General features: G+C 55.0%; 50 protein-coding genes and 1 other RNA gene (2 of these 51 only partly in view). 27 read left to right on the top strand and 24 right to left on the bottom strand.

Annotated features, from left to right (window positions below):
- Both ACX9GU_RS03420 and ACX9GU_RS03415 read right to left on the bottom strand, forming a co-directional pair.
- Positions 1–1,629, bottom strand: partial view of an amidohydrolase gene (locus tag ACX9GU_RS03420; protein WP_473195103.1) — the 5' portion only. Its footprint begins 78 nt before the window's first position; only the first 1,629 of its 1,707 coding nucleotides appear in the window; it begins with the start codon at positions 1,627–1,629; its stop codon lies off the left edge, out of view.
- Between the two features lie 74 nt (positions 1,630–1,703).
- On the bottom strand, positions 1,704–3,323 hold the full coding sequence (locus tag ACX9GU_RS03415) for an ABC-F family ATP-binding cassette domain-containing protein (protein ID WP_473193847.1): 1,620 nt from the start codon (positions 3,321–3,323) through the stop codon (positions 1,704–1,706).
- Between the two features lie 284 nt (positions 3,324–3,607).
- Here ACX9GU_RS03415 and ACX9GU_RS03410 point away from each other — a divergent pair, with 284 nt between their 5' ends.
- Positions 3,608–5,629, top strand: a complete 2,022-nt coding sequence (locus ACX9GU_RS03410) for an oxidoreductase (RefSeq protein ID WP_473193846.1) — start codon at positions 3,608–3,610, stop codon at positions 5,627–5,629.
- A gap of 39 nt (positions 5,630–5,668) precedes the next feature.
- On the opposite strand, the gene rlmG is transcribed toward ACX9GU_RS03410, so the two are convergent.
- The gene (gene rlmG, locus ACX9GU_RS03405) at positions 5,669–6,808 is read right to left on the bottom strand and encodes a 23S rRNA (guanine(1835)-N(2))-methyltransferase RlmG (RefSeq protein ID WP_059201899.1); all 1,140 of its coding nucleotides are present in this window, start codon (positions 6,806–6,808) and stop codon (positions 5,669–5,671) included.
- A gap of 149 nt (positions 6,809–6,957) precedes the next feature.
- Between rlmG and ACX9GU_RS03400 the strand changes: the two genes are divergently transcribed.
- From ACX9GU_RS03400 to sstT, 4 genes are all read left to right on the top strand, one after another.
- A complete protein-coding gene (locus ACX9GU_RS03400; protein ID WP_422527615.1) occupies positions 6,958–7,464 on the top strand; it encodes a M48 metallopeptidase family protein in 507 nt (168 codons plus the stop codon).
- Positions 7,465–7,553: 89 nt separating this feature from the next.
- Positions 7,554–8,534, top strand: a complete 981-nt coding sequence (locus tag ACX9GU_RS03395) for a Gfo/Idh/MocA family protein (RefSeq protein ID WP_473193845.1) — start codon at positions 7,554–7,556, stop codon at positions 8,532–8,534.
- A gap of 1 nt (position 8,535) precedes the next feature.
- Positions 8,536–9,273, top strand: coding sequence for a glutamine amidotransferase (locus ACX9GU_RS03390; RefSeq protein ID WP_166733467.1), 738 nt, complete (start codon positions 8,536–8,538; stop codon positions 9,271–9,273).
- A gap of 293 nt (positions 9,274–9,566) precedes the next feature.
- A complete protein-coding gene (gene sstT / locus ACX9GU_RS03385) occupies positions 9,567–10,802 on the top strand; it encodes a serine/threonine transporter SstT (RefSeq protein ID WP_473193844.1) in 1,236 nt (411 codons plus the stop codon).
- 332 nt (positions 10,803–11,134) lie between these two features.
- Here the strand turns inward: sstT and ACX9GU_RS03380 are convergent, their stop codons facing one another.
- The 3 genes from ACX9GU_RS03380 to uxaC all read right to left on the bottom strand — a co-directional run bounded on the left by ACX9GU_RS03380 (position 11,135) and on the right by uxaC (position 14,734).
- Positions 11,135–11,734 (bottom strand): YgjV family protein, encoded by a 600-nt coding sequence (locus ACX9GU_RS03380; RefSeq protein WP_473193843.1) that lies wholly within the window; start codon positions 11,732–11,734, stop codon positions 11,135–11,137.
- 76 nt (positions 11,735–11,810) lie between these two features.
- On the bottom strand, positions 11,811–13,301 hold the full coding sequence (locus ACX9GU_RS03375) for a UxaA family hydrolase (RefSeq protein WP_473193842.1): 1,491 nt from the start codon (positions 13,299–13,301) through the stop codon (positions 11,811–11,813).
- Positions 13,302–13,321: 20 nt separating this feature from the next.
- Complete coding sequence (gene uxaC / locus ACX9GU_RS03370) at positions 13,322–14,734, bottom strand: glucuronate isomerase (RefSeq protein ID WP_473193841.1); 1,413 nt, start codon at positions 14,732–14,734, stop codon at positions 13,322–13,324.
- Between the two features lie 398 nt (positions 14,735–15,132).
- On the opposite strand from uxaC, the gene ACX9GU_RS03365 reads away from it, so the two are divergent.
- The 11 genes from ACX9GU_RS03365 to ACX9GU_RS03315 all read left to right on the top strand — a co-directional run bounded on the left by ACX9GU_RS03365 (position 15,133) and on the right by ACX9GU_RS03315 (position 22,629).
- Complete coding sequence (locus ACX9GU_RS03365; protein WP_021806933.1) at positions 15,133–16,431, top strand: MFS transporter; 1,299 nt, start codon at positions 15,133–15,135, stop codon at positions 16,429–16,431.
- Positions 16,432–16,548: 117 nt separating this feature from the next.
- Entirely contained in the window at positions 16,549–17,325 is a 777-nt protein-coding gene (gene exuR / locus ACX9GU_RS03360; RefSeq protein WP_021806934.1) for a transcriptional regulator ExuR, read from the top strand.
- A gap of 187 nt (positions 17,326–17,512) precedes the next feature.
- Positions 17,513–17,962, top strand: a complete 450-nt coding sequence (locus ACX9GU_RS03355; protein ID WP_473193840.1) for a hypothetical protein — start codon at positions 17,513–17,515, stop codon at positions 17,960–17,962.
- 129 nt (positions 17,963–18,091) lie between these two features.
- Complete coding sequence (locus tag ACX9GU_RS03350; RefSeq protein ID WP_021180653.1) at positions 18,092–18,766, top strand: DedA family protein; 675 nt, start codon at positions 18,092–18,094, stop codon at positions 18,764–18,766.
- Positions 18,766–19,137, top strand: coding sequence for an EnvZ/OmpR regulon moderator MzrA (gene mzrA, locus ACX9GU_RS03345; RefSeq protein ID WP_473195102.1), 372 nt, complete (start codon positions 18,766–18,768; stop codon positions 19,135–19,137). The genes ACX9GU_RS03350 and mzrA overlap by 1 nt, the downstream gene beginning before the upstream one ends.
- Positions 19,138–19,364: 227 nt before the next feature.
- Positions 19,365–19,736 (top strand): DUF1090 domain-containing protein, encoded by a 372-nt coding sequence (locus tag ACX9GU_RS03340; RefSeq protein ID WP_473193839.1) that lies wholly within the window; start codon positions 19,365–19,367, stop codon positions 19,734–19,736.
- 163 nt (positions 19,737–19,899) lie between these two features.
- Positions 19,900–20,205, top strand: a complete 306-nt coding sequence (locus ACX9GU_RS03335; protein WP_021180656.1) for an ElaB/YgaM/YqjD family protein — start codon at positions 19,900–19,902, stop codon at positions 20,203–20,205.
- Positions 20,206–20,207: 2 nt separating this feature from the next.
- On the top strand, positions 20,208–20,627 hold the full coding sequence (locus ACX9GU_RS03330) for a phage holin family protein (RefSeq protein ID WP_024528176.1): 420 nt from the start codon (positions 20,208–20,210) through the stop codon (positions 20,625–20,627).
- Positions 20,605–20,892: a YqjK-like family protein gene (locus ACX9GU_RS03325; RefSeq protein WP_473193838.1), complete on the top strand. Its 288-nt coding sequence runs from the start codon at positions 20,605–20,607 to the stop codon at positions 20,890–20,892. The genes ACX9GU_RS03330 and ACX9GU_RS03325 overlap by 23 nt, the downstream gene beginning before the upstream one ends.
- Positions 20,893–21,171: 279 nt before the next feature.
- Positions 21,172–21,567, top strand: coding sequence for a DoxX family protein (locus ACX9GU_RS03320; protein WP_024528174.1), 396 nt, complete (start codon positions 21,172–21,174; stop codon positions 21,565–21,567).
- Positions 21,568–21,642: 75 nt separating this feature from the next.
- A complete protein-coding gene (locus ACX9GU_RS03315) occupies positions 21,643–22,629 on the top strand; it encodes a glutathione S-transferase family protein (protein ID WP_473193837.1) in 987 nt (328 codons plus the stop codon).
- A gap of 212 nt (positions 22,630–22,841) precedes the next feature.
- Here ACX9GU_RS03315 and ACX9GU_RS03310 read toward each other — a convergent pair whose 3' ends face one another.
- Positions 22,842–23,747, bottom strand: coding sequence for a LysR family transcriptional regulator (locus ACX9GU_RS03310; RefSeq protein ID WP_021180661.1), 906 nt, complete (start codon positions 23,745–23,747; stop codon positions 22,842–22,844).
- Between the two features lie 107 nt (positions 23,748–23,854).
- On the opposite strand from ACX9GU_RS03310, the gene ACX9GU_RS03305 reads away from it, so the two are divergent.
- The gene (locus ACX9GU_RS03305) at positions 23,855–24,556 is read left to right on the top strand and encodes a pirin family protein (RefSeq protein ID WP_473193836.1); all 702 of its coding nucleotides are present in this window, start codon (positions 23,855–23,857) and stop codon (positions 24,554–24,556) included.
- 54 nt (positions 24,557–24,610) lie between these two features.
- Here the strand turns inward: ACX9GU_RS03305 and rnpB are convergent.
- Positions 24,611–24,989, bottom strand: an RNA gene (gene rnpB, locus ACX9GU_RS03300) — RNase P RNA component class A.
- A gap of 235 nt (positions 24,990–25,224) precedes the next feature.
- On the opposite strand from rnpB, the gene ACX9GU_RS03295 reads away from it, so the two are divergent.
- A complete protein-coding gene (locus ACX9GU_RS03295; RefSeq protein ID WP_141133041.1) occupies positions 25,225–25,719 on the top strand; it encodes a P-loop nucleotide/nucleoside kinase family protein in 495 nt (164 codons plus the stop codon).
- A 17-nt stretch (positions 25,720–25,736) separates the two neighbouring features.
- Here the strand turns inward: ACX9GU_RS03295 and rsmI are convergent, their stop codons facing one another.
- Positions 25,737–26,606: a 16S rRNA (cytidine(1402)-2'-O)-methyltransferase gene (rsmI, locus tag ACX9GU_RS03290; protein ID WP_473193835.1), complete on the bottom strand. Its 870-nt coding sequence runs from the start codon at positions 26,604–26,606 to the stop codon at positions 25,737–25,739.
- Positions 26,607–26,668: 62 nt separating this feature from the next.
- On the opposite strand from rsmI, the gene ACX9GU_RS03285 reads away from it, so the two are divergent.
- The 4 genes from ACX9GU_RS03285 to dolP are packed head-to-tail and all read left to right on the top strand — an operon-like array spanning position 26,669 to position 30,250.
- A complete protein-coding gene (locus ACX9GU_RS03285; RefSeq protein ID WP_473193834.1) occupies positions 26,669–28,672 on the top strand; it encodes a penicillin-binding protein activator in 2,004 nt (667 codons plus the stop codon).
- Positions 28,669–29,022, top strand: coding sequence for a YraN family protein (locus tag ACX9GU_RS03280; protein ID WP_473195101.1), 354 nt, complete (start codon positions 28,669–28,671; stop codon positions 29,020–29,022). Before ACX9GU_RS03285 ends, ACX9GU_RS03280 begins: the two co-directional genes overlap by 4 nt.
- A 51-nt stretch (positions 29,023–29,073) precedes the next feature.
- Positions 29,074–29,664, top strand: coding sequence for a DnaA initiator-associating protein DiaA (gene diaA, locus ACX9GU_RS03275; RefSeq protein ID WP_021806942.1), 591 nt, complete (start codon positions 29,074–29,076; stop codon positions 29,662–29,664).
- Positions 29,665–29,674: 10 nt separating this feature from the next.
- On the top strand, positions 29,675–30,250 hold the full coding sequence (dolP, locus tag ACX9GU_RS03270) for a division/outer membrane stress-associated lipid-binding lipoprotein (RefSeq protein ID WP_418353443.1): 576 nt from the start codon (positions 29,675–29,677) through the stop codon (positions 30,248–30,250).
- Between the two features lie 232 nt (positions 30,251–30,482).
- Here the strand turns inward: dolP and mtgA are convergent, their stop codons facing one another.
- From mtgA to mnmL, 4 genes are all read right to left on the bottom strand, one after another.
- On the bottom strand, positions 30,483–31,214 hold the full coding sequence (gene mtgA, locus ACX9GU_RS03265) for a monofunctional biosynthetic peptidoglycan transglycosylase (RefSeq protein WP_473193833.1): 732 nt from the start codon (positions 31,212–31,214) through the stop codon (positions 30,483–30,485).
- The gene (gene elbB, locus ACX9GU_RS03260) at positions 31,211–31,864 is read right to left on the bottom strand and encodes an isoprenoid biosynthesis glyoxalase ElbB (protein ID WP_473193832.1); all 654 of its coding nucleotides are present in this window, start codon (positions 31,862–31,864) and stop codon (positions 31,211–31,213) included. Before elbB ends, mtgA begins: the two co-directional genes overlap by 4 nt.
- Before the next feature lie 237 nt (positions 31,865–32,101).
- A complete protein-coding gene (arcB, locus tag ACX9GU_RS03255; protein WP_473193831.1) occupies positions 32,102–34,441 on the bottom strand; it encodes an aerobic respiration two-component sensor histidine kinase ArcB in 2,340 nt (779 codons plus the stop codon).
- A gap of 114 nt (positions 34,442–34,555) precedes the next feature.
- Entirely contained in the window at positions 34,556–35,482 is a 927-nt protein-coding gene (gene mnmL / locus ACX9GU_RS03250; RefSeq protein WP_473193830.1) for a tRNA modification radical SAM protein MnmL/YtqA, read from the bottom strand.
- A 695-nt stretch (positions 35,483–36,177) separates the two neighbouring features.
- On the opposite strand from mnmL, the gene gltB reads away from it, so the two are divergent.
- Together gltB and ACX9GU_RS03240 are read left to right on the top strand one after the other, a co-directional pair.
- A complete protein-coding gene (gene gltB, locus ACX9GU_RS03245; RefSeq protein ID WP_473193829.1) occupies positions 36,178–40,638 on the top strand; it encodes a glutamate synthase large subunit in 4,461 nt (1,486 codons plus the stop codon).
- An 11-nt stretch (positions 40,639–40,649) separates the two neighbouring features.
- On the top strand, positions 40,650–42,068 hold the full coding sequence (locus tag ACX9GU_RS03240) for a glutamate synthase small subunit (RefSeq protein WP_473193828.1): 1,419 nt from the start codon (positions 40,650–40,652) through the stop codon (positions 42,066–42,068).
- 134 nt (positions 42,069–42,202) lie between these two features.
- On the opposite strand, the gene sspB is transcribed toward ACX9GU_RS03240, so the two are convergent.
- From sspB to zapE, 5 genes are all read right to left on the bottom strand, one after another.
- Positions 42,203–42,706, bottom strand: a complete 504-nt coding sequence (gene sspB, locus ACX9GU_RS03235) for a ClpXP protease specificity-enhancing factor (protein ID WP_065684737.1) — start codon at positions 42,704–42,706, stop codon at positions 42,203–42,205.
- A gap of 5 nt (positions 42,707–42,711) precedes the next feature.
- Positions 42,712–43,353 carry a stringent starvation protein SspA gene (gene sspA, locus ACX9GU_RS03230; RefSeq protein WP_024483694.1) on the bottom strand — a complete coding sequence of 214 codons (642 nt, stop codon included), beginning with the start codon at positions 43,351–43,353 and terminating at the stop codon, positions 42,712–42,714.
- A gap of 388 nt (positions 43,354–43,741) precedes the next feature.
- Positions 43,742–44,134 (bottom strand): 30S ribosomal protein S9, encoded by a 393-nt coding sequence (gene rpsI / locus ACX9GU_RS03225; RefSeq protein ID WP_024483695.1) that lies wholly within the window; start codon positions 44,132–44,134, stop codon positions 43,742–43,744.
- A gap of 15 nt (positions 44,135–44,149) precedes the next feature.
- Entirely contained in the window at positions 44,150–44,578 is a 429-nt protein-coding gene (rplM, locus tag ACX9GU_RS03220; protein WP_021180678.1) for a 50S ribosomal protein L13, read from the bottom strand.
- A 296-nt stretch (positions 44,579–44,874) separates the two neighbouring features.
- The gene (gene zapE / locus ACX9GU_RS03215; RefSeq protein ID WP_473193827.1) at positions 44,875–46,005 is read right to left on the bottom strand and encodes a cell division protein ZapE; all 1,131 of its coding nucleotides are present in this window, start codon (positions 46,003–46,005) and stop codon (positions 44,875–44,877) included.
- Positions 46,006–46,235: 230 nt separating this feature from the next.
- On the opposite strand from zapE, the gene zapG reads away from it, so the two are divergent.
- The 3 genes from zapG to degS all read left to right on the top strand — a co-directional run bounded on the left by zapG (position 46,236) and on the right by degS (position 49,355).
- Complete coding sequence (gene zapG, locus ACX9GU_RS03210) at positions 46,236–46,634, top strand: Z-ring associated protein ZapG (protein WP_024483697.1); 399 nt, start codon at positions 46,236–46,238, stop codon at positions 46,632–46,634.
- A 199-nt stretch (positions 46,635–46,833) separates the two neighbouring features.
- Positions 46,834–48,207 (top strand): serine endoprotease DegQ, encoded by a 1,374-nt coding sequence (degQ, locus tag ACX9GU_RS03205; protein WP_473193826.1) that lies wholly within the window; start codon positions 46,834–46,836, stop codon positions 48,205–48,207.
- 89 nt (positions 48,208–48,296) lie between these two features.
- Positions 48,297–49,355, top strand: coding sequence for an outer membrane-stress sensor serine endopeptidase DegS (degS, locus tag ACX9GU_RS03200; protein ID WP_065684740.1), 1,059 nt, complete (start codon positions 48,297–48,299; stop codon positions 49,353–49,355).
- A 106-nt stretch (positions 49,356–49,461) separates the two neighbouring features.
- Here degS and ACX9GU_RS03195 read toward each other — a convergent pair whose 3' ends face one another.
- From ACX9GU_RS03195 to ACX9GU_RS03170, 6 genes are all read right to left on the bottom strand, one after another.
- A complete protein-coding gene (locus tag ACX9GU_RS03195) occupies positions 49,462–49,860 on the bottom strand; it encodes a hypothetical protein (RefSeq protein WP_473193825.1) in 399 nt (132 codons plus the stop codon).
- A 105-nt stretch (positions 49,861–49,965) separates the two neighbouring features.
- Positions 49,966–50,637: a hypothetical protein gene (locus tag ACX9GU_RS03190; protein ID WP_473193824.1), complete on the bottom strand. Its 672-nt coding sequence runs from the start codon at positions 50,635–50,637 to the stop codon at positions 49,966–49,968.
- 216 nt (positions 50,638–50,853) lie between these two features.
- Positions 50,854–52,074 (bottom strand): tetratricopeptide repeat protein, encoded by a 1,221-nt coding sequence (locus tag ACX9GU_RS03185; RefSeq protein ID WP_473193823.1) that lies wholly within the window; start codon positions 52,072–52,074, stop codon positions 50,854–50,856.
- A gap of 101 nt (positions 52,075–52,175) precedes the next feature.
- Positions 52,176–52,430, bottom strand: coding sequence for a hypothetical protein (locus ACX9GU_RS03180; RefSeq protein WP_473193822.1), 255 nt, complete (start codon positions 52,428–52,430; stop codon positions 52,176–52,178).
- Positions 52,431–52,444: 14 nt separating this feature from the next.
- Positions 52,445–56,407, bottom strand: a complete 3,963-nt coding sequence (locus tag ACX9GU_RS03175; protein ID WP_473193821.1) for an RHS repeat-associated core domain-containing protein — start codon at positions 56,405–56,407, stop codon at positions 52,445–52,447.
- On the bottom strand, positions 56,400–57,279 hold the 3' portion of the coding sequence (locus ACX9GU_RS03170; RefSeq protein WP_473193820.1) for a hypothetical protein. It continues 266 nt past the right edge of the window; 880 of the gene's 1,146 nt are visible here — the last part of the coding sequence; its start codon lies beyond the right edge, outside the window; the stop codon is at positions 56,400–56,402. Before ACX9GU_RS03170 ends, ACX9GU_RS03175 begins: the two co-directional genes overlap by 8 nt.

Below are 57,279 nucleotides of genomic sequence, written 5' to 3'. Positions count from 1 at the left end.
AAACAGATTTTGGTGCAGCACGATCGCGTCGGCAAATTTGCCCACTTCCAGCGAGCCAATGTACTGCTCTTTGGCGATCATGTAGGCCGCATCGATGGTGGCTGCGCGCAGCGTCTCGATCAGGGTCAGATCGCGATCGTTATCCAGGCGTGGCCCGGCAGGATTACCTTCGCTATCCCAGGCGCGACGGGTCATCCCCACCTGCAGGTTATACCACTCATCCAGGCGATCGATCGGCCAGTCGCTGCCATAGGCCAGCCGCGCACCGGCATCCAGGAAACGTGCCGCGGGCTCCAGATGAGGGAAACGGGCTTCACCCAGCATCTCGCGCTCTTCATCGATCAGCACGCCCGGTAAACCGGCCCACTGGAACGAAAGCACCGCCGTTGCCGCCAAAGAGGCAAAACGCGCATACTGATGCGGCGCAACCAGTTCGTTATGGGCCAACCCTGGGCGGATATCCTTGCCCGGGCAGGCCGCACGCATCAGCTCAACCGCATCCAGCACCTGCTCGATTGCGCCATCGCCTACCGTGTGGGTATGCGGATGCAGGCCAGCGCGGCCACACTCGACGATCAGCGCGTTCAGCACCGGCGTGGTGAAGTAGAGATCGCCATAACGCTCACTCTTGGCTTCCCCATGATGTTCACGGTAAGGCTCCAGCAGCGCCGCCGTCATGGTCGGTGGCTGCAACACGCCGTCGACGAACAGTTTGAGATGGCCAACAGAGATCCCGGCCTGCGGTGTCCAAGGCTGGCGGCTCCACTGTTCGGCAAAGGCGACAACTTCCTGCACCGCACGGGCAGCGTCTTCCGGCCCTTGTACGCTGTCTGGCGTGACTTCTTTGGCCCCCAGCACGCGTAAGGTCAGCTCACCGCGATCGCGCAGTACGGCGAAAGCCTCCAACTGTTCCGCAAACACGCGGGTGTCCATCACCGTGGTTACGCCCTGCTCATGCAGTACCTGCTGCACATGAGCCGCCACCTGCACGTTCTGTTCCGCCGTGCCGGAAGGAATGCTGTCGAAGGCGCGCATGGCCGGAGCATCTTCCAGGATCCCGGTCAGTTGACCATCGGTATCGCGGGCGATCTTGCCATCTGGCGGCACTGGCGTATTTTCATCAATGCCCAACATCTCCAGCGCACGGCTGTTAGCCGCCAGCGTGTGGCAATCGTTAGCGAACAACGCTACCGGGCGGCGGGTGTTCAGAGAGTCCAGCAGCGCACGGCTCATGTCCGCACCCACCGGGATCATCGCCTGACGCTGCCAGGCGCGCACCGTCAGCCATTCGTCATCGCCAGCCGGATATTTATCCAGATGCGCCTGTATATGCTGCAAGGTCTGCTCTACCGTCAGCGCCGCATAGTGCAGGCTGCATCCCTTGAGCTGTTTGCCACCCCAGAATGGGTGCATATGGCTGTCGATCAGGCCCGGCATCATCATTTTACCGTGCAGATCGATGCGTTCGGTGGTGGGGGTCGCCAGCGCAAGCACCTGCTCATCAGTCCCTACCGCAAGAATGTATCCCTGCCCTATCGCCAACGCACTACAAACACGATTTTCCGCATCTGCGGTGAAGATAGTGCCGTTGTAATAAATTACCTCGGCTGCTGTTGCCACTGGAGTCATAGTCATTGTCTCGAAACCTCACAAAATGACCTTAAGTATACCAAAAACTCCCCAGCTTGGCCCCTCAGGCGGGGTTACATTGCTTGAAAGCACCAACCCGCCGCCGACCAGAACAAACGATGGGTCAATCGCAGCGCCTGTAAGAAGTCCTCATCGTGCGACACCACCAGCATCGCACCAGGAAACTCCGCCAAGGCCGCTTCAATGGCCTGCGATGAGGCCAGATCCAAATGGTTGGTCGGTTCATCCAGCAGCAGGAGTTGCGCAGGCTCACGCCGCCACAGCACACAGGCCAGCGCCGCTTTCAACCGCTCTCCGCCACTCAATGCCGCCAGCGGCAGCGTGACCCGATCGGCATTCAGTTGCAGCTGCGCCAGTTGGCTACGCAACATCCCTTCAGCCAGCGGGGTATCCTGTAAACCCAGATGATCGACCACCGAACGCGTCAGATCGAGCTGGGACAGGTTTTGATCGAGATAGGCCAGCGTTACCGAGCAATGGCAATGACCAGCGCTGGCAGCCAACTGCCCCAGGATCACCTTCAACAGCGTAGATTTGCCACAGCCGTTCTGGCCGGTGATGGCGACGCGCATCGGGCCATCCATCCGCCAGTCGAGCGGCGGTAAGCTGACAAACGGCAGCTGTAACTGTTCCAGCACCAACACCTGCTTACCTGCGGCCACCGTGCTGCCCGGTAAGGTCAGCATCACCGGGTTATCTTCTTCAACCCGTTCCCTCGCCTCGCGCACTGCTTCATCCAGTGTGTTCTTTTGCCCCTGATGCTGTTTACGCAAAGTCCCCATCGTGTCGCGCGCAGCCCCTTTGAGGGCCGCTTTTTCAAAAGAGGCGATATTCAGCGAATCCACGGTTCTCAGCGTGCGGGCGGAATGGCGCTGGTAATTGTCATGTTCTTTCTGCTGGCGGGCGCGGACGCGCCGTCTTTCCAACGCGGCATGTTCCAGTTGGGCACGCGCCGCCTGTTGCTCTTGCTCCCGCAGCCGATGGTAATCGTGATAATTGCCACCGTAGCTGCGCAGTGCCTCGGGGGTCAGTTCGACGATCCGCTGCATCCGTGACAGCAGTTGCCGATCGTGGCTGGCAATCAACAGACCGCCGCGCCACTGTGCCAATTGCTGATACAGCCATTCGCGGCCCGTGCTATCGAGGTGATTGGTCGGTTCGTCCAGCAACAGGAAATCGGCCCCCGACATTAACGCGCCACACAAAACCGCACGCATACGCTCGCCACCACTCAGCTCTCCGGTTGGCCGTTGCGGGTCAAAATCAGGCAATCCCGCCGCCGCAAAAGCCGTGATCAGGCGATCCGCCAGATCCCACTGGCCCTCAAGACGATCGATATCGTCCAGCCGTGGGCAACCTTGCTCAAGACGGGCCTGGGCGGCAAACACTTCGCCGTAGCCCAGCAGCGTTGCCAGTGTTGTCTGTTCGGTGAAGTGCGGCTGCTGCGCCACATAGGCAAAGGTTGCCTGCGTTTCAATATGGCCTAAGGCGGGTTGATCCAGCCCGGCAATCAGACGTAGCAGGCGAGTTTTTCCCACACCGTTACGCCCCACCAGGCCACAGTGCTGCTGTTCAACGGCCAGATTAAGCGGGCCAAATAGGGTCTCGCCATTGGCAAACTGACAGGTTAATTGATGTAAAACGAAATAAGGGGACTGCGCAAAATGAGCCATAAACACTCCTGTATGAAATCAAAACATCCCCATACGGCACGGGCGTGCTCGGTATAGGGCCAGATATCAGCAGGTGTGGTTGTTCATTTTCGGTAATGGCTCCGCAGAGAGAAAAAGGATAAAGCGAGCCGATGTTAGCCGATCTTTTATACCGATTGCAAACATGAGGTCTATCACATTCAGCACATCCGCGTTTCCCAACTGCGCCAACAACGGCTAGATTTATCTCATCCGACCACTTGAGGGTCGTCAAAACTATAACGATAAATATTGTGGAGACTGCAATGCGTGCTTACCCTAACCTGCTTGCGCCGTTGGATCTTGGCTTCACCACCCTGAAAAACCGGGTGCTGATGGGATCGATGCACACCGGCCTGGAAGAACTGCCTGATGGCCCCGAGCGTATGGCGGCATTCTATGCCGAGCGGGCCGCTGCCGGTGTCGCCCTGATCGTGACCGGCGGTATAGCCCCCAATGAAAAAGGCGTGGTGTATCGCGGGGCATCGGTCCTGAACCAGCCACAGCAGGTTGCCCATCACCGGATCGTGACTGAGGCAGTCCATCAGGCTGGGGGCAAGATTGCCCTGCAAATCCTGCATACCGGGCGCTATAGCTATCAGCCACAACCGGTAGCCCCTTCTGCGCTGCAAGCGCCGATCAACCCATTCAGCCCAGCAGCACTTACCCATCAAGAGGTCGAACAGACTATTGCCGACTTCGCCAACTGCGCGGCATTGGCTCAGCAGGCTGGCTATGACGGCGTGGAAGTCATGGGGTCTGAAGGTTACCTGATTAACCAGTTCCTGGTGTCTCGTACCAACCAGCGCACCGACCAATGGGGCGGCAGTTTCAACAACCGCATGCGTTTCGCCGTCGAGATTGTGCGGGCCGTGCGCGAAGCGACCGGGCCGGAATTTATTCTGATCTACCGCCTGTCGATGCTCGATCTGGTGGAGGATGGCTCCAGCTGGCAGGAGATCGAACAGCTTGCCGTGGCGATCGAACAGGCTGGTGCAACGCTGATCAACACCGGCATCGGCTGGCACGAAGCACGTATTCCCACCATCGCCACCATGGTGCCGCGCGCCGGGTTCAGTTGGGTGACGCGCAAGCTGATGGGCAAAGTGAAGATCCCGCTGATCACTACCAACCGCATCAACGATCCGGCGGTGGCAGAGCAGGTGTTGGCCGATGGCTGTGCCGACATGGTGTCCATGGCGCGCCCGTTCCTGGCGGATGCGGCGTTCGTGCAGAAGGCCGCTGAAGGCCGTGCAGACGAAATCAACACCTGCATTGGCTGCAATCAGGCCTGCCTGGATCAGATTTTTGACCATAAGCTCACTTCGTGCCTGGTCAACCCTCGCGCCTGTCGCGAAACCGAAATGCCATTGATCACCACGGCAACGCCTAAAAAACTGGCCGTGGTGGGAGCCGGGCCTGCCGGGTTGGCATTTGCCACCACCGCCGCCAGCCGTGGGCATCAGGTAACCCTGTTTGACGCCGCCGAGCAGATCGGCGGCCAGTTCAATATCGCCAAGCAAATCCCCGGCAAGGAGGAGTTTCACCAGACGCTGCGCTATTTCCGCCGTCAGTTGGCGCTCAATGAAGTGGAACTGAAGCTGGGGCAGCAGGTGCAACCGCAGGATCTGGCGGATTTCGATGAGGTGATCCTCGCCTGCGGCATCGTGCCGCGTATGCCAGCCATTGCGGGCATCGAACACGCCAAGGTGATGAACTATCTCGATGTTTTACGCGATAAAAAACCGGTTGGGCAACGGGTCGCCATCATTGGGGCCGGGGGAATTGGCTTCGACGTCGCCGAATACCTCAGCCAGCATGGCACCTCCAGTAGTCTGGATCCGGCAGCATTTAACCGCGAATGGGGGATCGATTCGCAGCTCGAGCAGCGCGGGGGCCTGAGCGCCCAAGGGCCGGAAGTGCCAGCCTCGCCACGCCAGATATTCCTGTTGCAACGCAAAACCAGCAAGGTGGGTGAAGGCCTGGGTAAAACCACCGGTTGGATCCATCGCACCAGCCTGGCGGTACGTGGCGTGAAGATGCTTAACAGCGTGAACTATCAACGTATTGACGACGAAGGGCTACATATCCTGCGTGCCGAGCAGGAAAGCTGCTTGCCGGTGGATACGGTGGTGATTTGTGCCGGGCAGGAACCGCGCCGTGAATTGCAGCAGCCGCTGCTGGAGATGGGGAAAACGGTACATCTGATTGGCGGAGCCGACGTGGCTGCCGAGCTGGATGCCCGCCGCGCTATCGATCAGGGCACACGGCTGGCAATGGCTCTGTAACCCATTGATTAGACGGGCGCAGCATGCTGCGCCCCGACATTAATAACGCGCGCCAGACTTGACCGCTTTGAGGATCAAGAACTTCTGGTTGGAGGCCACGGTGGTGCAGTTGCCGAACAAACGTCTCAGCTTCTGGTAGTAATCCAGATGCCGGTTGCCCACGATCCACAGCTCACCACCTACTTGCAGGCAGCGCTTGGCGTCGCAGAACATCTGCCAGGCGGTATGATCGGTGATCGCATGCTGCTGGTGGAACGGTGGGTTGCACAGTACCGCCTGCAGGCTTTCACGCTCAATGCCCGCCAGCGAGTTGTTCACTTCAAACTGACAGCGATCCATCTCCTGCGGCAGGTTGTGCTCCACGTTCAGTTCGCTGGAAGCCACCGCCATGTAAGACTCATCGACGAAGGTCATCTGCGCTTGCGGGTTCTGCACCAAGGCACGCATCCCGATAATGCCGTTGCCACAGCCGAGATCGACAATATGGCCCTGCAAATCCTTCGGCAGATTTTCCAGGAACAGGCGTGCGCCAATATCCAGGCTACCGCGTGAGAACACGTTGGCGTGGTTGTGGATCAGCCAGTCCGTGCCGTCGAGCAGCCAGTCGGTGGTCTCCGGCGCTGCCGGTGGCACGATGTCAGCGACCTGGCAATAAATCAGGCGGGCCTTTTTCCAGGCCAGGCTGGTGCGGGTTGGGCCCAGCACCCGCTCAAACACTTGCATGGTCGAGGTATGCACGTCACGCGCTTTGGCACCGGCCACGATCAGCGTATCGGGTGCCACCACGTCACGCAGGGCACGTAATTGCTGCTCCAGCAGCGCCAGCGCTTTCGGGATGCGGATCAATACCACCGCCGGGTTGGCAGGCAGTTCGGCCAGGCTGTCTTGCAAGGTGACCTGCTCGACATCGAGCTCATTGAGCTTGAGGTTATGGCGCGTCGCCAACTGGCTCATGTATGAATCGCTGATACTGTAAGGCTTATAGCCATGCAGAGCACAGGCCAGCGTGCCAAAGTTGTCGTTGAAAATCAGTACCGGACGTTCGCCGATATCGACATTTTCCAACTGTTGCAGCAGATATTCGTCCGCCGCTTCCCACGCCTGCAACTGGGTGGCTTCTTCCTGTTGGGGATAACGCTCCAGCTCAAGTTGCTGTGTTCCCAGATCGAGTTGGCTCATTGCCCCTCCTGAATGATAAATTTGGGCTGTTTATCCCCTAAAAACGCTCAGCAGTAAAATGTTTTTTGGGATTAATTGCCCTTTGCAGGATTTGAGCAACAAAACGTCATACAATGCTCGCCCTGGTTTACCACTGAATACTGAATAACATGTCCGAACTGAGCTACCTGCAAGGCTACCCCGATCATCTGCAAATGCAGGTGCAGCAACTTATCGAGCAACAGCGGCTGGGTGAGGTTTTGTTGCAGCGCTATCCGCAGGTTCATGGCTGCACCACCGACAAGTCGCTTTATCAGTTTACCGTCGATCTGAAAAATCAGTATCTGCGTAATGCTCAACCGCTGAGCAAGGTGGCCTACGACAGCAAAATCCAGGTGATGAAGCACGCCTTGGGGCTGCATACCGCCATTTCCCGGGTGCAAGGTGGCAAGCTGAAAGCCAAAGCCGAGATCCGCGTGGCGACGGTGTTTAAAAACGCCCCGGAACCTTTCCTGCGCATGATCGTGGTCCACGAGCTGGCGCACCTGAAAGAGAAAGACCACAACAAGGCCTTCTACAGCCTGTGCTGCCATATGGAACCCAGCTATCACCAGTTGGAGTTTGATACCCGCCTGTATCTGACCCATCTCTCCTTATTTGGTGAACTCTATGAATAATCAGCATTTTTAAGCAGTTATTCGCCTAACGTTTGCGGCGTGATAATCTGGTTCCCTAAGCTATCTTCCTGTGGAAATCGGAGTCACCCATGATTCGCTTTGCTGTTGTCGGCACCAACTGGATCACCGAACGTTTTATCGATGCGGCTCACGAAAGCGGCAAGATGAGGCTGACCGCCATCTATTCGCGTAAACTCGAACAGGCGCAGGCCTTTGGCGCCAACTATCCGGTCGAACACTTCTTTGACTCGCTAGAAGCGCTGGCGCAATCCGACGTGATTGATGCGGTGTATATTGCCAGCCCCAACTCTCTGCACTGCCAACAATCTCTGCTATTCCTCAGCCATAAAAAGCATGTGATTTGCGAGAAGCCGCTGGCGTCGAATCTGCGCGAAGTGGAACAACTGGTGGCCTGCGCACGGGAACATCAGGTGGTGCTGTTTGAAGCGTTCAAAAGCGCCCACTTGTCCAATTTTCTTATCCTGCAACAGGCATTGCCGAGGATTGGCAAACTGCGTAAGGCATTTATCAACTATTGCCAATACTCCTCTCGCTATCCGCGTTACCTGGCCGGTGAAAATCCAAACACCTTCAACCCGCACTTTTCCAACGGCTCGATCATGGACATTGGCTATTACTGCGTGGCCAGCACCGTGGCGCTGTTTGGTGCACCGCAGTCGGTATTGGCTAGCGCAACATTGCTCGATACCGGGGTAGATGCCCACGGCAGCGTGTGCCTGAACTATGGTGACTTTGACGTGGTGATCAGCCATTCCAAGGTCAGCAACTCGGACATTCCGAGTGAGATCCAGGGTGAAGAAGGTACGCTGGTGATCGAAAAAATCTCCGAAGCCCAAGGCGTGGTGCTGACGCCGCGCGGTGAAAATAGCCAGGTGCTGACCCAGCCACAACACATCAATACCATGCTGTATGAAGCGCAAGTGTTTGCCGAACTGGTGGAAAAACGGCAGGTCGAGCATGAGAGCCTGGAAAATTCCCTGATCGTCGCCAGCCTGCTGACGGAGATCCGCCGCCAGACCGGCGTAGTGTTCCCCGCTGACGGAGAATGAGATGAAACCGCTGTTGTTGATGCAAACCGGTGATGCACCGCAGATGATCCAGCAGGAGCAGGCCAACTTTGAGCAGATGTTCCTGCAACAGGGGAATATCGCCGCAGATCGAGTACATATCGTGCACGTACTCGCCGGTGAGACGCCATTGCCCCCGGAAGATTACTGCGGCGTGGTGATCACCGGTTCAGCTGCGATGGTGACCGAACGGCTTCCCTGGAGCGAACGGGCGGCAGAATGGTTGCGCCAGGCAATGCAAATCAATTTGCCGATCTTTGGCGTATGCTACGGCCACCAGCTTCTGGCTTATGCGCTGGGCGGCGAGGTGGGTTATCACCCGCAGGGCATGGAGGTTGGCACTCTCGAGATCGAGTTATTACCCGCTGCCCGCTCAGATAAGCGTCTGGCTTCCCTGCCTGCGCGCTTCAACGTGAACCTGATCCATGCGCAAAGCGTATTAACGCCGCCGCCAGGGGCTGAAGTGCTGGCCCGCTCGCAACAGGACGCCTGCCAAATCCTGCGTTACGGCGATAACGCTCTGACCACCCAGTTCCACCCGGAGTTTAACGGGGCGATCATGCAGCGCTACCTGAGCTGGCTCAGCGGGTTGGAACCGGCCAAGCAGCAAATTTATCAGCTTAAACAACAACAGGTTAGTGATACCCCGTTCAGCCAGCTGTTGCTGCAGGACTTTGTCGCCAGCCTTGGGGCCCAGCAGCCATTGGCTGGAGTGGGTTGAGGTTGGTCACCATAATCTGTTATCCGGGGCGCTAGACGCCCCGCGATTATTTGGCAAATAGCCATAAACGCCAAATGTTATGACGATCACACAAATGTAAACAGCATGTTATCAATCATTGATCCATGCAGGTAATTTCACCTTCTCCCCTTTTCAAGATCCCCCGTTTACTGAATACTGACACGGCAAACATACTTAGTTACAGATATGACGATAAGTTGCCCGGCCACGTTTCAGCCGAGGCGCAGCAATCTGTACATCACATTCTCAGGGAGCGGAAACGCAAGAGCATCATGAATAAACTATTACTACGCATCACTCAGGGCAGCCTGGTTAAACAAATAATGATCGGCCTGATAGCGGGCATTGTGGTGGCACTGGTTTCGCCAGCCGCCGCAGCCGCCATTGGCCTACTCGGGACGCTGTTCGTGGGCGCGTTAAAGGCCGTTGCACCTCTGCTAGTACTGGTGTTGGTCATGGCTTCCATCGCCAACCATAAACAGGGCCAAAAAACCAATATCCGCCCCATCCTGTTCCTCTACCTGCTGGGTACCTTTGCCGCCGCGCTTACCGCCGTGGCGATCAGCTTTATTTTCCCTTCCACGCTGGCACTGGCCGTAGGCAATACCGATATCAACCCGCCGGGTGGCATCGTTGAAGTGATCAAAGGCTTGCTGATGAGCGTGGTGGCGAACCCATTCCATGCGCTGATCAACGCCAACTACATCGGCATCCTGGCCTGGGCCGTGGGTCTGGGGCTGGCGCTGCGCCATGCCTCTGAAACCACCAAGTCGCTAATCAATGACATGTCCCATGCCGTGACCATGGTGGTGCGTGCGGTGATCCGCTGTGCGCCGCTGGGTATCTTTGGCCTGGTGGCATCGACCCTGGCCGAAACCGGCTTTAGCGCACTGTGGGGCTACGCCCAACTGCTGTGCGTGCTGATCGGCTGTATGCTGCTGGTGGCGTTGGTGCTGAACCCGCTGATCGTTTACTGGAAGATCCGCCGTAATCCTTATCCACTGGTGTTCACCTGCCTGCGCGAAAGCGGCGTTACCGCCTTCTTTACCCGCAGCTCCGCAGCCAATATCCCGGTGAATATGGAACTGAGCAGAAAGCTGAACCTTAACGAAGATACCTACTCGGTTTCTATTCCGTTAGGGGCGACCATCAACATGGCTGGTGCCGCAATCACCATCACCGTGCTGACGCTGGCGGCGGTGAATACGCTGGGTATTCCGGTGGATGTGCCTACTGCACTGCTGCTGAGCGTGGTTGCTGCGATCTGTGCCTGTGGGGCTTCCGGCGTGGCCGGTGGTTCACTGTTGCTGATCCCGCTGGCTTGCAACATGTTCGGTATTCCTAACGAAATTGCGATGCAGGTGGTTGCCGTCGGCTTTATCATCGGCGTACTGCAGGACTCGGCTGAAACTGCGCTCAACTCCTCCACCGACGTGCTGTTTACCGCAGCGGCTTGCCAGGCGGAAGACCAGCGTTTAGCCAATGAAGATCCGCTGAAAGTTCGCTAAGTCCCCTCACCCCAACCCTCTCCCACAGGGAGAGGGAGCTGTTAGTCCCTGCTCTTTTGCAAGTAGAAAGACAATCTCAGCAAACTCGATCCCCCCTCATCCAAGGTGAGACACTACATTTTCAAATCCACTCGATCGGCCCCCTTGTGCGAAAGGGAGCTGATAGCCTCTGCTCTGTTGGAAGAGTGGAGGTAATCTCAGCAAACTCGATCCCCCTCATCCAAGGTGAGTCACTACATTTTCAAGGTCCCCTTGTGCGCAAGGGAGCTGATACCCGTGCTATTTCCACTTTAGGAGTAAGAACAAGAAAGGCAAGGTAGTACTCAAAGCAATCAACGAACTCGATCGGTTCCCTCTCCCTGTGGGAGAGGGTTAGGGTGAGGGGCCTGGCACTCTTCGGCAGGCGCCTTTTTTTCGACCGCAAAAGGATCGATGCCGCGCAGTTGCAGGCGGCGGAAGCGGATAATGTTGAAACCGTTCATCAGCAGGAAACTGCCTTCAATCAGCGAACCCCCGATCGAGCCAAGCCAGATGTTGTGGGTAACCCAACAGGCCGTTGAGCACCACATTACACAGCGGGTGGTCAAACCCCGTGTGCGGAACAACGCCCAGGTGCTAACGGTCGTGCCGCAGATCGGTAGCAGTTCGATCCAGTGGTGGAAGCGGGATAAACCGATGATCAGCGTAAGGGAGATAAAGATCCACATCACCCATAGACTGCGAGTCTTCATCGAGACCAGGTTGCGGCAGGCGCTGAGCAGTGCGCTACTCCCCGCGGCATTCGCCCCCATCAGGATAAAGTGGATGCCGATAATCAGGCTGTAGCCCGACAGCTGCAGTTTGAAACGCTGGTCATCGCGATTAAAAAAGCTGGTGATGCCTACCAAAAAAGCCAGCACGCCAACGGACTGCGCAAACCAATAAAACGTCATTAGGGAGATCCTGGGGCGGTAGTAGCAAGGCGTTTAAAACAAAACGCCGTTTTATGCTACTCCCGCCGGCTAGGCTTTACAACGTGACACCGCTTTTAAAGATCGCCAACTCGCGGAAATCATTCACTTCATTACGCGCCGGTGCACCATCGGCAATGTCCACGATCAGATCGACAAACTGCTCCAGCATCTGCGCCATCGGCAAGCCGTGGATCAGGCGGCCTGCGTCAAAATCGATCCAGTGCGGCTTCTTCGCTGCCAGCTCCGAGTTGGTCGCCAGCTTCACCGTTGGCACAAATCCACCGTAAGGCGTCCCCCTCCCGGTGCTGAACAGCACCATATGGCACCCGGCTCCCGCCAGCGCGCTGGTAGCGACCGCATCATTGCCCGGCGCACTCAGCAGGTTCAGCCCCGGCAGGCGCAGGCGCTCACCGTATTTCAACACGTCCACCACCTGGCTCTGCCCGGCTTTTTGGGTGCAGCCCAGGGATTTCTCTTCTAACGTGGTGATGCCCCCAGCCTTGTTGCCCGGCGAAGGGTTCTCGTAAATCGGTTGGTTGTGGGCAATAAAATACTGTTTGAAGTCGTTGACCATGCTGACGGTTTTTTCAAAGGTCTCTTCATCGCGGCAGCGGCTCATCAGAATGCGCTCGGCACCAAACATTTCCGGCACTTCGGTCAGCACCGTGGTGCCGCCGTTGGCAATCACATAATCTGAAAAGCACCCCAATAACGGGTTGGCCGTGATCCCCGATAAACCGTCCGATCCCCCACATTCCAGGCCAAACTTCAGCTCGCTGAGCTTGCCCGGCTGGCGGCGATCGTCGCGCATAATCTGGTATAGCGCATGCAAATGTGCCAATCCGTCGGCAACTTCATCATCCTGTTGCTGGCAGACCATAAAGCGCACGCGCTGTTCATCAAACTCACCCAGAGTACTGCGGAAGGCATCCACCTGGTTGTTCTCACAGCCCAGGCCAATCACCAGAACCGCACCCGCATTGGGGTGACGCACCATATTTTGCAGCATGGTGCGGGTATTTTCATGATCCTGACCGAGCTGTGAGCAGCCGAAGGGGTGGCTGAACAGATGCACGCCGTCGATCCCTTCTGCTTCCCCGGTTTCCTTCAGAAAACGTTGCAGGATCTGACGGGCGATGCCATTCACACAGCCCACGGTCGGGATAATCCACAGTTCGTTGCGGATCCCTACCTCACCGTTGCTGCGGCGGTAAATCTGTACGTCACGATCTGCCGCCTGCGCCGGTAAGGTCTGGAATTCCGGTAGATACTGATAGCTGTCGAGATCGCTCAGGTTGGTTTTGGCATTTTGCGAATGAATATGTTCGCCCGCAGCAATGGCCACCAGCGCATAACCGATCGGCAAGCCGTACTTGACGATCATCTCACCGGCAGCGATCGGCTCAAGAGCAAACTTGTGCCCCCGAGCAACGTCTTGCGCCAGTGTGATCGCCTGCCCTTCCCAGACAGGCTGGTCACCAGCCGCCAAATCACACAGTGCAACCGCCACATTATCTTTTGCATGGATTTTTATGATGCTTTGCATAAACCAACCTCGAGCTGTGACTACGCTAATTCGATAGCAAAATAGTGTTTGGCATTGTCGAAGCAGATGTTTTTCACCATCTCACCCAGCAACGCGATATCCGCCGGTGCTTCGCCATCTTCCACCCAGCGACCAATCATCTGGCACAGGATACGGCGGAAGTATTCGTGACGCGTGTAGGAAAGGAAGCTGCGGCTGTCGGTCAGCATGCCCACAAAACGGCTAAGTAGCCCAAGCTGTGCCAACTGCGTCATCTGGCGCTGCATACCGTCTTTCTGATCGTTAAACCACCAGCCTGAGCCAAACTGGATCTTGCCCGGCGTACCTTCACCCTGGAAGTTGCCGACCATGGTGCCGATCACTTCGTTATCCCGTGGGTTCAGGCAGTAAAGAATGGTCTTCGGCAGCGCCCCCTGCCTGGCTTGAGCATCCAGCAGGCGGGACAGTGATTCGGCTACCGGCTGATCGTTAATGGAATCGAAGCCAATGTCTGGGCCGATAGTAGTGAACATCCGGCTATTGTTATTACGCAGTGCACCGATGTGGTATTGCTGCACCCATTCGCGGCGCTGATATTCAGCAGCCAGGAACAGCAGGACGGCGGTCTTGAACTGGGCAACCTGCTGTGGCGTTGGCAGCTCTCCGCTGAGGCGCTGGGCCAGGATCTTGTCTAGCGTTGTCTCATCGGCCTCGCCGTACATCACCACGTCTAACGCGTGATCCGAAACCTTGCAACCGTGAGCGGCAAAGTGATCCAGGCGTTTTTTCAGCGCATCGCACAAATCGCTGAAGCGGCTGATGGACGTGTCTGCGGCGGCTTCCAGCTGTCGCATATAGTCATTAAACCCGGCGGCTTCAATATTGAAGGCCTTGTCTGGGCGCCAGCTTGGCAATACTTTGATATCGAAACTGCTGTCGGCGGCGATGGCTTGATGGTGGCGCAGATCGTCGATCGGATCGTCGGTGGTGCCCACCATTTTCACCTTCATCTGTTTCATGATACCGCGAGCGCTGAAAGCCTCTTGCGACAACAGTTCATTGCCACGCTGCCAGATTTCATCTGCAGTAGTCGGGGAGAGCAGCTTGCCGGTGATGCCAAACGGACGGCGCAATTCCAGGTGCGTCCAGTGATAAAGCGGGTTGCCAATGGTATGCGGCACCGTTGCCGCCCAGGCATCAAATTTTTCCCGGTCAGAGGCATCGCCGGTGCATAGGCGTTCAGCCACGCCGTTGGTACGCATCGCGCGCCACTTATAGTGATCGCCCTTCAACCAGATATCGTACATGTTTTTAAAACGATAATTTTCGGCAATCTGTTGCGGTGGCAGATGGCAGTGATAGTCGAAAATAGGCTGATCCGCCGCATAGTCGTGATACAGGCGGCGGGCAAATTCACTGTCTAACAAGAAATCATCGCTCAAAAACGTGGCCATAGTGGGTTCCTCACCTTTTATCCTGGCTAACCTTGCTGTCAACTTGCGAAAAGTTATCACACCAATTTAATGCGGAGTCTAGCGGATTTTCATCTTGAATGGCCAATTATTACGGCCTCCAAACACCTATCCAGACGGCAACCATTAAATCAATGCCATATGATGCCAAGCATTATCACCTAAAAAAATAATGGTTTTTGTGATGTCACTCAACTTTTAAATCTGTATGACAAGTTATCTTCTCGCCACCCTGATACGGGTTTATCACCACAGATTAATGGCAACGCGCAGGGCGGCGTCGGTAAGCGGAATACCGGCAACCAGATGAAAGGAAATCACCACCATGACCGCCACGGGCTTGCCGGTGGCCGAAATATTAAGACTGGGAGAGATTTGGGATGCGTAAAATTAAAGGCTTACGCTGGTATATGATCGGCCTGGTGACTATCGGCACCGTGCTCGGTTATCTGACCCGCAATGCGATGTCCGTCGCAGCCCCCTCGCTGGAAGGTTCACTGGGGATCACGACCCAACAGTATTCCTATATTGTTGCCGCCTATTCAGCCTGCTATACCCTGATGCAGCCCGTTGCAGGCTATATCCTTGACGTGCTCGGCACTAAAATCGGCTATGCGATGTTTGCCATCCTGTGGGCCATCTTCTGTATGGGCACCGCGCTGGCCAACAGCTGGGTCGGTCTGGCGATGGCCCGTGGTGCGGTTGGTATGGCCGAAGCGGCGATGATCCCTGCCGGGCTGAAAGCCAGTAGCGAATGGTTCCCGGCCAAAGAGCGCTCCATCGCAGTGGGTTACTTTAACGTCGGCTCCTCGGTGGGCGCGATGCTCGCTCCTCCGTTGGTGGTCTGGGCGATTGTGGCGCACAGCTGGGAAATGGCGTTTATCATTACCGGTGTCCTGAGCCTGATCTGGGCCATCTGTTGGCTGATCTTCTATAAGCACCCGAAAGACCAGAAGAAACTCAGTTCCGAAGAACGCAGCTACATTCTGGATGGTCAGGAAGCACACCACCAGACCAGCAATGCCAAGAAGATGTCCGCCTGGCAGATCCTGCGTAACCGCCAGTTCTGGGGTATTGCGTTACCGCGTTTCCTGGCAGAGCCTGCCTGGGGTACCTTCAACGCCTGGATCCCGCTGTTCATGTTCAAGGCTTACGGCTTTAACCTGAAAGAAATTGCCATGTTCGCCTGGATGCCGATGCTGTTCGCCGATTTCGGCTGCATCCTGGGTGGCTATCTGCCGCCATTCTTCCAAAAGCATTTCGGCGTCAACCTGATCGTCTCACGCAAACTGGTGGTCACCCTGGGCGCCGTACTAATGATTGGCCCAGGCATGATCGGCTTGTTCACCAGCCCTTATGTCGCCATCGCCTTACTGTGCATCGGGGGCTTTGCCCACCAGGCACTGTCCGGTGCGCTGATCACCCTGTCGTCGGACGTCTTTGGCCGCAACGAAGTCGCTACCGCCAACGGGCTGACAGGTATGGCTGCATGGACGGCGAGCACCATGTTCGCTCTGGTAGTCGGCGCATTGGCTGACACCATAGGCTTCAGCCCGCTGTTCGCCGCCCTGTCGGTGTTCGATATTCTGGCCGCCATCGTGATCTGGACCGTGCTGCAAAACAAGCCGGTTTCCGAGCTGGAACAGGAGCGATTACAAACCGCTGATGCCAGCAGTTAACCCCCACAGCCCGGCCTTTGTGCCGGGCTTTTCGCATCTGACTCGCTAGCAGCTACAACGGATAAGTGGTATAACAGGTCCTATGGCATCACGCCCTTCTACCGCCGAGTATTCACTATGGAATTCACTGAAACCAGACGCCTTTATCAGCAATTGGCCGCCGAGCTAAAACGGCGCATTGAGGGCGGGGTCTACCCTGTCGGTGAGAAACTGCCAGCCGAGCGTTATATCGCAGAAGAGATGAACGTTAGCCGCACCGTGGTGCGTGAGGCGATCATCATGCTGGAGGTGGAAGGTTACGTCGAAGTGCGCAAAGGCTCGGGCATCCATGTGATCTCCAACCAGCAGAAGCACCTGGTGGTACCGGGCGAAAGCCTCGAATTCGCTACCTCTGGGCCTTTTGAACTGCTACAGGCCCGCCAGTTGATCGAAAGCAACATCGCCGAGTTCGCCGCCACCCAGGTGACCAAGCAGGATATCGTCCAACTGATGGAGATCCAGGAGCAGGCGCGCAAAGAGGATCGCTTCCGCGATTCGCAGTGGGATCTCAAATTCCACGTGCAGGTCGCGCTGGCGACCCAGAATACCGCCATGGCTACCATAGTGGAAAAAATGTGGGCTCAGCGCGTCAGCAACCCTTACTGGATCAAACTGCACGAACACATCGATGAGCGTTCCATTGCCAGCTGGTGCGACGATCACGATGAGATCCTTAAAGCGCTGATACGTAAAGATCCTCACGGTGCCAAACTGGCCATGTGGCAACATCTGGAAAACACCAAGCAGATGCTGTTCAATGCCACCACCGACGATTTCGAATACAACGCCGATCGCTACCTGTTTGCCGAGAATCCGGTGATCCATTTGGATAACATGGCCACCCCCACCAAATAGGGTTTTGGCGTCAAGAAATCGCGCCGAATGTCAGGTATTGTAAAAACGGCTGAATCGATCCCGGTACAGCCGCCTACTGCGCGATATTTCCCCAGCGACCACGTAGATTTCCCTGTTGCCAATCGTGCTATTTTGGTAGAGTTAGCCCACTTTTTTATCGACTGACTTTGGGGTGGAACGCGAATACATGCGCTGGTTGTTTGCCATGCTTATTGCTCTTTCCTGCTGGACCGGTTCGGTCTCCGGCCCAAAGCTCTATGCAGCACAAACCGCAGCCTTAGCCTCCGCGTTAAGTGCTCAGGCATTATTTGATGAGCATGTGGTTTCCCCCTACGATCAGGATTACCGTCCGCACACTGAACTCCGCCGCAAGCCCCTCAGCAAACTACTGCTGTCTTTGCCCCGGATGCATTCCTACCCCAGCTCGTTGCAGGCCCCGTCCCAGTCGGTTCCGGCCTATACTTTAGCAACGGATCTGGGCTACCGCCTGTGGCCTCAACCGCAGGCAAATAACCCAGCCCCTAACCGGTTGCGGCAGGTCAATTGGACGCTGAACTTCCCGCAGCAGCAAAGCAGGCTCGGGGGTTGGAAAGAAAGCAACATACTTTACCGTGGCTCGCTAACGTATCACTCATGATCCGGTGTCGCCCCAAAAGAATCAGAGAATAAAGCAACACCGTTCATCATCTTCAGCAGCCAGGGCCTCCGCGAGCTTACCGCCCCTGCCGTTGAACGAAAATAACAATGACGTTTTTAGGAACACCGGATGGATATCATTAAGCAACTGTTGGATGCCTTATGGCAGCAAGACTTTGAAACGCTGGCCAACCCCTCGTTGGTCTGGACGCTGTACGTCTTGCTGTTTATGATTTTATTTCTGGAAAATGGCCTGCTGCCCGCCGCCTTCCTGCCGGGCGATAGCCTGCTGATCCTGGTCGGGGTCCTGGTTGCCAAAGGCACCATGAATTTCCCGGTGACCATTCTTATCCTGACCACCGCAGCCAGCCTGGGGTGCTGGGTTAGCTACATACAAGGCCGATGGCTAGGCAATACGCCTACGGTACAGGGTTGGCTAGCTCATCTACCGGCCCATTACCATCAGCGTGCCCACCAGCTGTTCCACCGCCATGGCCTGTCGGCCCTGCTGGTTGGCCGTTTCCTGGCTTTCGTCCGTACGCTGTTGCCTACCATTGCCGGGTTGTCCGGTTTGAGCAACGCACGCTTCCAGTTCTTTAACTGGATGAGCGGCCTGCTGTGGGTTCTGATCCTGGTATCGGTCGGTTTTGCCCTCGGGAAAACCCCGATGTTCCGCAAGTATGAAGACCAGTTGATGTTCGGCCTGATGATGTTGCCACTGGTGCTACTGGTCGCCGGGCTGGTCGGTTCGCTAGTGGTGCTGTGGCGCAAAAAGCGCGCCGACCGTGCAGGGAAAGACGCGTGATAGCCAAACGCCCACGCTGGCAATACGCGCTGATGCTCTTATTGCTATTGCTGGCATTGGCCGCCGTGCTGGCGCCATACATTTTGCGTACGGAAAACGAGCTGCGTATTCACGTGGTTCAGCAGGGCTTATCGTTGCCAGATGGTTTTTACGTCTATCAGCGCCTGGATGAACGCGGTATCCGCATCAAAAGCATTACGCCGGAGGGCGATGGCCTGGTGATCCGCCTGGACTCCCCTGAGCAGCAACTGCTGGCCCGTGAAGCCCTGGAAAACATCCTGCCCCCCGGTTATACCATTGCCCTCAACGAGTCTCCTCTCTCCGGCCGCTGGGTGCGTAAATTTGCACGCGCGCCACTTAATCTGGGATAATCCCTTCACATTGCAGGAATTGCCTTAGGGGGCGCAACATACGGCGCCCCTTCACATTGAGCCGAATGTGAAATACCGGCAGTCTCAATTTTTGGGGTTCTACGCAATTTGTGACTATGCTGATTGTCAGCATGGGCAAGCCGCGTAGGTCACCTGTCGCACTGCCCCTTGGGCAGCAGGAAACCGGGAGCATCCTTGTTATCTCCCAGCATTAAGGAATTGAAATCATGAAATTACGCCACACATTGTTACTGGCCATCCCCCTGTTCACTTTTTCTGCGCTTTCACAGGCAGCGGTCGAGACTTGTGCCAGCAAAGCCCAAGAGATCCAGACCCAGATCGATTATGCCACTAAGCACGGCAACAGCCACCGCGTGGCAGGCCTGCAGAAAGCCCTGAGCGAAGTACAAACCCACTGCACCGAAGCCGGTTTACAAGCAGATCGCCAGAAGAATATTGCTGATAAGCAGGAGAAAGTGGCCGAGCGTGAGCAGGAGCTGAAAGAGGCTCAGGAAACCGGCAAGGCAGATAAAATCGCCAACAAGCAGAAAAAGCTGGCAGAAGCCCAGGCTGAGCTGAAAGCCGCGCAGGCCGAATAATTTTTATATTAGCGGATTTATCGCTAAGAGCCCCATCTGGCGGGATTTTACCAGCCGATAATGACATTGGTTAGTGATATCCACCGGGGATAAGCCCTTTGCTTAAGTGAATAAATCCGCTATGTTAAAAGTCTGTCGAAGTTAATGTTAAGGAGTTATCGAAATGGCACATGATTCACATGCAGAAAATTTACGCGCTGAACTGAAGTCCCTGGCCGATACGCTGGAAGAAGTACTGAACTCTTCCACCGATAAACCTAAAGCTGAACTGGACAAACTGCGTTCCAAAGCAGAAGGCGCACTGAAAGAAACCCGTGCCCGTCTGAGCGATGCCGGTGACAAACTGGCTCACCAAACCAAGCAGATGGCTGGCCAGGCCGATGATTACGTGCGTGAAAACCCGTGGACCGGTATCGGTATCGGCGCCGCGGTTGGCGTGGTGTTAGGCGTTCTGCTCGCGCGCCGCTGATTATGGCAGAGCAGCCGCAAACGCGCGCACAGGGCCCCGGTAAAGGGGTCCTGGATATCGCCCAACGGATTGTCACCATTATGGTCGGCATGGTGGAAACCCGGGTGCGCCTGGCCGTTATCGAGCTGGAAGAGGAGAAAGCCAACCTCATTCAGTTGCTGATGATGGCGGGGCTTACCCTGCTGTTTACCGCGTTCGGCCTGATGAGCCTGTTAATCCTCATCTTCTGGGCCATCGACCCTGCTTATCGCCTGATGGCGTTGGGCACAACTACCGCCGTTCTGCTGTTCCTGGCCGTTGTGGGCATCGTCTGGACACTGTCCAAGGCTCGCCGTTCGACACTGTTAGGGGCAACACGTCAGCAACTGGAACTCGATCGTGCTGAACTGGAGGAGAAACATGAATCACCGCCAGTACCGTGAACGCAGAAAAGAGCAACTCATCCGGCAGATCCAGCAGCAACGCCTGGATCTGGCCGCCAACAAAAGCCAGTGGCTACAAAAGACCGAATCCTTCGATCGCAGCTGGCAGACCTTGTATGGGCTGCGTAAATATATGGCTATCGGTTCCAGCGTGATCGCGCTGTACGGCATACGCCATCCTAGCAAGTTGATCCGCTGGTCACGGCGGGCGCTCAGCGTCTGGGGCACCGTTCGTCTGATCCGTAACGCCCTTGCCAAAAAATAACCGCGCTGTAACAAGTTCAATTATCCCGTTGGTAATCCCTTTTATTTGCGTGGATTTTATCCAAACACGCGTTATAAATCGTTAATTAAATGATTTATAACTACTTTTATCGAATTTTTAATATTCAGATTTTTTGAAAAATTACGACAGTTTTACTTGCTAACAACCCGCAGCATTCCCGTCTAACATTCACTCCATCAACCGAACATGGCGGCTACAGGCCCCCCTGGCGGTACCAATGCCAAGATTGGCAAGCAACAACACTTTTTGGAGTTAATGATGAAGAAATTAGAAGATGCAGGTTTGCTGGTTGCTCGTATTCTGATGCCAATCCTGTTTATCGTTGCAGGTTACGGCAAAATGGGTGATGCCTATGCTGGCACCCAACAATACATGCAGTCGATGGGCGTACCTGGCTTCTTGCTGCCGCTGACCATCCTGCTGGAGTTCGGCGGTGGCCTGGCAATCCTGTTCGGTTTCCTGACCCGTACCGTGGCGCTGTTTACTGCCGGTTTCACCATCCTGACCGCGCTGCTGTTCCACACCAACTTTGCCGAAGGCGTGAACCAGCTGATGTTTATGAAAAACCTGACCATTGCCGGTGGCTTCATCGTGCTGGCGGTTGCAGGCCCTGGCGGCTTCAGCATTGACCGCATTTTGAACAAAAAGTGGTAAGCTTATAGTATCGACGAAAGGCTCGGCTCAACGCCGGGCCTTTTGACTTTTTCTCTCAGCATATTGGAGGATCTCATGGGACAACTCGTTGATGGCGTTTGGCAAGACACCTGGTATGACACCAAATCCACCGGGGGCCGTTTCAAACGTTCAACCTCTCAGTTTCGCAATTGGGTCACCCCAGATGGCGCTGCGGGAGAGCATGGCAAAGCGGGTTTTAAAGCCGAGCAAGATCGCTACCACCTGTATGTTTCCCTGGCTTGCCCTTGGGCACACCGTACCCTGCTGATGCGCAAGCTGAAGGGGCTGGAGCAAACCATCCCGGTTTCCGTGGTACATCCGCTGATGTTGGAAAACGGCTGGACCTTCGGCCAGGATTTCCCTGCTGCAACCGGCGATGCGCTGTATCACTCCGATTTTCTTTACCAGCTCTATCTACGGGCCGATCCGCAGTACAGCGGTCGCGTTACCGTGCCAGTGCTGTGGGATAAACAGCAACAGACCATCGTCAGCAATGAGTCTGCCGATATCATCCGCATGTTCAACAGCGCTTTCGACGCCGTCGGCGCGCGGGCTGGAGATTATTACCCTATAGAACTGCGTGAAAAGATCGATTCGCTCAACGGCTGGATTTACGATTCGGTGAACAACGGGGTGTACAAGGCCGGTTTTGCTACCAGTCAGGAGGCCTATGACGAAGCGGTGAACGGCGTGTTTGCCTCTTTGGAGCGGCTTGAGCAGATCCTCGGCCAGCACCGTTATCTGACCGGCGATCGACTCACCGAGGCCGATCTCCGCCTGTGGACTACACTGATCCGTTTCGATCCGGTCTACGTCACTCATTTCAAATGCGACCAGCGCCGCATCAGCGACTATCTCAACCTGTACGGCTTCCTGCGCGATATCTACCAGATGCCGGGGATTGCCGAAACGGTCGATATGGCGCATATCCGCAACCACTATTATCGCAGCCATGCCACCATCAACCCGCACGGGATCATTTCGATCGGCCCCGCGCAGGATCTGGATGAACCCCACGGGCGCGATGTGCGTTTTGGTTGATTGCGGTTAATCTGAGGATCCGGCAATCGCTGTTTCCCCTCACCCCAACCCTCTCCCACAGGGAGAGGGAGCTGCAATGGCGCCTTGTTCAGGTGCAAGATCTAATTGGTAAGAGACGAGTACAGGAGTTCACTTGTAACTCGATCGGTCCCCTCTCCCTGTGGGAGAGGGTTAGGGTGAGGGGCCTTATACGATGCGAAAATGCGAAGAAGTTACTGATTCTCCTCGCGTGCAAACAGGCGCGGGATTTCGCGTAGGAACCAGGATTTAGCCTCGCCCATGCTGTCGCGCCGCCAGGCCATGATAATGTCTGCCTCACGGCTATATTCCGGCCCCACCACGCGCAAGCGCCCCTGCTCGATATCTTTCTCCACCATCTGATATGGCATGGTGGCAACCCCCAGCCCGGCCAGCAAGGCGCGGCGCTTATCTTCGATGGTGCTCACCGTCAGGCGCTGCTGTTTATCCAGCAATTGCACCGTCAACACTGGCCGCTCCCGCGCGGTATCCGCCACCGCAATACCACGGTATTTCACCCGCGTCAGCTCCGACAGCGGCTCCGGCTCCAGGTGGATTGGATGTTCCGGTGCGGCAACGTACACGCTCATCACCTTATACAGCTTGCGGGTGTTGATTTCAGAAGAGGCGCGAAAGTGCATATCCGGCGCAATAACGATATCGGCCCGCCCTTGCTCCAGCCGCTCCCATGCTCCGGCCAACACTTCGGTAAAGATCGAAACCTGGGTATTGGCCTTCAGCGCCAGCTTATCAACCAAAGGGAACAGCTTGTAGGCAGGGGATAGCGCTTCGCTGACGATGGTAAGATGGGTTTCCCACCCCCGCGCCAATGCCTCTGCATCAGTCGTCAGTTTGTCCGCCGCCTCGAGCAGTACGCGGCCACGCTCAAGCAGCATGCGACCAACGTTGGTAAATTTTGTGCGATGCCCAGATCGGTCAAACAGCACCACATCAAGTTCTTCTTCCAATTTTTGCATGGTGTAGCTGAGCGCCGAAGGCACTCGCCCCAGTTCATCGGCAGCGGCGGCAAAGCTGCCACGGCGGTCGATCGCATCCATAACCCTAAGCGCTTCAAGCGTTAACGCCCGATCTCTGGCCATCGAAACTCTCTATCAGGAAATTTGAATATACCGACCAGATTAACTGGCTAACAATCCGCCGTCCAGATGCTTACCATCAAGAGATTGAATTTAGAGAGCCGATTGCCATGATCACATGCAGAACAGCACAACAATGCGGGCAAGCTGACTTTGGTTGGCTGCAGGCTCGTTATACCTTTTCCTTTGGTCACTACTTCGATCCCAAGCTGATGGGCTATGCGTCGCTGCGGGTACTGAACCAAGAGGTATTAGCACCGGGTGCCGCCTTCCAGCCACGCACCTATCCCAACGTAGATATCCTGAATCTGATCCTGCAAGGTGAAGCCGAATACCGGGACAGCGACGGCAATACCGTACGCGCAGGTGCAGGAGAGGCGTTATTGCTGGCTACGCAACCGGGGCTTAGCTATAGCGAACAGAACGTCAGCAGCAGCACGCCACTGACCCGGATGCAGCTGTGGCTGGATGCCTGTCCGGAGCGCAGTAACGAGCGTGTGCAGCGTTTGAGCCTGCCAGATCAGCCCTATACGCTACTGGCCTCACCAGATGGTTCCCAAGGCAGCCTGCAACTGCGCCAACAGGTCTGGATACATCATTTGAACTTACCGGCGGGAGCACAGCAGACGCTTACTCTGCATGGGCCACGCGCCTACCTGCAATCGATCCACGGTACCGTTGAGGTCAATGGCGACCATCACCAAAGCCAGCGCCTGACCTGTGGAGACGGTGCGTTTATCCGCGAGGAAAACCGCCTCACCATCCAGGCCGAAGCACCGCTACGTGCGCTGCTGATTGATTTGCCGGTGTAGGGTACAGATAAAGAAAAACCCCGCGCGACTCTCGTCACGCGGGGTTATCTGTATAGAGGGAGCTGACCGGTAAGCCGGGTTCTGTCGTGGACAGTCATTCCTCTAGGCCAGCAATCGCTCACTGGCTCAAGCAGCCTACCCGGGTTCAGTACGGGCCGTACCATGTGAACCCCTATTTGGCCTTGCTCCGGGTGGAGTTTACCGTGCCACGGACTGTTGCCAGCCGCGCGGTGCGCTCTTACCGCACCCTTTCACCCTTACCTGATCCCGCTTGCGCGGGCCATCGGCGGTTTGCTCTCTGTTGCACTAGTCGTAGGCTTGCGCCTCCCAGGCGTTACCTGGCACCCTGCCCTATGGAGCCCGGACTTTCCTCCCCTCCATCTGTCTCCCCCGAAGAGGACGGCAATGAAGCGGCGACTGTCTGGTCAACTCCGGCGCGGATAGTAGCGTTGTGGTTGCGGCAGGTCAACCGTTTTAGGGGAAAGGAAAACAGATCTAGAGGCGCGCCCTATGGATATGCTAGCTTGAGGATATGAAACAAAGACCTTCAGCTCTGATTTGCGTCGAGATTATTATTTACCGCTTACCAACCAAGGTGGGATGACGCTCGTCAGTTTGTTCCCGCCGGTGAGGCGGGCCTTACCGGCATCACTCCAGTGAGGTTAACCATGACCCGTTCGCCCCAGAAACCAACCCTGCATCTTCTGTGCGGAAAAATAGCATCAGGAAAATCCACGCTTTCAGCCAAGTTGGCAACCCAGCCTGGTAGCGTGATAATCGCGGAAGATCGCTGGCTTGCCCAGCTATACGCCGAGGAGATGCAGACCGTTGCAGACTATGTCCGCTGTAGTACCAAGCTGAAAAACGCCATCAAACCCCATCTGATCGCGCTGCTTAACGCCGGGGTAACCCTCATTCTGGACTTTCCGGCCAACACCGTGGCCAACCGTGAATGGATGATGGATATCATCCGCGAGTCGGGTGCCGATAACCAACTGCATTATCTCAACGCGCCCGATGATGTCTGCAAGGCCAGACTTCATGCCCGCAATCAGTCGGGCACTCATGATTTTGCCGCGACCGATGCGCAGTTTGATCTCATCACTCGCCATTTTGTTGAGCCGAATGACCAGGAAGGGTTCAACATCATTCGGCATAGCTGAAGTCACAAAGCTGGAGCTCAGTTAGCCTGTTCCTGCTGCTCCAGCGCATGTTTATACAGCGCATTTTTCTTCACGCCGTGGATCTCTGCGGTTAATGCCGCCGCCTTTTTCAACGGCAGCTCTTTTTGCAGCAGTGCCAGGGTACGCAGCGCTTCGAGCGGCAAATCGTCTTCCTGCGCCTTGTGGCCTTCCACAATCAGCACCATCTCCCCCCGGCGGCGCATCTCATCTTCCAGCACCCAGGCCAGCAGTTCCCCCACCGGGGCACCGTGAATCGATTCCCAGGTTTTGGTCAGTTCACGCGCCAGCACCACGTAGCGATGTGGCCCCCACACGGTGACCATGTCCTGCAAACTTTCCAGCAAACGGTGGGTAGATTCATAGAAAATCAGCGTTCGCGGTTCCTCTGCCAGCGCCAGCAGGGTATCCTTACGGCCTTTGGTTTTGGCTGGCAGGAAGCCTTCGTAGCAGAAACGATCGGAAGCCACACCGGCGGCACACAGCGCGGTGGTGGCAGCACAAGCACCCGGCAGCGGCACGACACGGATCCCCGCTTCGCGGCAACGGCGCACCAGGTGATAACCCGGATCGTTAATCAGTGGCGTGCCTGCGTCACTCACCAGTGCTATGCTTTGGCCTTCCTGCAGTTTTGCCAGCAGTTGGTCCGCCTTCTGCTGTTCGTTATGGTCGTGCAGCGCAAACAACCGCGCGCTAATAGCAAAGTGTTGCAGCAGCAACCCGGTATGGCGCGTATCTTCCGCCGCAATCAGATCGACGCTTTTCAGTACCTCTATGGCCCGATGAGTCATATCCCCCAGGTTACCGATGGGGGTGGGCACCACGTACAGTGTCGATGCAGAAATAGCTGATTGTTGGTGTTGATTCATTGTTTCATCCGGATTGCCGATTTAATATTGAGCATCTTGAAAAAAACATCACTGGATACAGTATGCTTTCCTCAACATTCCTTCGTACCAAAGCAGGGCGATTAGTACCTGTTGTACTGGCAGCCTTGCTGTTAGCTGGTTGTCCAAGTCAGGTTCCACAAACTCCGCCCTCAAATATCCAGGACGAAGCCAGTGCCAACTCTGATTACTATCTGCAACAGTTGCAGCAAAGCAGCGATGATAACAAGGCTGACTGGCAATTACTTGCGATTCGCGCATTAACTCGCGAAGGCAAACTGCCACAGGCCAACGAGCAACTGAGCACCTTGCCGCAAAACCTGACGAGTACACAACAGCTTGAGCGCCAGCTATTGAGCGCAGAACTGCAGGTGGCCAACAAGAATTTGAGCGCAGCCCGCGATGCGCTGAACAACATAGACAGCAGCGCGCTGTCACCAAATCAGCTGGTTCGCCTGTATCAGGCGCAGATCGCGGCAAATCAGGGCCAAGCCTCACTGCCGCTGATCCGCGCCTATATTGCCCAGGAGCCGTTACTAAGCGGCCAGGCTCATCAGGATAACCTGGATAAAACCTGGCAAACGCTGCTTGGCCTGAAACCGGCCGACATGAACAGCCTGGTGATTAACGCCAACGAAAACGTGCTGCAAGGCTGGCTGGATCTGTTACGAGTCTATCAGGACAACCGTCAGGATCCCGATCTGCTGAAGGCCGGGATCAAAGACTGGCAGAACCGCTATCCGCAAAATCCGGCGGCGAAAAGCCTGCCAACGCAGTTGAATCAGGTGCTGAATTTCACCCAGGCTTCGACTTCGCATATCGCCCTGTTGCTGCCGCTGAACGGCCAGGCCAAAGTGTTTGCCGATGCGATCCAGCAGGGCTTTAACGCAGCGCAAAGTGGCATCGCACTCACCGCGCCCGTTCAGGCAATGGAACCAACCAATAATCCCGACCAGACCGTGGCAGCAACGCCAGACAATGCCAACGGTGCCGTAAGTACCTCAGCCCCTGCGGCGGATGCAACTCAGGTAGCCGCGGTACAACCTGCTCCGGTACCCGTCACTCCAGCCCCGGCAAACGGCGGGCAGGTGAAGGTCTACGACACCACCAGCCAGCCTCTGCCAGCGTTGTTGGCTCAAGCCCAGCAGGATGGCGCAACCCTGATCGTGGGCCCGCTGTTGAAGGCGGAAGTCGATCAACTCGCCACCACCTCAACGACGTTGAACGTATTGGCACTCAACCAGCCTGAGCAGCCGAAGGACAGCCCGAATATCTGTTACTTCGCCCTGTCACCGGAAGATGAAGCCCGCGATGCCGCCCGTCATATCTGGGAACAGCAAAAACGCCAGCCGTTACTGCTGCTGCCACGCGGCGCGTTTGGCGATCGCATTGCCAAAGCCTTCGCCGAAGAGTGGCAGAAGCTCGGCGGCCAGACCGTGCTGCAGCAAGGGATCGGTTCTGCCGGTGAGCTACGCCAGATGGTCAACAGCGGCGGCATTCGCATGAGCGGCACCCCGGTGGCCTCACCGGCTCCGGCGCAGCAGTCGGTGACTATCGCTGGCCTGACTATTCCAGCGCCACCAAGCGATATCCCGGCCTCTACCGGCGGTGGCGTGGACTCGGTGTATATTGTCGCCACGCAGGACCAGTTGACGCTGATCAAGCCGATGATCGACATGACCACCAGCTCTCGTAGCAAGCCAGCCATGTTTGCCAGCTCGCGCAGCTATCAGGCCGGTGCTGGCCCGGACTTCCGTCTGGAAATGGAAGGCCTGCAATTCAGTGATATTCCTCTGCTAGCAGGGGCCAATCCACAGTTGCAGCAGCAAGCCACCGCCAAATTCCGTAACGACTATTCCCTGGTGCGCCTCTACGCCATGGGGATGGATGCCTGGACATTGGCCAACCACTTTGCTCAAATGCGCCAGTTGCCAGGATTCCAGATTTCAGGCACCACCGGTGTGCTGACATCTTCACCTAACTGTGTGATCACCAGGAAACTGACTTGGCTGCAATACCGCCAGGGCTCGGTCGTTCCGGTCTCCTGAGTCAACGCGCCAAGGGGGCGGGCTATGAGATCCAGGCCCGTCAATACCTGGAGCGCGCGGGGCTCACCTTCACTGCCGCCAACGTGTCGGTACGTGGGGGTGAGCTCGATCTCATCATGCGTGATGGTCAAACCTGGGTGTTCGTCGAAGTCCGCTACCGGCGCAGTGCCGCCTTTGGTGACGCAGCGGCCAGCGTGACTTACCGCAAGCAACGGCGATTGCTGCATGCCGCCGCCGTTTGGCTGGCGGGGCGAGGAGCCAGTTTTGACACATCATCTTGCCGTTTTGATGTTTTAGCCATTACCGGTAGCCAGTTAGAATGGATACCCAATGCCTTCAATGCGGATTAAACCCTGTTGACCGGTGTATGCCGGCCCTTTGACCTAGTGGATTAAAACAACGTGCTGGATAGAATCAAAGTCTGTTTTACCGAGAGTATCCAAACCCAGATTGCGGCGGCGGAAGCCTTACCTGACGCGATATCCCGTGCCGCGATGACCCTGGTTCAATCGTTATTGAACGGCAACAAGATCCTGTGCTGTGGCAACGGCACCTCGGCGGCTAACGCCCAGCATTTTGCCGCCTGCATGATCAACCGCTTTGAAACCGAACGCCCTAGCCTGCCCGCGATCGCGCTAAACGCCGATAACGTGGTGCTGACGGCCATCGGCAACGATCGTCTGCATGATGAAATGTATGCCAAACAGGTGCGGGCACTCGGCCACACCGGTGACGTGCTGCTGGCGATTTCCACCCGCGGCAATAGCCGTGATATTGTAAAAGCGGTCGAAGCTGCGGTAACGCGTGATATGACCATTGTTGCGCTTACCGGCTACGATGGCGGAGAGTTGGCGGGTTTACTCGGCCAGCAGGATGTGGAGATACGTATCCCCTCTCACCGCAGTGCACGCATTCAGGAGATGCATATGCTTACCGTCAATTGCCTATGCGACCTGATTGATAACACATTGTTCCCCCACCAGGACGATTAAAGGAACTGAGATGAAGCTAAGAGCCACATTTGCAGTGCTGTTCAGCGCCCTACTGTTGCAGGGTTGCGTCGCGGGCGTTGTCGTTGGCAGCGCCGCGGTTGCCACCAAAACGGCAACCGATCCACGTACCGTAGGCACACAGGTCGATGACGGCACGTTGGAAGCCCGGGTCGAAAATGCCATCAGCAAAGATCAGCAACTGAAGAAAGAAGCCCGTGTCATAGCTACCGCCTATCAGGGCAAAGTGCTGCTGACCGGCCAGGCTCCTACCACCGAGCTCGCCAGCCGGGCGAAGCAGATCGCACTTGGCGTCGATGGTGCCGCTGAGGTGTATAACGAAATTCGTCAGGGCACACCGGTCAGCCTGGGTACCGCCTCTTCCGATACCTGGATCACCACCAAGGTGCGTTCGCAGATCCTGACCAGCGATACCGTCAAATCTTCAAACGTGAAGGTCACTACCGAAAATGGCGAAGTATTCTTGTTAGGTTTGGTGACACAGCAGGAAGGCCAGTCTGCGGCGCAGATTGCCAGCCAGGTTAGCGGCGTGAAGCATGTGACAACGGCGTTTACCTACGTTAAATAATCTCGTGAGTCGGGGGGAGATCGGCGTTGTCAGCTGCCCTCACCCTAACCCTCTCCCACAGGGAGAGGGGACCGATCGAGTTAGGTTGAAAGTGTGGTGATTCATCATGAGCACCGACAGACTCACCGTGGTTGCAGTAGCGATCGAGGTTGCTGAAATTACCCCATTCTCCCAACAGAGTAGAGGCTATCAGCTCCCTCTCCCTGTGGGAGAGGGTTGGGGTGAGGGGTCATTACTTCAGATCGTTCGCCTTAAGAAATCCTTCCCCACCCAACTGGCGCATCTGACGCATAATCCACTGCTGGCGTTGGGTGACGTACCCTGAAGGGGCACCGGCCTTGAAACGATGCGGATTAGGCAGCACCGCCGCCAGCAGGGCCGCTTCCGAGGCCGTCAGACGGCTTGCCGGCTTATGGAAAAAGTGCTGAGCCGCCGCTTCCACGCCGAAGATGCCGTCACCAAATTCGACGATATTCAAGTACACCGTCAAAATACGCCGTTTGGTCCAAACCAGCTCAATCCCCGCCGTTAGCCCAGCCTCCAGCCCCTTGCGCACCCAGCTACGCCCATCCCACAAAAACAGGTTCTTTGCCGTTTGCTGAGAAAGGGTAGAAGCACCACGGATGCGCGTTGGCCGCTTTTCATTGTGGCTGATCGCCTTTTCAATGGCCGCCACGTCAAACCCCCAGTGATCTGGGAATTTCTGATCCTCTGCCGCCATCACTGCCAGCGCCATCGAAGGGGCAATATCGTCCATCGCTACCCAGTCGGAATGCGCCACATAGCCGAAATCCCCGCTTAGCCAGGCACCGAGCTGCCGCTCCACCATCACCGCTGAAAACGGCACCGGCAGAAAAGCGAACAGAATAATCCCCGCCAACCACAGGCCAATAACCGCAAGAACGCCTCGTTTAAACCAAAACCACAGGCGAACAATCCACGATTTACGAGAAAACCTTATCATTCCACCAGATCCAGCACTCGTGACACCAGCTTATCAATTCCCTGCGCCGCTTCGCCGATCGACTGGGCCAACATGTAGGCCGGGGTCGTGACAACCTTGTTGTCAATATCAACCACGATGTCATCTACCGGGCAGATCACCGGCTCCCCCCCCATGGCATCAATCACTTCCCCCAGATCGGGATCGTTACCAATGGTCAATCGTAACGGTTGATCGAGAACTTTCGGCAGCAGCGTAGGTGCAATGCACATAAAACCCATTGGTTTGTTTTTCTTATGCATTTTCAGAATAAGCTTAGACAGATCGGGATCCACTGAACATTCCGCCCCTTGCGTGGCAAAGCTGCTCAAATTCTTCGCCGCACCAAATCCACCAGGCACAATCAGGGCATCCAACTGCTCGGCATCGGCCTGTGAAAGCGCCTGAATTTTGCCACGCGCGATGCGCGCCGACTCCAGCAAAACGTTGCGACTCTCTGGCATTTCCTCGCCGGATAAATGATTAATAACATGTAGTTGTGCCTTATCCGGTGCAAAGCAGACCGCCTGCGCACCGGCACGATCCAGAGCCAGCAAGGTGAGCACCGCCTCATGGATTTCTGCCCCGTCATAAACACCACAACCACTCAGTACTACAGCGACCTGTTTCATCGACATTCTCCCAGCCAGGACCGCCGGCAAAGGCAGGCCCAGAGGCGACAAATACTAACTACATCACATATTTTAATGATTCTTCTAACAAGAGCGCTTACATTTGCTATGTTGTTCGCTGTATGATGTATACGAATTTCGTACCACCTGCTCTACCAGAACGCTAAAAACCAATACGCAGGTTAATGATTTCCCTGGTGTTGGCGCAATATTCGCGCACCCCGGCCTCGGCTGGGGTCATTTTTTTTCAGCGTTCTCTACCCAAGCTCGCAGCACCGCCACATCATTGCGCCACTCCTGCTTCAGCTCATCGACCCACTCTTGCACGTTGTCTTGCCAGGCTGGCAACGTTGGCGTCTGGATCTGCTGGGCCAGCTGTTGCAGATGTTTTAGCCCGACGGAGCCAGCGGCACCCTTGATTTTGTGCCCTTCTTCGGTGATCCCTTTCTCGTCCTTCGCGGTCATGTTGGAATCCAACACCGCCAGATACCCCGGCATGACCTGTTCAAACATCGCCAGGCTCTGATGGATCAGCTGCGGCCCCACCAGATCCATGTACTGCTCCAGCATTGCGGTATCCAATAACGATTCATTAATCTGCATCGACTTTTGCTCCGTTTTCTTTGTGGTATGTTGGGGTTGATGATCCCAGTAATGTTTGATCATCTTGGTCAAGGCCGGTACCGACAACGGCTTGCTCAGCACATCGTCCATGCCCGCTTCAAGATACTCTTTCTTGTCTTTCAGGACATTAGCTGTCAACGCAATCAACGGCGGCAGCGATCGGCCCGCATAACGCTCGCGTAGTTCACGGGCGATATCCAGCCCGCTCATGTCTGGCAGTTGGATATCCAACAGGGCCAGATCGAACTCGTCCGGGTCGAACATGGCTAACGCATCGCGGCCGTTCATGGCCACCGCAACGCTGTTGCCCAGTTTCTCCAACACCGAACGCGCCACGATCACGTTCAGCTCGATATCTTCCACCAGCAGGATATGCAACGCCGGTAGCGGCATTTCTTCCACCGCCTGGACCTCATTGACCACTTCGTCCACCGCTGGCGCCTTGATGGTCAAGGTGAAGCAAGAACCGTGCCCTTGTACGCTGTTTACCGTAATATCTCCGCCCATACTCTGCGCCAGCCGTTTGGAGACCGCCAGACCGATCCCGGTGCCGGTCGCCGGACGCCCGCCGTTCTGGTCTTTGACCTGATAATACATGGCGAAAATCTTGTCTTGCTCATCCTGCGGGATCCCCATGCCTGAGTCTTCAACCTCAAACACGATCTGTTCCTGCTCTTCGCGCCTGACGCGCACCACGATCTGGCCTTGCTGGGTGAATTTCACCGCGTTACCGATGAGGTTCCACAGGATCTGACGCAGGCGTGTGCCGTCCGTAATGATTTTCTGCGGCAGCGGTAGCTCGGGCTCCATCACAAACTGCAGCCCTTTCGGCTGTACCAGCAGGCCGGAGAGGTTCTCCAGATCCGCCAGGAAGCCGGTAAAGTCGACCGGCTGATTGTCCAACTGGACCTTACGCCGCTCGAGTTTATCCATCTCGATGATGTCGTTGAAAATATTACCCAGGGTGATGGCGCTGACGTGGATGGTTTTCAAATACTTCAGTTGCTCATCGTTCAGTTCGGTATCGAGCAGGATACGGCTCAGGCCGACGATGCCATTAAGCGGCGTACGAAGCTCGTGGCTGATCGTTGAGATAAAGGTAGTCTTGTCCCTGCTGGCGTTCTCCAGCGCGTCCTGGTAGCGCTTACGCTCGGTTATATCGCGGCCAAAGCCCATCAGCCCGTGACGTTTGCCCACGCGGTCGTAAAACGGCACCTTGCGCAGTTCAAAACAGGCCTTGCGACCGTCTGGGTACACCAGCCATTGTTCATAGGTCAGGGAGACGTTGTGGCGGAATACTTTCTCATCGGTTTCGATGACTTTTTCGGCGATCTCTTTGCTGTAGACATCAAAGGGGGTCAGGCCGATCAGCTGTTTTTCACTCTTGCCCGTCAGCAGCTCCATCGCCCGGTTGCAGCCGGAAAACTCTTTTTCTTCGTTGCGGTAGTAAACCAGATCGGGGGAGGCATCGAGGAAAGAGCGTAGCAATGCCGATTGTTGGCCCAACTCCACCTGTGCCTGTTCGCGCTGCTCCATCTCTTCGGTCAGCTTATCCATCACCTGTTGGCGATCTTGCTCCGCCTTGATACGGTCGGCAATTTCCTGATTGAGCTGGCTAATGTTCTCTTGCATCTGCTGGTTCAGCGCGAGATCGCGATTGCGCATCTCCTCAAGCTTATCCACCAGCCGAGCCAGGCGCTGGCGCGACTCTTCCAGTTGCTCCACCACCACCGAAAGGAAATAAACCGCCCACGGCGTGATCAGCAGACCGAAGAAGATGGAGCGCACCACGTCGATGCTTTCCACTTCACCACGCAGCAGCATGGTGACCGCCATCTGCACCACCATCGCCAGTATCACCAGCGCTGAAGCCAGCAACAGTGAAAAGCGCACCAGCCCCAGTTTTACCATCAAATCAACGTAGTACTGGGCTAACACCCGGATTTGCTTCATGAGCTATTCCCAACAGACATAATCTCTCAAATCATACCGTAAAATACGGTCAAGATAAGAAACCTTACTGTGAACTGTGGGAATGGTTGCAATTCGCAACCTGAGAACGGGGTTTTAAGGCAGGTATTGCTGGTCTGCGGCCAAAGCCGAACCCTGGCCACCATACTGCTGCAGATAGCCGCCGACGGCCTGCATGCCGTTCCAACGGTTTTCGCACCATAATGGTGCCAACAGGGTGGGCCGACGGGCGCTGGCCGAGATGCGGTGGTAGATAATCTCCTTCGGCGTATGGCGGATCATTTCCCCGGCGCTGAATGCGTAATCCTCCAGCGACAGCTCAGGCAAACGCCCCGCCTGCCAGGCTCGCGCCATGGTACTACCGGTGACGATATGCAGCGGGTGCAGCTTGATGCCGTCTACCCCACTCTCAGCCACCGCTTGCAGCGTAGCCAGATGATGTTGATGAGTCTCACCAGGCAGGCCAACGATCAGGTGGCTGCATACCTTCAGGCCGCGTTCCCGCGCCAGGCGGCTGGTCTGCTGGTAACAGGAGAAATTGTGGCCACGGTTGATGCGCTTTAGTGTTTTATCGTGCGCCGTTTGCAGCCCCAGCTCCAGCCACACCTCAAAGCCCTGCTCACGATAGCCTGCCAGCAGATCGAGCGCAGCTTCCGGCACGCAGTCTGGTCGGGTGCCGACACAGATACCCACCATCTCGGCCTGCATCAGCGCCTGCCGATACATGTTGGCCAACAGTTCGACCTCGGCATAGGTACTGGTATAGGCCTGGAAGTAAGCCAGATAGCGCTTTGCCCGGTTAACCTTCTGCGCCTGAATGGCCAGTTGCTCCGCAATGCTTTGCTGCTGCATCTGTTCATCGGCAAAAGAGGCTACGTTGCAGAAAGTACAGCCGCCGCGCCCCAGCGTGCCGTCGCGGTTCGGGCAGCTAAACCCACCGTGCAGCGTGAGTTTGTGGATCTTCTCCCCATAACGGCGCTGAAGATCGCTACCAAACATATTGACTAATTGCGGCAACTGCATAATCTTGGTGTCTCTCTGTGTTTGAAGGCCGTTATGCTAATAAGAAACGGCTTTTCCCGCGATGACAGGGATCAACGCTTTTCCCCAAAGGCCGCCGCAGGCATAACTATTCATTATTAGTGCAAATAAAATCATTTTTATCTCGATGAAAGTTTCTAATCCTCAGCGCACTGTTAACAGCTTTATGACAAAGCGATGAAAAATAGTTATAAACAACAATAAATAGATACTTACTAGAATAAAATTCTGGCATTACCGCCAGCACTAGCATGGTGCAGAGATTCAGGCATTGCACTATAGTGAGACAGCTCACATTTTTGCGGCACTTCCCCTGCCTTTCCATCGTGCTTAAAAGGCCTGAAAAAACTTATTTTTCATCATCATAAACCTCATGCAAGCCATCGAAATCCCTGTTAAGCCCATATTTGACCTGCGTATTCTTTCTCGCTAAGTTGGAGGTCCGCTGGAAGCTTTCTGGACGGGCAAACGTCTCGTCATAATTATGCAGTAATTTAAGACTCCCTCTTAAAACAAGTCATTTACCACTTGTGAGAACCGTCACGAGAGGCCATTGATGGAGGGCGGAAAAGCAGATTGGCGATATTAACCTTGCTGATTGGACTTCTGCCTGAAATTGAGCAGGCCCTTCGCAGTGGGTTGTAAGAGTCACACAGAGCCTGGGGAGGTTCACTGATATGCTGTACGATAAATCCCATGAGAGGGACAACTGTGGTTTCGGCCTGATCGCCCACATAGAAGGCGAACCTAGCCACAAAGTGGTGAGGACCGCTATTCACGCACTGGCCCGCATGCAACACCGTGGTGCAATTCTTGCTGACGGCAAGACTGGCGACGGTTGCGGCCTGTTATTGCAAAAGCCCGATCGCTTTTTCCGCATGGTGGCGCAAGAGCGCGGCTGGCGTTTAGCCAAGAACTACGCCGTTGGCATGATGTTCCTCAGCCAGAACGAAGAGGAGGCCCGTGCCAGCCGCCGCATTGTTGAAGAAGAGCTGCAGAACGAAACGCTGTCGATCGTCGGCTGGCGCGAAGTGCCTACCAACCCGGACGTTTTGGGTGAGATCGCCCTCTCTTCCCTGCCGCGTATTGAACAGATTTTCGTGAACGCCCCTGCGGGCTGGCGTCCACGCGATATGGAGCGCCGCCTGTTTGTGGCCCGTCGCCGTATCGAGAAGCGCGTCCAGGACGACAGCTTCTATGTGTGCAGTTTCTCCAACCTGGTGACGATCTACAAAGGTCTGTGCATGCCAGCCGATCTGCCACGCTTCTATCTGGATCTGGCCGACCTGCGGCTGGAATCGGCCATCTGCCTGTTCCACCAGCGCTTCTCGACCAATACCGTGCCGCGCTGGCCTTTGGCACAGCCGTTCCGCTATCTGGCGCACAACGGTGAGATCAACACCATCACCGGTAACCGCCAGTGGGCACGTGCCCGTACCTACAAGTTCCAGACCCCGCTGATCCCGGATTTGCAAGCCGCTGCGCCTTTCGTTAACGAAACCGGCTCCGACTCCAGCTCGCTGGATAACATGCTGGAGCTGTTGCTGGCAGGCGGTATGGATCTGATCCGTGCCATGCGTTTGCTGGTACCACCGGCCTGGCAGAACAACCCGGATATGGACACCGATCTGCGCGCCTTCTTTGACTTCAACTCGATGCATATGGAGCCGTGGGACGGCCCTGCGGGCATCGTGATGTCCGATGGCCGCTACGCCGCCTGTAACCTGGACCGTAACGGTCTGCGTCCCGCGCGCTACGTCATCACCAAAGACAAGCTGATCACCTGTGCCTCAGAAGTCGGCATCTGGGATTACCAGCCGGATGAGGTCATCGAAAAAGGCCGCGTCGGGCCAGGCGAGCTGATGGTGATCGACACCCGCAGCGGCAAGATCCTGCACTCCGCCGAAACCGACAACGATCTGAAAAGCCGCCATCCGTATAAAGAATGGATGGAGAAGAACGTCAAACGTCTGGTGCCGTTCGAAGACCTGCCAGAAGATCAGGTGGGCAGCCGCGAGCTGGATGACGCCACGCTGGAAACCTACCAGAAGCAGTTCGGCTACAGCAGCGAAGAGCTGGACCAGGTGATCCGCGTACTGGGCGAGATCGGCCAGGAAGCCACCGGTTCGATGGGTGACGATACCCCGTTCGCCGTGCTTTCCAGCCGTCCGCGCATCATTTATGACTACTTCCGCCAGCAGTTCGCTCAGGTTACCAACCCGCCGATCGATCCGCTGCGTGAAGCCCATGTGATGTCTCTGGCCACCAGCATCGGCCGCGAGATGAACGTATTCTGCGAAGCCGAAGGCCAGGCGCATCGCCTGAGCTTCAAATCGCCGATCCTGCTGTATTCAGACTTCAAGCAGCTCACTACGCTGGAAGGCGAATATTATCGTGCCGACACGCTCGATCTGACCTTCGATCCGGCGGAGCAGGATCTGGAACAGACCATCCATGCCCTATGCGACGAAGCGGAACGTAAAGTCCGTGACGGCGCAGTGTTGCTGGTACTGTCCGACCGTGCCATCAGCAACCAGCGCTTGCCGGTACCGGCGCCAATGGCGGTGGGGGCAATCCAGACCCGCCTGGTGGACAAAAACCTGCGCTGCGATGCCAACATCATCGTTGAAACCGCCAGCGCCCGCGACCCGCATCACTTCGCCGTGTTGCTGGGCTTTGGTGCCACCGCCGTCTACCCGTATCTGGCCTACGAAACGCTGGCCAAGTTGGTCGACAGCCAGGCGATCGACAAGAAATACCGCGACGTGATGCTGAACTACCGTAACGGCATCAATAAAGGGCTGTACAAGATCATGTCCAAAATGGGCATCTCGACTATCGCCTCTTACCGCTGTTCCAAACTGTTTGAAGCCGTCGGCCTGCACCGTGACCTGTCCGATCTCTGCTTCCAGGGCGTGGTCAGCCGCATCGGCGGTGCCAGCTTCAGCGACTTCCAGCAGGATCTGCAAAACCTGTCCAAACGCGCCTGGCTGAAACGCAAGCCGCTGGATCAAGGTGGCCTGCTGAAGTTCGTCCACAACGGCGAATACCATGCGTATAACCCAGACGTGGTGAACTCGCTGCAAAAAGCGGTGCACAGCGGTGAATACAGCGATTACCAGGCTTATGCCAAGCTGGTGAACGAGCGCCCGATTGCCACACTGCGCGACCTGCTGGCGATCACCCCGAAAGGCGCGCCGATCCCAGTCGATCAGGTTGAGCCGGCCGAATCGCTGTTCAAACGCTTCGATACCGCTGCCATGTCCATCGGGGCACTCAGCCCGGAAGCCCATGAGTCGCTGGCGATTGCCATGAACAGCCTGGGCGGTTTCTCCAACTCCGGTGAAGGCGGTGAAGATCCGGCGCGCTACGGCACCAACAAGGTTTCCCGTATCAAGCAGGTGGCCTCTGGCCGCTTCGGCGTGACGCCAGCCTATCTGGTGAACGCCGACGTGATCCAGATTAAGGTCGCCCAAGGTGCCAAGCCGGGTGAAGGCGGTCAATTACCTGGCGATAAGGTCACGCCGTATATCGCCAAACTGCGTTATTCGGTGCCAGGCGTTACCCTGATCTCGCCTCCGCCGCATCACGATATCTATTCGATTGAAGATCTGGCACAGCTGATTTTCGATCTGAAACAGGTGAACCCGAAGGCAATGATTTCGGTGAAGCTGGTTTCCGAGCCGGGCGTGGGCACCATTGCTACCGGCGTAGCGAAAGCCTATGCCGATCTGATCACCATTGCCGGTTACGACGGGGGCACCGGTGCAAGCCCGTTATCTTCAGTTAAATATGCTGGCTGCCCATGGGAGCTTGGCCTGGTGGAAACCCAGCAGGCACTGGTGGCCAACGGCCTGCGCCACAAGATCCGCCTACAGGTGGATGGTGGCCTGAAAACCGGCGTCGACATTGTTAAAGCCGCCATTCTGGGTGCAGAGAGCTTTGGCTTCGGCACAGGCCCGATGGTCGCTCTGGGCTGTAAATACCTGCGTATCTGTCACTTGAACAACTGCGCGACCGGCGTAGCAACTCAAGATGAAAAACTGCGCCGCGATCATTATCACGGCCTGCCAGAGCGCGTGACCAACTACTTCCAGTTTATCGCGCGGGAAACCCGCGAGATCATGGCTACGTTGGGCGTCAGCCAACTGGTCGATCTGATTGGCCGCACCGAGTTCCTGACCGAGCTCGACGGGATCTCCGCCAAGCAGAACAAGCTGGATCTGTCGCCGTTGCTGAAAACCGCCACGCCACACGCGGGCAAAGCCCTGCACTGCACCGAAAGCAGCAACCCACCGTTCGATCAGGGCGTGCTGAACAAGGAGCTGATGGCACAGGCGCAACCGCATATCGAGGCCAAGCACAGCAAGACCTTCTATTTCGATATCCGTAACACCGACCGTTCCGTCGGCGCGACCTTATCAGGAGCCATTGCCACCCTGCATGGCGACCAAGGGATGGCAGCCGATCCGATCAAGGCGCATTTCTCCGGTACCGCAGGCCAGAGCTTCGGCGTGTGGAATGCCGGCGGCGTTGAGCTGACCCTGACCGGCGATGCCAACGACTACGTCGGTAAAGGGATGGCCGGTGGCCGTATCGCCGTGCGTCCTCCGGTGGGATCTGCCTTCCGCAGCCACGAAGCCAGCATCATCGGCAACACCTGCCTGTACGGCGCAACCGGTGGCAAGCTGTTCGCCGCAGGCCGTGCCGGGGAGCGTTTCGCCGTGCGTAACTCCGGGGCAATTACCGTGGTTGAAGGCATTGGCGATAACGGTTGTGAATACATGACCGGTGGCATCGTCTGCGTATTAGGTAAAACCGGCATCAACTTTGGTGCGGGCATGACCGGCGGCTTCGCCTATGTACTGGATGAAGACGGCGAGTTCCGCAAACGCGTCAACCCGGAACTGGTGGAAGTGCTGGACGTCGATCAGCTGGCGATCCATGAAGAGCACCTGCGCGGTTTGATCACCGAGCATGTGCAACTGACCGGTTCATCACGGGCAGAAGAGATCTTGGCTAACTGGCCGGTTTGGGCGCCGAAGTTTGCGCTGGTCAAACCGAAGTCCAGTGATGTCAAAGCATTGTTGGGTCACCGTAGTCGAAGCGCCGCCGAGTTGCGGGTTCAGGCGCAGTAAGGGGTCATTGAATGAGTCAGAACGTTTATCAATTTATCGACCTGCAGCGCGTTGATCCGCCAAAGAAACCGCTGAAGATCCGCAAAATTGAGTTTGTAGAGATCTATGAACCCTTTTCGGAAACTCAGGCGAAATCGCAGGCCGACCGTTGCCTGTCCTGCGGCAACCCCTATTGCGAATGGAAATGCCCGGTTCACAACTATATTCCGAACTGGCTGAAGCTGGCGAATGAAGGCCGCATCATGGAGGCGGCGGATCTGGCACACCAGACCAACAGCCTGCCGGAAGTGTGTGGCCGCGTTTGTCCGCAAGATCGCCTGTGCGAAGGTTCCTGTACCCTGAACGACGAGTTTGGCGCGGTGACCATCGGCAATATCGAGCGTTACATCAGCGATAAAGCCATCGAGATGGGCTGGAAGCCGGATATGTCCCACGTGCACCCAACCGGTAAGCGGGTAGCCGTTATTGGCGCTGGCCCGGCGGGCCTGGCCTGTGCCGACGTATTGACCCGTAACGGCGTCAAAGCGGTGGTTTACGATCGTCATCCAGAGATCGGCGGTTTGCTGACCTTCGGTATCCCGGCCTTTAAGCTGGAAAAAGAGGTGATGGTAAAACGCCGTGGCATCTTCAGCGAGATGGGGATCGAGTTCCAGCTCAATACCGAAATCGGTAAAGACATCACCATGGATGCGCTGCTGAGCGAATACGATGCGGTGTTCCTCGGCGTAGGTACCTACCAATCGATGCGTGGTGGATTGGAGAACGAAGAGGCACCGGGCGTGTACGATGCGCTGCCGTTCCTGATCGCCAACACCAAGCAGCTGATGGGCTACCAGCCAGAGCAGCACGAGCCGTATGTCAGCATGGAAGGCAAGCGTGTGGTAGTGCTGGGTGGTGGTGACACCGCCATGGACTGCGTACGCACCTCCATTCGTCAGGGCGCGACTCAGGTCATCTGTGCCTATCGCCGGGATGAAGCGAACATGCCGGGTTCCAAACGCGAAGTGAAGAATGCGCGCGAGGAAGGGGTCGAGTTCCAGTTCAACCTCCAGCCGTTGAGCATTGAGCTAAACAGCGCGGGGCGCGTTGCTGGCGTCAAGATGGTGCGTACTCAGTTGGGTGCCCCGGATGCCAATGGCCGCCAGGTTGCCGAACAGGTACCTGGATCCGAGCACGTGATCGACGCCGATGCGGTGGTGATGGCCTTTGGCTTCCGCCCGCACCAGATGGACTGGTTGGCCGCGCACGACGTGCAGTTGGACAAACAGGGCCGCATCGTGGCACCGGAGTCGGTCGATAACGCCTTCCAGACCAGTAACCCGAAAATCTTCGCCGGTGGCGATGCGGTTCGCGGTTCCGATCTGGTGGTTACCGCGATTGCCGAAGGGCGCAAAGCTGCTGAAGGCATCATGTGTTATCTGGAAGTGTGATTTAAACCTCTACGTTCTCCCAAAGGGTCGGCTTGCCGGCCCTTTGCTTTTACCTTCCGGATACCCAACTTGCCGATCTACAGACAATAAAAAAGGCGCAACCTGAGTTGCACCTTTTCCCTGCCTGCCGTAGCTTACTTCACGACACGCAACGCCGGACGTCCACCACCGCGTGGCGGTTGTGGTGGTTCATCATCAGGGCCGTTATCGTCTTCCAGGCTATCCTGAGGATCGCTATCAACCACTGACATCAGGCTACCCGTTGGGCTAGACACCTCTTCCAGCCCCTCGAAAGCCCCTTCATCTTCATACTTGGCTTCCGGTTCAAACAGGGTACCAGCCCCGTTCTCCCGCGCATAAATCGCCAGCACGGCCGCCATTGGCACCAGTACCTGACGAGGAACGCCACCAAAGCGCGCGTTGAAGGTCACTTCGTCGTCGCCCAGTTGCAGGTTGCCTACGGCACGCGGAGCAATGTTCAACACAATCTGACCATCGCGTGCAAATTCCATCGGAACCTGCACGTCTGGGCGCATCACGTCCACGACCAGATGCGGAGTCAGTTGGTTATCCAACAGCCAGTCATAGAATGCCCGCAAAAGATAAGGACGGCGCGGGGTCATCTGAGACATATCCATGATGCTTAGCCCCGAGTCTGCAGGCGCATTTCGCGCTCGGCTTCGGTCAGAGAGGCCAGGAATGCATCACGCTCGAAGACGCGGGTCATGTAGCCTTTCAGCTCTTTGGAGCCGGCACCGCTCAGTTCGATACCCAGTTGCGGCAAACGCCACAGCAGCGGGGCCAGGTAGCAGTCTACCAGGCTGAACTCTTCGCTCATGAAATACGGGGTCTGGCCGAAGATTGGCGCAATCGCCAGCAGCTCTTCACGCAGTTGACGGCGTGCTGATTCAGCTTCCTGGCCGTTGCTCTGCTCGATTTTGTACATCAGCGTGTACCAGTTTCTCTCGATACGCAGCATCATCAGACGGCTCTCACCGCGTGCCACCGGATACACCGGCATCAATGGCGGGTGAGGGAAACGCTCATCAAGGTATTCCATGATGATACGGGATTCATACAGCGTCAGCTCGCGATCGACCAACGTCGGTACCGTTTGGTATGGGTTGAGGTCGATCAGATCCTGCGGCAGATTATCGGGTTCTACCTGCTCGATCTCGACGCTGACGCCTTTTTCCGCCAGTACGATACGTACTTGATGGCTAAAGATGTCGGTCGGGCCAGAGAACAGCGTCATTACCGAACGTTTGTTGGCAGCGACAGCCATGAAAACCTCCAAGTTATCTAGAAAATACGGCGAATAGCCAAAATATCCATCACTCCACGAGCCATTGCGTTGTTGCCGCCTGGCTGCGACGTGAAATTGATTGGGTATCTCAGGCTGCTATCCTGAATAATCGTGACCGCAAGCCCGCAGCTCACAGATAAACCTTAGGTCTGGAAAACGGCCTCGGAGGTAGACTGACAGCACTGCACGGCGAACAGGCGCAAAAGTGGATGATAGTTTACCAGATTTTGACTGTTTTGTGGTGGTTATGCGTTGATTTATCACCTAGCTCACTGATTTTAATAAAGTTTAATCTGATTGCAGGCATAAAAAAACCCGCCGAAGAGGCGGGTTTTTCGCGTAAATCGTCCTGCCGAAGCAGAAAAAATTAACGCTTGGAGAACTGCGGACGGCGACGTGCTTTACGCAGACCGACTTTCTTACGCTCAACTTTACGCGCGTCACGAGTGACGAAGCCAGCTTTACGCAATTCACCACGCAGAGTCTCGTCGTACTCCATCAGTGCACGGGTGATACCGTGACGGATAGCGCCGGCTTGACCAGAGATGCCACCACCTTTAACGGTGATGTACAAATCGAATTTGCCAACCATGTCGATCAGTTCCAGCGGTTGACGAACTACCATGCGGGCAGTTTCGCGACCGAAGTACTGTTCCAGGCTGCGCTGGTTAATAACGATGTTACCACTGCCCGGCTTGATAAAAACGCGAGCGGCGGAGCTTTTGCGGCGACCAGTGCCGTAGTATTGATTTTCAGCCATTGCCTATAATCCCGATTAGATGTCAAGAACTTGCGGTTGCTGTGCCGCGTGAGTGTGCTCGGTGCCCGCGTAAACTTTCAGTTTACGGAACATTGCACGACCCAACGGACCCTTTGGCAGCATGCCTTTAACCGCGATTTCAATCACGCGCTCAGGACGGCGGGCAATCATCTCTTCAAAGGTCGCTTGCTTGATACCACCGATGTGGCCGGTGTGGTGGTAATACACCTTGTCTGTACGCTTGTTGCCGGTTACAGCAACTTTTTCTGCGTTCAGAACGATGATGTAGTCACCGGTATCAACGTGCGGGGTGTATTCCGCTTTATGCTTGCCGCGCAGACGACGAGCCAGTTCAGTAGCTAGACGGCCTAAAGTTTTACCGTCTGCATCAACAACATACCAGTCACGTTTTACGGTTTCTGGTTTAGCTGTAAAAGTTTTCATTAGAAAGCTTACCCAATAATTTAGTTACACGTAGGTGTTCACCCAACGCTCGAAAACAGTTGAGGCTCACACGACCATACAAGTCCAGCAAACCTACCCCTTCGAATAGCCATTGCCGGCACTATACAAAGTTTTGGGAAAAAAACTTTGTTGTAACGTGGGGTCGCAAGATTATAGAGAAGTCGCTCACAAAGGTCGACCTGTTTTTACCGGGAAAACGGATTTAGCGCAGGGGACCGATTTGGCGACCATAATCGGGGGCGAAACTGGGCCTGAAAGCCAGGCCCGAACGCCGTTTACGGCAGATGAGGCAGCTTCAGATACTCCTCGCTCTGCATCTCCTGCAGGCGGGACAGGCAACGCTGAAACTCGAACTTCAGCTGTTCACCCTGGTAGATCTCGAACATCGAGGCTTCGGCGGCGATCACCAGTTTAACGTGGCGCTCGTAGAATTCGTCCACCAGCGCCAGGAAGCGGCGGGCGGTGTTTTCCTTCAGCGGCCCCATAATGCGCACATTATACAGCATTACGCTGTGATAGAGGCGTGACAAAGCGATGTAATCCAGTTGGCTACGCGGCTCTTCACACAGGGTATGAAAATCGATCGCCAATACCCCTTCCACCGCGCGCAAGGTGGGCATTGGCCGGTGATTGATTTGCAGCACCGGAGCCTCTTCCCCGGCGTGACCTGCCAGCTTGAGGAAGATGTGGTCCATCGTGTCCTGCGTTTGCTGATTGAGCGGGGTCAGATACAGATGGGCCTGCGTCAGGGTACGCAAGCGATAATCGATGCCCGCATCCACGTTCATCACGTCGCAATACTCGTTGATCAAATCGATCGCCGGTAGGAAGCGTGCGCGTTGCAGCCCGTTACGATACAGGTTGTCCGGAATAATGTTAGAGGTAGCCACCAGCGTAATACCGCGCGCGAACAGCGCCTGCAACAGCGTTGCCAGCAGCATGGCATCGGTGATGTCGGAGACAAAGAACTCGTCAAAACACAGCACGTCCGTTTGCGCCTTGAAGCCGTCCGCGACGATCTCCAGCGGGTTTTCCTGCCCTTGCAGCTCCGTCAGCTCTTCGTGCACCCGCAGCATAAAGCGGTGAAAGTGCAGCCGCAGTTTGCGATCGCCGGGCAAGCTGTGGAAAAACAGGTCCATCAGCCAGGTTTTACCCCGGCCAACGCCGCCCCACATATACAGCCCCTGCACCGGCCGCTGCGCGGTGATTTCCTCACTCTTACCTAACCAACGGCTAAGCAGGTTACGACGCTTGCCAGCGTTAGCGGCGTCAGGAGCCGGGAGCTGCTGCAACGCCTGATAGATCTGATCCAACTGCGTAACGGCCTGGCGCTGAACCGCATCGGCCTGATATTCCCCCGCATCCAGCGCCTGCTGGTAGCGTGATAACGGTGACTGTGCCTGCATGTATTCGCAATCCCTAACAACGCTGAGAATTTATTTATCCAATTTTCGCGGCGGATGGCAGCCGCTTCGCACCCTGATCGCCACATTTATCGGCGTTATACCCCAAGAAAACCCCTGCAAACTGCAGGTATTGGCTTATCAGGATTCCACTCGGACAAGGTTAACGGTTATAGTGGATATTATTAAGTGAAAAATCCCTGCGGAACAACGAAGTCAAAATAGGAGTCATCATGACCTGGGAGTATGCGCTGATTGGTTTGGTGGTCGGTATCGTGATCGGTGCGGTAGCGATGCGTTTTGGTAACAGTAAATTACGTCAGCAACAGGTGCTGCAAAACGAACTGGATAAAAGCAAAACCGAGCTTGAAGAGTACCGTCAGGAGCTGGTTGGCCATTTTGCCCGCAGTGCTGAACTGCTGGATAACATGGCGCGCGACTATCGCCAGCTGTATCAGCATATGGCGAAAAGCTCCAATAACCTGCTGCCGGATCTGCCGATGCAGGACAACCCGTTCCGCTACCGTCTGTCCGAATCGGAAGCGGATAACGATCAGGCTCCGGTGGAGATGCCTCGTGACTACTCCGAAGGGGCATCTGGCCTGCTGCGCGGCGCACCACGCAGTAATTAATTCCCCGTTATACTGACCCGTGGGGAAATCCCACGGGTTGTTCACTTTGTTCGTCCCTAATTCCCCGCCCTGACTATGCTTACTCTTGACGATTAAGTGAACTTTTCGCGTAAATTCATTGTCCTACACTACACAAATGGTATTGCTATGGCAGTATCGTAAAAAATTTCACCGGCAGATTTTGAGAGAGCTATAACCAATGATGAAAAGATCTTTAATTCTTAGTGCATTAGCAATGAGCATCAGCCTGGCATTTGCCTCCGTCCCGGCAGCCAACGCAGCCATGCCAGCCGCCGTTGCTGGTGAGTCGCTGCCAAGCCTGGCACCAATGCTGGAAAAAGTGCTGCCTGCCGTGGTTAGCGTGCGTGTAGAAGGCACTCAGGTACAACGCCAGCCACAGCTGCCAGAGCAGTTTAAATTCTTCTTTGGCCCAAACATGCCTTCACCGAAAGAAAGCACTCGTCCGTTTGAAGGGCTGGGTTCCGGCGTGATTATCGACGCGGCGAAGGGTTACATCCTCACCAACAACCACGTCATCAACAACGCCGACAAGATCAGCGTGCAGCTCAATGATGGCCGCGAATATGACGCCAAGCTGATTGGCCGCGACGAACAGTCTGACATTGCCCTGCTGCAGGTCAGCGATGTCAAAAACCTGACGGCGGTAAAAATCGCCGACTCCGACAAGCTGCGTGTTGGTGACTTCGCCGTAGCCGTCGGTAACCCGTTCGGCCTTGGCCAGACGGCAACCTCCGGCATCATCTCCGCACTGGGCCGTAGCGGCCTGAGCCTGGAAGGGCTGGAAAACTTCATCCAGACCGATGCCTCTATCAACCGTGGCAACTCCGGCGGCGCGCTGGTGAACCTGAATGGTGAGCTGATCGGTATCAACACCGCGATCCTGGCACCGGGCGGCGGCAACATCGGTATCGGCTTCGCCATTCCAAGTAACATGGCGCAGAGCCTGAGCAAGCAGCTGATTGAGTTTGGCGAAGTGAAGCGCGGCCTGCTGGGCATTAAAGGCAGTGAAATGACCGCCGATATGGCGAAAGCATTCAATACGGATGCCCAACGCGGGGCCTTTGTCAGTGAAGTCATGCCAAAATCCGCCGCAGCCAAAGCCGGGATCAAAGCCGGCGACATTCTAGTCTCCCTGGATGGCAAGCCGATCAGCAGCTTTGCCGAGCTGCGTGCCAAAGTGGGCACCACCGCACCGGGCACTACCGTTAAAGTAGGCCTGCTGCGTGAAGGCAAACCTATGGACGTTGCCGTCACCCTGGATAACAGCGAAAGCGTATCAACCAACGCCGAAACGCTGTCGCCTGCGCTGCAAGGTGCCTCCCTCACCAACGGTGCGCTGCCAAACGGTGATAAAGGCGTGAAGATCGACAAGGTGGATAAAGGCACTCCGGCGGCGCAGTTTGGCCTGCAGAAAGGGGATGTGATCATCGGCGTCAACCGTCAGCGCGTTGAAAACATCAATGCACTGCGTAAACTGCTTGAAGCTAAACCGCCGGTGATGGCGTTGAACATCGTACGTGGCGACGAAAACATTTATCTGTTGCTGCGTTAATTTGTTGCGAAACCGGGCGCGCCAGCATACTGCGCCCGGTTAACTCGTGCTATCCTCCGTTCATCTTCCCCAACACTAACTAAAACTCTATGTTTGCTAAGCTCTTGCGTTCTATTGTTATTGGTTTGGTCGTTGCCGGTATACTGCTGGCCGCCCTGCCCGTATTGCGTTCCGCCAATAACATATTCGCCAGCAAATCTGAGAATACCAGCGATCAAACGCCGGCCAGCTATAACACCGGCGTGCGCCGGGCTGCCCCTGCCGTCGTCAACATCTACAACCGCAACATCAGCGGCGCGACCAACGTGCTCTCCCTGGGTTCCGGTGTGATCATGAACGATCGCGGCTATATCATTACCAACCGCCATGTAATCAAAGACGCCCAGCAGATCACCGCCGTACTGCAAGATGGCCGCCGCTATGAAGCGTTATTGGTCGGCTCCGATAGCCTGACAGACCTGGCCGTGCTGAAAATCGATCCGGGCAACTTGCCAGTGATCCCAATTAATACCGCACGCCCCGCACGCATCGGTGATGTGGCGCTGGCGATCGGTAACCCGTACAACCTTGGGCAAACCGTTACCCAGGGCATTATCAGCGCCACCGGGCGTATCAGCCTGAGCACCACCGGGCGACAAACCTTCCTGCAAACCGATGCTTCAATCAACCGGGGTAACTCCGGCGGTGCACTGGTTAACTCCCTGGGTGAGCTGATGGGCATCAACACGCTGACCTATGACAAGATCACCGATGGCGAAACGCCAGAGGGGCTAGGCTTTGCCATCCCGGTAGAGCTAGCGACCAAGATCATGGATAAGCTGATCCGTGATGGCCGGGTGATCCGCGGCTACTTTGGTATTCAGGGCAAAGAGATTATCCCGGTGCGCACCTCGGCGACCGGCATCGATCGCCTGCAGGGGATCATCGTGACCGAAATTACCCCTAACGGCCCGGCGGCCAATGCGGGGTTCCGTATTAATGACATCATCATTAACGTCGATAACAAACCAGCGGTGTCGGTATTGGAGACGATGGACCAGGTGGCGGAGATCCGCCCAGGGACGGAGATCCCGGTGGTGGTGTTGCGCGATGGGCAACGCATTACGCTGCATATGGCAGTGGGGGAATTCCCGGAGGATAATAACTAACAGCAGGGAACACCCGAGCAAGACGGTGGTCTATTACTCGTTCTTAACGGCTGCGTCTAATGACGCAACAGGTGAAGCGGTATTAAACGCAGTTATGATATATAACTCAGCATCGCTCAGATTGTGCCCAAGATAAAAAATGCTGCTTTTGCTCTGCCGGGGACACTAAATCTTCATCGTCAAAATGGAAAATAGGAACTATATCATCAGATGTCGCGTGCTTGCCCTCATGGAATTCATAGGCAATCAACCCACCAGACATATCTCTGCACATACTGGAAGGATAGACATTACGTTTAGCACCTTTGCACATAAACACAACATCAGAAAAATGATTTCTTATTTCACAAAAACAAGAAAACACATCGCCACTGATTACTTCATACTCGGTTTGGTCGTTAAAGACTACTTTTAAAGACCAGTCTTTTCCTCTGCTATAATAAATATCTGCCGTTTGCATGATGCCAGAGCGATTGATAGATATGGCTTTATGTTCACAATCCATTGTTTAGTCACCTAATGTTTATTTTCATTTAAAAATCAGAGCCAACTAATCATCTTGAGCGAAAAATCAATGGATTAGTCGCTCAAAATAAAATTAACTAGATATTTAACTCGGTACCCGACCATAAACCCAAGCACTGCCTTTTAAGTGAAAATGCATTCTGTCTACGTCAATAATCTCCGCTTTCTGCTGTTTTGTTGCTTGCTTTGATATTTTACCTTTGCAAATAATGTTTCCATTATAAGGGTCGAGTTCACAGTTGGGCTGAATGGAGATGAGCTTAAGCAAGCCAGTTTGTACCAGCTTGGCGCCTTCATCGTCGCTATTTTCAGCAGATTGAATTATCGCTTTTTGGGCCTGCTCCAGAGTTGGGGACGGAACAGCCGGCATCGTTACTTCTTTATCAAAAATCTTTACCATGAAAGGCGCTTCCCACCGCTTGCTTTGGTACTCCAGTGGCACATTGATATAACCTATCTTTCCCATGCCATGGTCCATTTCGATGATGCAACTTACGCTCTGCTCACTTTCGATTACACAGCCTGGAACGCTTAACACATCCGAAGAGCGTATCGATTTGATGGATGATCTTTGTATCAGAAATTGATTTCTTTCCTCCCGATTACCAGACGTGGGTTCCACTAATTCGATCGAATCCAGTGCACGCTCAATGGCGGTTTTAACATCTTGAGGTTGAGGTAGCGAGGGGGTTGCGTTTACCATAAATGGCACAGCCATCAGAGAACAAAATGCAAGGGTGTGGTGGAAAATCTTCATACTTTGTATCATCCTGATTGATAATTACAATAATAAAATTCACATGGTGAATTGTTTGTTGTAATTATTATTTCCAATATTATCAACGTAATATTCGAACTTAAAACATACCATAAATAATGTTACTTGCAATAACTAAGCTAACATAAATTAACTAAAACCGCCTAGATACCACATTACCAAAGCGTATTCACATAGTGTTTATCAATTCTAATACTATCCTTCCACGTTATTCAATGGACCATATTGCCATTCACTACCTTTTAGGTGAAAATCCAAGTCCCAATCATGAATTCCTTCCTGCTGATTATTCTTATCACGCTTTGACACTTGTGTACTGCATTTCACCGTTCCGTGATCCTCATTCAATTTACATCCCTGTTTGATTGATACAAGTTTTAGCAGGCCAGAGGTTATAAGTTCGCTCGTTTCATCCGTCTTATTTTTCGCAAATGTTTCAAGCGCCTGTTGTGCCTGCTCAACTGTTGGAGATGGCACGGAAGGATTGGCTACATTTTCTTGCCCAACCTTTTCCAAAATAGGAGCCTCCCAGTGGCTATATCGATACTCCAATGGAAGTTGCATATACATCACATTATTCATACCAAAATCCAGTTGCACAATGCAATTTACTTTTCGCTTGCTTTCATAAACACACCCAGGAACATTGATAACATCGGCAGAGCGCAATTTACTTATAATCAACAGTTTCGCATCGAAGGTCTCAATGTCAATGAAATCCACTGCTCGCTGAATGGCCGCCTTTACCTCAGTAGGTTGGGGTAACGATGGCGTAATAGACAAATTTTCCTTGGCCTTCATTTCTTCCAACGCTTCTTTTGCTGAAGGAAAGCCTTGATTGGCTGCCTTACGCAACCAAAATACGGCCATAGCTTCGTCTTTCTCCACGCCGTCACCATTGGCATATTTGTAGCCTAATGCATATTGAGCAGCAGCCAATTTTTTATTTACCGCTTTACGATACCAAGCCATTGCCTCTACGGGATCCTTTGCTATACCTTCACCAAGATCGTACATCGTGCCTAGGTAAAATTGAGCATCAGCTAAACCTTGATCTGCTGCTTTACGGAACCAAATCACTGCCTGCGCAGGATCTTTCATAGGCTTGCCACTGATATATATTAAACCTAGATTATACTGGGCATAAGCCAAACCTTGATCTGCCGCTTTGCGATACCATTCTATAGCCTGTGCATCGTCTTTTGCTACGCCAAAACCGTCCTGATACATTGTACCTAGGTCGTTTTGAGCAGCCGCATTACCTTGTTGTGCCAAGGGTTGCCATTGCTTTAATGCCTCAGCGTAGTCACCATTGTTATACGCTTTTTCTCCTTCGGCATAACTTGCCAAGGCACTGGTAGACCACCATAGGAAGATAATTCCAACAATAAAAAACTGACGTACAGTAAAAAACATGTTATCCCTCACAATTATAATTTTAGATCATGACGATATCTTTTCGTCAAAGTAACCCACGAATACAGATAGGTTTGGGAGCTTTCTTTACTTAAACTCATTTAAATTGCTGTTACTTTATCAAAATGGTAGTTATCCCATTTAAGACGTACCAGATCCTCATCTGTCGCTTCGATAGCTTCAAAGTTCTCCAGTAATGTCAAGAAACCATTGATATTTTTATCAGCATCATCAGGAGTCAACCACCCCATTTCACACTCTTCGCAATGCAGATATAATCTATTGTTAGTTATATCTTTAAAAACAAACAAGCGACCTTGATGACAAGCTGGACATTCTTTATAAAAAACTCTCATGTGCTGTATCCTTATTAATTTGCTGGGTATGACGTAATGATTTTGTTTGTTCCAGGTACTAATTTTATCTCTACAGAATAAAATAGTTCTCCTGTATCTGCAGCCTTCCCTCCTGCACGGCCTGTCAGTTTATCCATTTTTACTTTAAGTGTGCCGGTAGCGTCAGGGGTAACACCTGTTCGTGCAGCGTGCTCCCAAGCTTGGTTAGTTACATCAACACCATCGCCATAGAAAACGCCATGATTAGGTTTTGCAGAGTTGTCAACATTATGCAATCTCACATGATCGGTTCTCACTTGACCGGCATACGCTCCTTTCTGGGGAACAACTGCATCCCAGTCTAGTGGTGAATAACTTGCTGGTAGCGGTGGTAATCCTCGATCAAGTGATGTTTTTGGCTCAGTGTTTCTATTCCCCGTAGGTGTGCTATCCGACTCCGGCATACCTTTGAGCCCTAGCGGATCTACCCAGCCAACCGGGTTCCCATCTACATACTGATAAGCGTTCAGCCCACCGTCGAGTTTTACCGGATCCGCCGTCAGATACCGCCCAACCCCCGGATCATAATACCGGTTCAGGTTGTAATAAAGCCCGCTTTCCTTGTCCGCATACTGCCCCTGGAAGCGCAGCTGTTGGTTAATGGCACTGGCATCCTCTGCCAGCCACTCTTCCCGCATCTGTCCAAAGGCACTGAACCGGCCTTTCCATACCGAGTTACCATTCCCGTCGGTCAGTTCGTGAGGCGTGCCGAGGTGGTCGTTCTGATACCAGTAGATCGCCGGGGGTTTATCCTGCGGATCCCGTGAAGCTTCTCCCACCACCAACGCCATTGGGCGGTAACTGCCTGGCTCATACAGGTAGCTTTGCCAATAGCCCTTGCCATCGGTTTCTGCCACCAGTTGATTGCCACGCCAGACAAATTCAATCATTTTGCCGTTGACGGTCTTGCTCAAGCGGCGGTTAAAAGCATCGTAGGTATAAGTGCTAACGTTGCCGTCCGGGGTTTCGTGACGGATTAGGCGATGACGACAGTCATACTCATAGCGTGTGACCAATTTGTGGTCTTTACCACGTCGCTCTGCAATCAGATTACCAAAACGGTCATACTCAAAATGACGATCGGCATAAAATGCCAGCCGGTTGCCCGGCGCACTGTGCTGTTGGACATCGCTGACCGGGTTACCCCGCCGATCCCAACGGAAGCTCTCGTTCGGGTTGGCGTGATGCTGTTCCTTTGCTGTGGTTGCTGGCTGAAACTGCGGCAAGCGGTGAACGGGTTGCCGGGCTGGGGGAATGATTGATTGCGGGTTCAGATAGCTGACCGAGGTTAATGCCCCGGTGGCATTGTAGTGATACTGCCGCGCATCGTTGCCCTCAATGCTGGACAGCTCTCCATCCGCCTGATAGGTATACTGCTGTTGCCAGTGCAGTCGATCTTCTTCCGGCGTTGTACCCGGTTCACGCAGGCTGTGTTGGCTCAATCGACCTAACGGGTCATACCCGAAGGTATTGACCAGTCGATTGCCCTGGCGCAGTTGTTGCAGCCGCTGGTGATGGTCGTAACCGTATGCCGTCAGCGGCTGGCCTTCCAGGCTGGAGGCTTGCAGTTTGCCGTGTTGGTAATGGAATTCCTGCCACTGCCCGTTGGGCTGTTTGATGCCAGTCAGGCGTCCCGTAGCTTCATCGTAACGGTAACGCATCGTGGCCCAGGACTGGTGTTCTGCTTCCAGGCGTCCGGCTGAGTCATATTGCCAGGCTAGCGGGTTTTCACCGTCCAATACCTCACTCAGGCGGCCCGCCTCGTCGTAACGGTATTCTTCCTCTTTGCCATCGGGCAGGATTTTACGCGTTAGTCGGCCCAGCGGGTCACGCTGGTATTGCGTGATGAAAGGGGGGCTTTGGTGGTCGTTGCCGTACTCGCGCTTCTCGCTCAGGCGACCGCAGGCATCATAGTGATAAGTGGTTTTGACGTTATCGAAGCCAATCTCTTCACTCAGCAAGCCACTACCGGTGTAGCCGAGCCGGTATTTCTCACCGTGTTGGTTCTCAATCTCGCTGACCTGCAAATGCACGTTATCGTAGCGATAACGCAGGCTACCGCCGTCCGGCAGACGTTTCTCGGTCAGCAGATGCAGGGGGGCTGCATAGTGGTATTCAGTGACGCGCCCGGCCTCATCGGTGAGTTGCGTCACTTTACCATAGGCATTGTACTGATATTGCCGGGTGCTGCCATCCGGATGGGTGATTTTTACCAGCCGGTCCAGTTCATCCCATTGGTAGCGGGTGATCTGGTCGTTCTCTTCCACTTCACAGGGCTGGGTCTGTAGCCCCTGATAGCGCATCTGACGGCTGCCCTGCGGCGAGGTATCACTGAGCAGACGGCCCAATGTATCCCATTGCAGGTGCTGTTCGCTGCCGTCGGGATAGCGGATATGGCTGAGTTGCCCACGTGGCGTGTAGCTGTAATGGGTGGTGGTTCCCGCCGGGCCTGTCTCGCTCTTTAGTGCGCCTTTAATGTCATAAGTGTAATGCCATTTTTGTGCGCCTTCTCCGACTCCTTGGGTGCGAGAAATCAGCTGATTGAACAACCAGTGATAAGAGGTGATCTGACCATCTGGCGTGATGACCGTACTCAGGGTGCCATCTTGATCATAGAGGGAGTCGGTGTGATACCCCAGCGCATCGGTAACCCGTATGCAGGCACCGTCATCATTGTACTCATAACGGGTTTCTGCGCCGTCGGCCCCCTTTTCAGATAGCAATAAGGCCTGTGGGGAGTGCTGGTAACGTTGCTGGCTGCCATCCTTTTGAGTGACGATGACACAACGATTGGCGGTGTCCCAGTGATAGAGAATATCCAGTTGACCAAAGTTGCCGTACTGGCGAACACAACGCGCCGTTTTTCCTTCGCCCTGCCACTCCCAATGGAATTCAGCGCCACCCGCCAATGTGCGGCAGAGGATGACATTGTCATCGCGATAGCGGTAATGCTCTGTGTCGCCCGCGGCATTGGTGGCGCTAATCAGTTGCTGGTGTTCGTTGTAACGGTAGTGCACCACCACCGTGCCAGGTTGCCAGTGCGTCTCTGCGCTGGTGCTGGCTGGATTACGGGCTTGTAGCAATATCTGACCGATCCCTTGCGGGTAACTGGGGTCGTCGTAGTTAAAACAGAGGCGAGCCTCGTCGTGCCCCAGAGTGGTCAACCGCCCTTGGTTATCGTAACTGGCGTTAACACGGTTACCATAGCCATCACTGATACCTCGGAACCAGCTGGCATCACCGTCACGCAGGAAGTGATAGGTGCCTTGTCCTTCGCTCCACTGTACGCAATATTCGTTGCTGAACTCATCCTGCTTCAGGCTGATGACACCGCCGCCAAGACGATTGGTGGTGACCGGTGTGTGCGGGGTTGGCAACAGGAAACGGGTGACACGGTTTTCATCATCGAAGAACCAGGCAACGGCTTCCTGTGTCTGATCATCAACGCCGAAGATCAGTTGTGGGTTGGCGCTATGACTCCAGCCCCAGCCCAGTGCGTCACGCTGTTCGATACCGCTGCTGCGGTAGAAGCGTCGCCAGACAAAGGGCAGGATGCCGGGTAGGGTGATATCACTTAAGCTGAGCAATTCTTCACCCGAAAACAGTGATACCGGATCACCACTGTCATGCGTCTTGCCAGCAGGTAGGGAGTTCTCACCAGTAGGGGTTTGCGCACTGGCGTTCGCATTGGGGGCATCTGACTTGATCACCACTTTGTTGGTGCCTGCCTGATACTCCATTCCCGCATTGGTGTGGTTGGTTAACTCACCGACTCGTGGCTGGGTAGCGGTTTTGTAATTCTCCGAATTAAACGGGAGCGCCCCCCGCGCCGGGGTCCCTTTGAGGCGTTTTCTCACTTCGAGAGGCAGTTGGTACAGTTTGCCAAGATCCTGGCTGATGAATCTCAATGAAAAGATTTTTATCGGATTTTTAGCCATGTTGAACCGCCTTACCTGCGTCGGAAGTGTGAACCAGGCCACTGAGCGTATCCAGCGTGGACAGCATTTTTTGGCACATCCCGGCGGGCAGAACCAGCATCAGAGCAAACATCACCAGCAGGTTACCAAAGGCGTTGGCAAGAAAGTTGGCGAGCTGCTGTGGGGTCAGTAACTGGAAGTAGTTGTAGATGGCCACAGCCATAATGAACATCATGATCTCGTCACTCAACAGGCTCAGAGCATCTCTCAGCTCTTCATTACCTTGTTCCGCCATGGCTTTTAACTTCGCCAGACCCTCATCGTCAAAAAATGCCCGTAATTTGTCTGCGTATTCGTCGACATGAGTCAGCCACTTCCACACCTCCTCAAGGGTTTTGAAAAGCTGGGCGAGTTGAGAGTAAGCTCCGTGCATAAACTCCGCCGCCGCTTTCAACACGTCGACATCTGCACCCGCTTCAATAAAACGCGCCCATTCAGCCCTTTGTGACGTCTCCCATTTCTTAACCAGAAAGTCGGAATATTCCTTAATCACTGCCTGGTAGGATTGATACAAATGCGTTTTATCCTCCTCGGTAATATCGGGATTAACCAGCAGCACATAGTCATACCCTGCCTGGCAGGGGGGTAAGGTAATAAGCGCCTTGCCGTCTTTATCGAAATGGAGCGGGCCGGGGTCGCTGTCGGGATCCAGAGGAATGTCATCGCTGGGATCAAGCCGTCTGGCATCAAGCCCGGCGCGTGAGAAAGCGATCCTATCATGGCGGGAGAGTACGGGGCGTTTAACCAACTTGTAACTGGCGTTTGGAATGGGGACGTAAAAAGTAGAACGAAAAGCGTGGGTCAGGGTAATTTGCTGCGGCTCTCTCCCGCAG

Source organism: Serratia sp. K1WW1, assembly GCF_055790865.1.
Note: the sequence above shows the minus strand (reverse complement) of the source record. Positions and strands in the feature narration are given on the sequence as shown.

What these genes read in the sequence shown, in the direction of transcription:
- ACX9GU_RS03315 (WP_473193837.1), top strand. Translation starts at nt 21,643, where the DNA reads ATGGGACAACTCGTTGATGGCGTTTGGCAAGACACCTGGTATGACACC.
- ACX9GU_RS03330 (WP_024528176.1), top strand. Translation starts at nt 20,208, where the DNA reads ATGGCAGAGCAGCCGCAAACGCGCGCACAGGGCCCCGGTAAAGGGGTC.
- ACX9GU_RS03395 (WP_473193845.1), top strand. Translation starts at nt 7,554, where the DNA reads ATGATTCGCTTTGCTGTTGTCGGCACCAACTGGATCACCGAACGTTTT.
- gltB (WP_473193829.1), top strand. Translation starts at nt 36,178, where the DNA reads ATGCTGTACGATAAATCCCATGAGAGGGACAACTGTGGTTTCGGCCTG.
- elbB (WP_473193832.1), bottom strand. Translation starts at nt 31,864, where the DNA reads ATGAAACAGGTCGCTGTAGTACTGAGTGGTTGTGGTGTTTATGACGGG.
- degQ (WP_473193826.1), top strand. Translation starts at nt 46,834, where the DNA reads ATGATGAAAAGATCTTTAATTCTTAGTGCATTAGCAATGAGCATCAGC.
- ACX9GU_RS03190 (WP_473193824.1), bottom strand. Translation starts at nt 50,637, where the DNA reads ATGAAGATTTTCCACCACACCCTTGCATTTTGTTCTCTGATGGCTGTG.
- zapE (WP_473193827.1), bottom strand. Translation starts at nt 46,005, where the DNA reads ATGCAGGCACAGTCACCGTTATCACGCTACCAGCAGGCGCTGGATGCG.
- sstT (WP_473193844.1), top strand. Translation starts at nt 9,567, where the DNA reads ATGAATAAACTATTACTACGCATCACTCAGGGCAGCCTGGTTAAACAA.
- sspB (WP_065684737.1), bottom strand. Translation starts at nt 42,706, where the DNA reads ATGGATATGTCTCAGATGACCCCGCGCCGTCCTTATCTTTTGCGGGCA.
- ACX9GU_RS03320 (WP_024528174.1), top strand. Translation starts at nt 21,172, where the DNA reads ATGAAGAAATTAGAAGATGCAGGTTTGCTGGTTGCTCGTATTCTGATG.
- ACX9GU_RS03410 (WP_473193846.1), top strand. Translation starts at nt 3,608, where the DNA reads ATGCGTGCTTACCCTAACCTGCTTGCGCCGTTGGATCTTGGCTTCACC.
- ACX9GU_RS03325 (WP_473193838.1), top strand. Translation starts at nt 20,605, where the DNA reads ATGAATCACCGCCAGTACCGTGAACGCAGAAAAGAGCAACTCATCCGG.
- uxaC (WP_473193841.1), bottom strand. Translation starts at nt 14,734, where the DNA reads ATGGCCACGTTTTTGAGCGATGATTTCTTGTTAGACAGTGAATTTGCC.
- ACX9GU_RS03195 (WP_473193825.1), bottom strand. Translation starts at nt 49,860, where the DNA reads ATGGATTGTGAACATAAAGCCATATCTATCAATCGCTCTGGCATCATG.
- rlmG (WP_059201899.1), bottom strand. Translation starts at nt 6,808, where the DNA reads ATGAGCCAACTCGATCTGGGAACACAGCAACTTGAGCTGGAGCGTTAT.
- degS (WP_065684740.1), top strand. Translation starts at nt 48,297, where the DNA reads ATGTTTGCTAAGCTCTTGCGTTCTATTGTTATTGGTTTGGTCGTTGCC.
- arcB (WP_473193831.1), bottom strand. Translation starts at nt 34,441, where the DNA reads ATGAAGCAAATCCGGGTGTTAGCCCAGTACTACGTTGATTTGATGGTA.
- rplM (WP_021180678.1), bottom strand. Translation starts at nt 44,578, where the DNA reads ATGAAAACTTTTACAGCTAAACCAGAAACCGTAAAACGTGACTGGTAT.
- ACX9GU_RS03175 (WP_473193821.1), bottom strand. Translation starts at nt 56,407, where the DNA reads ATGGCTAAAAATCCGATAAAAATCTTTTCATTGAGATTCATCAGCCAG.
- zapG (WP_024483697.1), top strand. Translation starts at nt 46,236, where the DNA reads ATGACCTGGGAGTATGCGCTGATTGGTTTGGTGGTCGGTATCGTGATC.
- rpsI (WP_024483695.1), bottom strand. Translation starts at nt 44,134, where the DNA reads ATGGCTGAAAATCAATACTACGGCACTGGTCGCCGCAAAAGCTCCGCC.
- ACX9GU_RS03240 (WP_473193828.1), top strand. Translation starts at nt 40,650, where the DNA reads ATGAGTCAGAACGTTTATCAATTTATCGACCTGCAGCGCGTTGATCCG.
- ACX9GU_RS03375 (WP_473193842.1), bottom strand. Translation starts at nt 13,301, where the DNA reads ATGCAAAGCATCATAAAAATCCATGCAAAAGATAATGTGGCGGTTGCA.
- ACX9GU_RS03335 (WP_021180656.1), top strand. Translation starts at nt 19,900, where the DNA reads ATGGCACATGATTCACATGCAGAAAATTTACGCGCTGAACTGAAGTCC.
- ACX9GU_RS03285 (WP_473193834.1), top strand. Translation starts at nt 26,669, where the DNA reads ATGCTTTCCTCAACATTCCTTCGTACCAAAGCAGGGCGATTAGTACCT.
- ACX9GU_RS03185 (WP_473193823.1), bottom strand. Translation starts at nt 52,074, where the DNA reads ATGTTTTTTACTGTACGTCAGTTTTTTATTGTTGGAATTATCTTCCTA.
- ACX9GU_RS03390 (WP_166733467.1), top strand. Translation starts at nt 8,536, where the DNA reads ATGAAACCGCTGTTGTTGATGCAAACCGGTGATGCACCGCAGATGATC.
- mtgA (WP_473193833.1), bottom strand. Translation starts at nt 31,214, where the DNA reads ATGATAAGGTTTTCTCGTAAATCGTGGATTGTTCGCCTGTGGTTTTGG.
- sspA (WP_024483694.1), bottom strand. Translation starts at nt 43,353, where the DNA reads ATGGCTGTCGCTGCCAACAAACGTTCGGTAATGACGCTGTTCTCTGGC.
- ACX9GU_RS03350 (WP_021180653.1), top strand. Translation starts at nt 18,092, where the DNA reads ATGGATATCATTAAGCAACTGTTGGATGCCTTATGGCAGCAAGACTTT.
- dolP (WP_418353443.1), top strand. Translation starts at nt 29,675, where the DNA reads ATGAAGCTAAGAGCCACATTTGCAGTGCTGTTCAGCGCCCTACTGTTG.
- ACX9GU_RS03340 (WP_473193839.1), top strand. Translation starts at nt 19,365, where the DNA reads ATGAAATTACGCCACACATTGTTACTGGCCATCCCCCTGTTCACTTTT.
- ACX9GU_RS03180 (WP_473193822.1), bottom strand. Translation starts at nt 52,430, where the DNA reads ATGAGAGTTTTTTATAAAGAATGTCCAGCTTGTCATCAAGGTCGCTTG.
- ACX9GU_RS03400 (WP_422527615.1), top strand. Translation starts at nt 6,958, where the DNA reads ATGTCCGAACTGAGCTACCTGCAAGGCTACCCCGATCATCTGCAAATG.
- ACX9GU_RS03365 (WP_021806933.1), top strand. Translation starts at nt 15,133, where the DNA reads ATGCGTAAAATTAAAGGCTTACGCTGGTATATGATCGGCCTGGTGACT.
- mnmL (WP_473193830.1), bottom strand. Translation starts at nt 35,482, where the DNA reads ATGCAGTTGCCGCAATTAGTCAATATGTTTGGTAGCGATCTTCAGCGC.
- rsmI (WP_473193835.1), bottom strand. Translation starts at nt 26,606, where the DNA reads ATGAATCAACACCAACAATCAGCTATTTCTGCATCGACACTGTACGTG.
- ACX9GU_RS03355 (WP_473193840.1), top strand. Translation starts at nt 17,513, where the DNA reads ATGCGCTGGTTGTTTGCCATGCTTATTGCTCTTTCCTGCTGGACCGGT.
- ACX9GU_RS03305 (WP_473193836.1), top strand. Translation starts at nt 23,855, where the DNA reads ATGATCACATGCAGAACAGCACAACAATGCGGGCAAGCTGACTTTGGT.
- ACX9GU_RS03380 (WP_473193843.1), bottom strand. Translation starts at nt 11,734, where the DNA reads ATGACGTTTTATTGGTTTGCGCAGTCCGTTGGCGTGCTGGCTTTTTTG.
- ACX9GU_RS03415 (WP_473193847.1), bottom strand. Translation starts at nt 3,323, where the DNA reads ATGGCTCATTTTGCGCAGTCCCCTTATTTCGTTTTACATCAATTAACC.
- ACX9GU_RS03295 (WP_141133041.1), top strand. Translation starts at nt 25,225, where the DNA reads ATGACCCGTTCGCCCCAGAAACCAACCCTGCATCTTCTGTGCGGAAAA.
- ACX9GU_RS03310 (WP_021180661.1), bottom strand. Translation starts at nt 23,747, where the DNA reads ATGGCCAGAGATCGGGCGTTAACGCTTGAAGCGCTTAGGGTTATGGAT.
- exuR (WP_021806934.1), top strand. Translation starts at nt 16,549, where the DNA reads ATGGAATTCACTGAAACCAGACGCCTTTATCAGCAATTGGCCGCCGAG.